This is a genomic window from Azospirillum sp. HJ39 (assembly GCF_041507355.1).
GTDB lineage: Bacteria > Pseudomonadota > Alphaproteobacteria > Azospirillales > Azospirillaceae > Azospirillum > Azospirillum thiophilum.
On sequence record NZ_CP167907.1, the window covers coordinates 54,164 to 105,210 of the forward strand.

Genomic DNA, 51,047 nt, shown 5'->3' on the forward strand with positions numbered 1-51,047 from the left:
GGGCCGAGGAGACGCTCCGCACGGCGGTCGCGCCTGAGCACTTTCGACGCGGGGCGTGGGCACCCGCGGCCTGTGCGCTCAAGGCACATGGACCGACTGACCAATCTGCTGCGCTTCGACATCAGCGCCCCGCAGCAGCTTTTCGACCCACGCTGGAAAGAACCGTGGCGGCTTGGCCGGTCTGGGGACGGTGATGTTGGCCGAGCGTCAGCAGAGCGAGGCGGATAGCCAGCGGGTGGACAGTTACACCGCCACCGACCGGCAGACCCAGGCGGCGGATTCAGGATCAGATCGACGCGGGCGATCGGACACCGAGTGGCTCTCGACGATAGGCGGGCACCAGTGGAGCGCACCCATCACGGCTGGCCTGTCCGGGCGCAGCAGGACGCTCAGCTTCGACGCTCGGCTGAACGAGACCCGCCGCCTGTTCGACGAGACCAAGACCAAGTTCGACGACACCACCCTGCCGAAGGCCGAACGTGAGCGACTGGCCGTCCTGCTGCAGACCTACGGTCAGACGGAGATCGACCTCGCCCACCAGTATTTCGGCAGCACGAACTCGTCCGACTTCGAGCGGGTCACCTCGGTCTGGGACAATATCTCCGGCCTGACCGAGGAGCAGATCGACTCCACCAGGATCAGCCTGGAGCGCCAGCAGGAGCAGATCGACGAGCTTCGGCGTCAGCGCACGGAGGCGGCCAAGTGGGGCCAGGCTCAGGTCGGATCAATCGACGACCTGAAGGCCCAGACGCTGGCCGCTTTCGGCCGACTGTCCACCAGCATTGGCAGCTTGTCGCCTTATACCTCGTCTGGATCAATTCTCGATTCCCTGGTGCAATCGGCCAGAAGCAGTGGCGATGTTGATTCGCTGGCGGCACTGTATAAATACGCCTCCAATACGGGCCAGTATTATGGAAAGTATAGCTACGCCGCTCCTGAAGACCGTGGCTTCTACGATAAGTGGGATGATCAAGCTACAAGCGCCGCGCTCGGTTGGCTTGGCGGCAAGGGCTATTCTGGCTCCTATGACGTAAACGCCAACATTTACATCCAGACTCACGGCCTTGGTGACGCCTTCTCTTCTTGGTTGGGCACCTATGGGCAGTCGCGAGGATGGATGCGCCGCGGCGGGCTGGTGGGCGCCTACGTGGACGGCGGGATCGTAGGCAACGGCACCTGGGATGTGGACAGCGTGCTGGCCCGCTATGCCGGTGGCGGGTCAATTGCGCTCGCGGGTGGCGAGTACGTCATGCCGGCGCATCAGACCGCCGAATACCTGGGCGACCTGGAAGCGATGCGCAGCGGCACCTACTCGACGGTGTCCGGTGGGCAGGACGGCTGGCGCGTGCTGTCCGAACAGGTCGAACGCCTGATCCGGCAAAACGCCTCGCTGCAGGCCCAGTTGCTGGTCGCAACCGTCGAATCCGCTGAGGCGAACATCGAAGGGCACGCCAACACGGCCGACGCCCTGCGGACCAGCAAAATCATGGAGATGGCATCGTGAACCAGATCTGGTTGATCACCGCCCAGTGCTATCTCGGCACCACCAGCGCGTCGACCAACACCGTCGTGACCGGCGTGCTGACCTGGGTGCTGGCGGCCGCCTCGCCGCAGCCGACCTGGGGCATGAAGCTGCGCGCCATCAAGACCGGCGACCCGGCGACCTGGGTCGAGGGGCGGGTTGTGGCGATCGGCGATGGGCTGGTGAGCATCAATGTCGTCGCAACGGCCGGCAGCGGCTTGGTGACCGGATGGACCTTCACCGACGGCACCGTGGGCTTCAGCACGGGCGCCTACAACCACCCCACAGCCCCGGTCTTCTTCGACCCGGCCATCGTCACGACCGCGCTCGGTAGCAGCAGCATTTTCGGTGATGGTCGCACCTTTGGTGCCGCCAGCATCGGGCAGGCCGCCGTCACGGTGGGCAATGCCGGCGGCGCGCGTGAGCACCTGCGCGCCTACGGCTGGTACAAGCGGAAATGCCAGATTCTAGTGGGTGACGACGGGGCGACATTCAGCGCCTTCCAACCCTTCCTGACCGGTACCATTGAGCAGGCCGTGGCCGATGACACGGTGGTGGTGCTGCGCTTCCGCGACCGGATGGCCGAGCTGCGGCGCCCGATCATCGCCGACCGCTTCCTGGGCAACAACTCGGGCCCGGTCGGAGTGGAAGGCGGCGATGACATAAAGGGGCGCTTCAAGCCGCTGTTACGCGGGTTTCGGAGCAACTTCCAGCCGGTGTTGGTGAACGAGGCAAAGAACATCTGGCTGGTCAGCGCTCGCCAGGGGCACGGGTTGTCGTGGGTCAAGGACGGCGGGCAGGTCATCGCGCTCGGCAGCCAGAAGACCAGCTTGGCGGCGCTGGTTGGGTTCACGCAGGTGTTCACCGTCTCCGGCATGCCGACCGCCGTCGCCACCTGCGCCGGCCACGGCTACTCAACCGGACAGGCGGTGTCCGTTTCCACCACCGGGGTGCCACCGGCCGGTCTGGTCGCCTACGGCACTTATTACGTCAGGACGCTGAGCACGGCCACCTTCAGCTTCCACCCGACAGCAGCCGACGCGGTGGCGGGGACGGCGGCGGTCAACATGACTACGACCGGCAGCGGCACGCACAGCGTATACGCCATGCCGACCCCGAACACGGTGGATTACTACTTCGGCAATGACGTGGCCGGCGAGGGATTCTACATCCGGCCCGGCAGCCGGCCGGCCAAGGGGCTGACGCTGGAGGCGTGGGAGGGGGCGACGCCGGCTGATCGGTATGTCGGGTCGCTGTTTCGCCGCGCGCTGCTGGTGGACGCCGGCTACACCACCTCCGACATCGTCCAGGCCGACATCGACGTGCTGAACGCTGCCGCTCCGTACGAGAGCGGATTTCTGGCAGTGGGCGGTGGGACCGAAGAGGACCTGGCCCAGCCCAACGCCCCGGACGAGTGGGGCGCAGTGCAGGGCGCCGTGTCGGTCAAGGACATGCTCGATGCGATCTGCCCCGACGTGCTGGGCTGGTATGCGAACGACAGCATGGGTCGCTTCCGCATCGGACGCATTGTGCCGCCGGCCGGCCCGGCAGTGGCCACGTTCCGGCGCTTCGACGGAGATACGCGAGCAAAGGCGACCGACATCAACATTGTGAAGCTGGACCTGATCGCGACCAACGACGCGGCTCGCGGCGTGCCGCTGTGTCGGGTAGCGGTCAAGTTCGCGCCCAACGACACGCAGCAGTCGGAGGGCGACCTGCTCGGCGACAAGACCAGCCCCGCAGATCCGGTTGGAGGCCTGACGGTGCGCGAGAAACTCAAGCGCAAGCACCAGCTGGTAGCCTATCCCGCCACAGGGCAGGACTCATCTGTTATCGGTAAGTGGGGAGTTGCGCTCGAAAACACCTGGGTCACGAACCTACGGTACGCGGCTGACGCGTCAGCGGTCGCCGCAGCCCTGTACGCGATATACTCGGTGCAGCGTGACCGCCTCAAGCTGACGGCTAAACTCACGCCATCCGTGGTGTCCGCGATCCAGCTTGGCAAGGATGTCTCGGTGGCTGTGGCGCGCTACGGCCTTGATCTCGGCAAATTCGTGACGGTGATGGGCGTCTCGTTCGACACGGGTGCCGGCACCGTCACCTTTGACCTGTGGGGCGCACCGACATGACCTCATTCCAGGCTGTGAAGGGTGTGCGTCGGATCACGCCCTTCTTCACCTGGGATTCCGCCTACGGGGTCTACGTCGGCGATTATCCCGTCACGAATCTAAGCAAAGACGAACTCGCATTCGTATGCCGCACCGGTGCAGCAACGCTCCGCGCCAACCGCTTCAAGGGTACGCTGGACCACGAGCGGGCGGCCATGTTGATGGGATTCGTGCACCATACCTGCGGCCTGGACGACCGCTTTCGCGTGCGGCTGTATGGCAATGCCGGCAAGGCGTTCACCGCCGACCCGTCCACAGACCGGATCACCATCGCCGCACACGGCCTGTCCACCGGCACCTCGGCGACCGTCTGGAACCGCATGCCGGTCGGCGGCGCGCTGCCGGGCGGGTTAGTGGACGGTACGGTCTACTATGTGCGCGTGATCGACGCCAACACGCTGACACTCCACCAGAGCATCGCCGCGGCATCGGCCGGCACGGGTGCCGTCGACATCACGTCGGCAGGGGTGGGTCAGCACGAGTTGCTTTCGGACCTGCGTTACAATCCTGGTTGGGATGATGTTTGGCCGGTTGTGTACGGCGACACGCCGGAGTGGGAAGACGAAACGTGGTGGACCGGCAAGTACAGCGAAGAGGACCTTGCGAAGTGGAAGGTGAAGACTCGTCCGGTTCTGTTCGATCAGACATATCTGTTTGTCGTTGCCACGTTGGAGTTTGATTCCTCCACAACCCTGGACATCGGCCTGTTGGAAATGGCCAAGGGTTGGCAATTTGCTTCCAACTACGCTCCAGGTTCTCAGTTTGGTTTCAGAATCCGCTCCAAGAGCGTCGAACACTGGGGCGGCGGCAAGGGGTTCGAGCGCCTCAACAAGCCACGCACGTTCCGCGGCCAGATCGCCATGACGACCTACACCGAGGCCATGGAGCAGGGTTTTGAGGACGTGTTCTCGAACGATGTCACAGAGCCATTTCTGTGGATCGAGCGGCCGGACGACCCAAAGAACTGGCTGCGCACCAGCTACTTCGCACGGAACACCGACCCCGGCCCGTCCAGCCATCACCAGGCGCCCGGTTGCGCCACCATCCCGCTCGCGCACGAAGAGGTGCTGCCATGACAACCACTGTCAACGCCAACGGCAACGCCTACACCGACGACAGCGATCCGAACACCGGCATGGGGAATTACGGCTGGCGCAAGCGCCTGCTGCCCATGCTGAGCGACGTGATGGTGGATGTCGGCGCCAAGCTGCTAAATATCACCGGAATCCAGACGGACGTGACCAGCAGGCAGGCGTCTGCCTCGACCGCCGCCAACACAGCCTCTACCGCCGCCAACACGGCAACGCAACAAGCAGCCATCGCAGTGGCCGCCGCCAACACCGCCGCTGGCATCATGCAATCGGTGGACGTCGTGGATCGCGCCGGCATCCCGCCCATCATCGACTTCCCCTTCAGTGGGCAGGCGGCGGTCCCGGCTGGGGTCATCACCGGGTCAAGCGGCAAGTGGGTGTGGGCACAGAACGGCCTATTGACCTATGTGCCGGCCGGCTCGGCGCCCATCGAGTACGATCCAGCGACGGGCGCGCTGCGAGGCTTGGTCGTTGAGGGGGCGCGCACAAACCTGTTGTTGCGATGGTCTGACTTTACGACGGTGTGGGGCGGCGCCGTCACGGTCACGCCGGACACCAACGTTGCGCCGGACGGCTCGGTGACTGCGGACACTCTCACAGCCACCGGCGCGGGATTCCTGTCGCGACAGCAAACCGTCACCGTTGCCAATGACACAGCTATCAGGGTTGCGTCTGCCTGGTTTCGCAAGACGACGGGAGCAACTGTCTTCCCCGGCTTTCAAATCCTGTACGCGGGTGGCGTCTTGAAGGTCGGGTCCGGCACGCTAAACACCAACACCGGCATATTCACCCCTCGCCCTGGGGAGCCTCCTGCCGGCATCGGGGTGGAGGATTGCGGCGCCTATTGGCGCGTGTGGGTGTCACTGGCGAACAACGCCACTGGTAGTGTGAACTGCTCGGTTTCGATCTACCCTGGCGCATCCACGGACGGCGTCACATGGGTGGCGGGGATGACCGGCTCCGCTGTGGTATGGGGCGCGATGCTGGAGGCTGGCTCGGCTCCCTCCTCCGCAATCCCCACGACGACCGCGCCGGTGACCCGCGCGGCTGACGTGATGACGATCCAGCTGTCGAGCATACCCGGCTGGAACTCTGCTGAAGGTACCATCTACGTCGAGCAGCAGTGGGATGACATGCCGCAGTCGGCCAACATCGGCGTCGACGATGGATCGGGAGCCAACGTCATTTACCTGCGGACTGGCTCTGCGCTCGGGGGTTCCCCCGGCTCCGCCGACATGCTGGTCAATGTGGCTGGCGTGGAGGTGCTGGACAGCAGTGGTCCCACCCTCGCGAATGGCGTAACCCACCGACAGGCCATGGCGTTCGGTGCCGGGAGTTATGCGCTCTGCGCTGATGGTGGAGCGGTCACGACGGCTGCCGTCGCGATGCCCTCTGGCCTGTCGAGGCTGCTGCTCGCCGACGGCAGCCAGTATTTGGGACGCCGCTGGGTCAAGCGCGTGGTGGTGCTGCCCCGTCGCCGTCCGTCTCCCACGTTGCAACTCATGACTGCGTGAGGCCGAAATGCCCCAAACACTACGTCTGCGCGCCGATGTCGAGGGCGCGCTTGTTGAGGCCCTGCCAATGCTGCGCGGCATTGATGCTGACGGCGCGCTGTGCTGGCTGATCGCCGCGTCGGTGTGTGATGTGGACCCCATCGGCCCGCTCGCTCTGACGGCCCCTGTGGTCGATCCCGAGACGGGGGAGGTGGTGACGCCCGCCGTTGTAGACGAGCGCTACCATCTCAACATCTATCCGGCCCCGCTCCGGCTTGGCGCTGATCCTGACGCTTGGGCGGCCATCGTCGCCGCCGCTGATCCTTTCACCGTGCCTGACATCGCCAACCCCCGTCGGAGGCGCCAGGTATGACTTATCCTCTCGCAGGCCCCTACAATGCCGGCCTGATGGGTCCGCGCGACAAGCAGAACGCTGACGCGGTGCCGGTCCTCCAGACCAGCCTCGCCACGGCGCAGGCTGGCGTCGCTTCATCGATCCAGCAGGGGCTTCACACCATCTGGCTGCCCGCGATCGGGCTTGTCGGCCGCACAACCAATGGACCGGTCTACAATGCGACGGAGACAGCCACCAACAAGGTGATGCTGGCCGGCTACGACTTTGACCAGTCCACAGCGCATTATGGCCAGTTCACCGTCGCCATGCCGAAAAGCTGGGATCGCGGGACGGTTACGGCGCAATTCATATGGACGGCGACATCTGGTTCCGGCTCCGTCATCTGGGGCATCCAGGCCCTGGCCGTGGGGGATGGCGACGCTTTGGACGTGGCTTTCGGCTCTGCGGTCACCGTGACGGATGCGTTGCAATCTGCGTCGCAGGCCCACCTGACGAGCGCGACTTCGGCCATGACCATCGCAGGCAGCCCGGCGGCCCTGGATACGGTCATCTTTCAGGTCTACCGCGATGCGGCAGCCGGCGGCGACACGCTGTCATCGTCGGCCCGGCTGCTGGGCGTTCGCCTGTACCTGACCATCAACGCCCAAACGGACGCCTGATCATGTTGATCAATGCCCTTGCAATGTCTGCCGCGCTGCCGACGCGACGTGGATTTTCGGCGCTTCGTGTCAGCTGTCAAGGCAAATCTGGACCGAGTCAGACCTATTCCATCAAGGAAATCAAGTTCCTGTCAGGCGGTGCGCAGCTTCCGGCAGTGTCGATGACTGGCGACACCTCGCCGTCTCCGCTTGTGGCTTCTGCTTCATCCTACAATGGGGCTGGATTTGAAGCGTACCGGGCATTTGACGGCGGTACCGGAACATTTTGGGACTCGGGCGTGACCGAAGGATTTCCAACGATCCAGCTTTATTTCGGACCGGGATCGGCCCTCGGCATCAGTGGCATAGTCATGTCATCGGGTTACGGCGGCGGAGCGCCCGCTGGGTTTTATATCGAAGGGTCGCAGGATCTCGCGACATGGACCCGCCTCGCATCAATCTTCGGACTTACCTGGTCGAATGACGAAACCAAGACTATCGCTTGGTAAGTCGTGCGCTTCACGATCCTGGCACCCGCGGGCTTGCTTTTTATCTGATCATCGTATTGAACAGTAGTGATTCTGAGTCCTCCCTAAATCACAGGATGATTAGGTTATGCAAGCCATTTCCATCGTAACCGCCGCCAATGAGACATACAGGGATATACTAGAAGGCTTAATTCTCTCAATCAGAAGCCATCGCCAAAGTCTGGGTGTGCCGATTGTGGTGCTTGACCTGGGGCTGAGCGAAAATACCAAGGCGTGGCTGAATGACCACGGCGCGCGCTGCGTGGTTCCGGACTGGGATTTTGCTTTTAAACAGCAGCCACCTGAGTACTTCAAGGCGATGGCGTCTCGCCCTCATCTCCCGAAATACGTCACTGATGCGGAATTCATCGTGTGGCTGGATGCCGACACATGGGTTCAAGATTGGCGGGGGATTGAATTACTGGTCCAGGGCGCGGCGGCCTCGGGGTTTGCAGCGGTCCCGGAAGTTGACCGATCATACGACCCGATGTATGGCGAAGAGGCTTATCTCAACCACCAATACAGCTGGCTGAGGCAGTGCTTCGACGACAGCATTGCTCGCAAACTCTGCCATTACCCCATCATCAACTGCGGCGTCTTTGCGGCGCGCTTCAATGCGCCGCATTGGGCGGCATGGGCTGATGCACTCGCAGATTCATTTCAACGGATCGTATTGTTTGTCAGCGAGCAAACAGCGCTTAACGTGGTCTTGCGTAGCGGCAGCAATGCGGCCAGCTTGATGCCGGCAAAGTGCAACTGGATCTGCTACCGCGCACAACCCTTCTGCACGCCCGACGGGCGGGTCTTACTTGACCCTCAGATCCCGCATGAGCCTCTCGGAATTGTCCATCTGGCGGGCTACCCCCATGACCAAAAGGGCGGCCCAAGGTGCTTGCGCACCCCAGACGGCGGGACAGTTACGCGTCCTTTGATATATGTGCCCACGTAAACAGGCACGACAACGTCACCACAAAAGGCGCCCACAAGGCGCCTTTTTCATGCCTGGAGGTTTCCATGCCCGAAAGGCCATCCCCGGCCGAGTTGGAGGTGCAGCAGGCACTGGATGCCTGCGGCGGCAACCGAGATGCCGCACTCCTACTGCTTGGCCAGCTCCTCGCAACCGCTCGCCGCGCGATGTGCGGCGGCTTCCTCCGGCTCGGCCAGCCCGAGCCCAAGAGCTGAAAAGAAGAAGGGCGCCAGCAGGCACCCGAGTTGAGGGAGGAAGTCCGACATGCCGTCAGGCCGCCTCAGCTTCCGGTAATCGCCTTTCCATTTCCTCTCTACCCCAATGGGAGAAACCCCATGTCCACCACGTCCACCGACGCGGCGATCCCGCGCGACCCCACCGAAGCCGTCATCGACACCATCCTCCGTCGGGAGGGTTGGCCCTGCTACACCGACCGGCCGAGCGACCGCGGCGGGCCGACCAAGGGCGGCATCACCCTGACGACGCTGACCGGCTGGCGGAAGCGCCCGGTCACGGCGGCCGACGTCGCCGCGCTGGACGAGGACGAGGTGCGGACGATCTACCGCGCCCGCTACATCGAGGAGCCGGGCTTTGCCGGCATCACCGACGGCGCCTTGCGCACCCTGGTGATCGACAGCGCCGTCAACCACGGCCCGGCCCGCGCCGGGGCATGGCTGCAGGATGCGGTCAACGACCTGGCCGGCCGGCCGGTGCTGAAGGTCGACGGCGCTGTCGGGCCAAGGACGTTGGCGGCGGTGAACGGCGCCGACGCGGCCGGGCTGTGGCGCTCTGTCTTCGCCCGGCGGATGCGGTTCTATGGGCAGCTCATCACCGGGGATGCCAGGAAGCGGGGTCGCACCGAGGATGACGCGCTGAACGCAGCTGGCTGGCTCAACCGGCTGGCCGAGTTTATGGAGGTGTGACCGCCAGGAGGTGACGCCACCCCACCTCGTATTCCGTACCCGCTGCCAAGGCGGGATCGGCGAGCCGGCTGCGCTGTTTGCCCGGTCGTCCGGCGATCACGATCTGCGACGTGAGCGTGCTGAGCGTGCGCTCCCCCGCCACTGAACGGCCGAACCGTCTTCGCAGACCGGCACCATACCACGACACCCCGCCCGCGCCATCCCGGCTGCGGGCTTTTTCATGCCCGAAGGAGGGTGCCATGCCCGAAACCGACTGGCGCGCAGCTGCCACTTATGCCGCCGCGCGCTTCTCCGAGCCTTCCACCCGCCTTGCTGTGGGGGCCGTCATATCCCGCATCCTGGGGCACTATACCCCTGAGGATGTGTCCCTCTGGCTGGAGGTGGTCGGCTACGTGATGACGGGGGTGATCGCCGCGGTTCCTGACCGGAAGGTGGCAGCATGACCTTCCTCGCCTCGCTGATTGCCTCACGCTTCGGTCTGGCCGGAATTGTTGCAATGCTGGCCGGGCTGGTCATCGGCGCCCTATGGCTGGACCGCTCATCGCTCAAGGCCGACATCGCTGAGAGAGACGCGCAGATCGGCAAGCTACGGGCCGATATCGAGGCGCAGAACGCTGCCGTTGAGAAGATGCGGGCCGATGCACTGGCAGCGTCACAGGCCGCCAGCGATCGCGCCCGCGACAAACTGAAGCCCCGCCCGAAACCGGCGACCGCCACCGTGAAGGACTTGAACGAATGGCTCACTTCAAAGTGACCCTTGGCGCAGCCCTGCTGCTGGCCGCTTGCGCCTCCGACCCGGTGCGCGTCGAATTGCCGGTGGCTCAGCGCGCCGTCCCGCCGGCCGAACTGATGGCGCCTATCCTGCTGCCGGGGCCGATCTTCACAGCGCCGGGCGCGTCGTCGCTTGCCTGCGTCGATGCTGCCGGCAAGGATGCGCTGGTGGAGCATATCACTACCCTGTGGCAGAGACTTGATGCCTGGGGCGCGTGGGCGGCACCGTGATGTTCTGGGCATTCTCCGGCCGGAAGCCGGGCCGGTGACGATGTCGCTCGCCTTCCTGTCCGGCGCCATCGTCTGGGCGGCGCTGGTCATCGGCCTGATGGGGTGGATGTTCTTCACGCCGATGCTACGTTGAGACGGATGGTGCGCAAGCGCTTACCAAACTCTGTCCCGGGACAGAATTTTGAATCAGTCCGCATCCTCGCCCAGCCGCTCCTGCAACTCTTTGATCTCTGCCTCGATCCTGGCGCGCTGCCCGATCAGCGACGCCAGCCGCTTCCGATCCCGCACACGAGCATCCGCGTCGTCGTCCTGCTGGCGCATGCGCTTCTTGAACTCCTCGATGGCTCGGCGGGTAACCGCAGGCGTGACCAGCCCCTCCTTCAGCGCCACCGGCCGCTCGTGGTCGTAGAGCGAGACCAGCTGGTAGGCGACAGTGTAGTTCGGAGGCAGCGCGTCTGCCGGGTAAACACCTTCGTCCACCGCCCGGGCAATGGCCATCAGCCGGTCTGCGATGTTGTGCGAGAAGGGCAGGCGCTGGGACGTCAGCATCATGAAGTCGCCGTGGGCCAGCTTTTCCTTGGCTCGATTCAGCGCGCGGCCGGTCTCGATGAACGCACGGCCGGCGGCACCCCACAGGCGAACCACCTCGCCGGAGAAGTCATCGACCGTCTCCAGATTGCGCTCGATGTCCAGCACCAGTTCGCCGGTGCCATTGTCCAGCGTTGGTGGCTGGTCAGCCTGCTTTGCGACGCTCGGCAACTTGGTGGCGAACGGGTCAATCTCGCTGCGGATCTGCTCCGGGTCGAACTCTTCCGCCTTGAAGGTGCGGCGCTTGGGCTTGTGAACCACCTCCACTCCGGCCATGGCATTCTTACGCGGCGGCATGGCCGGCCTCCATCAGGTCGGCGATCTGATCGGCCAGGGCGGCAATGTCTTCCTGGACGGCTTTGTCAGCAATCGGCACGCCTGTATAGGACGCCTGCTGGTAGGCGGTCCGCATGGGGATGTCGACCGTCAACATGGGCACCTTGAACACCGCCAATTGGTCGATCGTCTCCGCCGTCACCTGGGCGCGTCGGTTCACCTTTGTCAGCAGGGCAGCGTGCGGGATTGCGCGCCCTTTGATCTCCTGGGCCTGCTGGATGATCATCTGGGTCTTGACCGCCTCGATCACGTCGTTGCGATCCGGACTGCATGGGATGATGACCACGCTGGCCGCCGCGACCGCATACAGCATCCCGCGGGTCAGCACGCCGGCAACGTCAACCACGACGATTTCCGCCTCGGACTGCGCTGCCTTAATCGCCGCCAGCAGCCCTTCCTCCTCGACCACCTCCACCGGTACGTCGGATTTGCTCAACCGCTTGACCAGATTCTGGTTGGGGTCGCTGTCGATTGCCTTGACGGTGTGACCCTCGCGAAGGAAGTGGTGAGCAATGCAGGCCGCGGTCGTGGTCTTGCCCGGCCCTCCCTTAGTTGATGCAAATACGAATACAGCCATGGTGTCCTCGTGGTTGGGTCTCGTTTGGCATCTGGCGACCGAGGCGCTCTTGGCATCTGGCGACCGTTAGGCCGCGGTCAGCTTCGGTACCGGTGGCGGAGACGGGATCAGAACGAGACCGTTCGTGTCAAGATCGACGCGCGCCTCGGGGTAGGCGGCCAGGGCCGCCCGCAGGCTTTCCACGAAGCGCGGCTTGAAATGCTTCATCTGGGCGAATCCGCCGCCGAATTGCTGGTACAGTGCCGGCCATGATATAGGCATGGGCTTCGATAGGCTGTGCAGCCGGTAGGCCAGCCACACATAGGCGTCGAGCGCCATAGACTGCGAACACAGCTCCTTCAGCGCGGTATCGCGCACCGGCACCGGGTGATCACGCAGGGCAGAGTAGAAGCCCTCCGACAGATGGACGACCTCTTCGAACAGCTTGCCTTGCCGGCCGTCGGCCGCCTCGCCGCCGAGGTTGAACGCGCCGTCGACTATGCCGAACTGGACGTGGTCGGCGCTGTCGTTCCAGTCGAAGGTCAGGATGCAGCGGCTGATGCGCCGCGCTTGATCGCGGATAGCGGCAAAGCTAGTGCCGCCCACCGACACGCCCATGCGTCCGAACCACTCGTTCATCGACCTGCCGAGCACCACCTCACGTGTGCTACGCTTCAGGGCCTCGGACTGGAGATAGAACAGGATCATCCGCGCTCTGGCGCCATATGGCACGCCGATTGGCACGGTTTTGCCCTGGTCCCGGACATGGCCTGGAGAGATCATCAGCGTCACGCGGGCACCAGGCCGGGTCCAGACCTCATCGGCTGGGCGGGGCTTGTGCGGCAAGCTGGTCAGGCAGAAACCGGCATAGGTGATGCCGATGGCAAGCCGCTCCTCCTCCATCAGGGCGGCGGCGATGTCGACATAGCGCCGCTGCTCGGCGGGCACCATCTCCCGGGCACGCTCGGCACCGTGATGAATGATCAGGTCGTGGATTTCAGCCATGGCTAACCTCTCAGTCCGATGGTGCACATCGAGCCGTGTCGGGTCAATTTGGCATCTGGCGACCATGCGGATTGGCATCTGGCGACCGGTCTATTGGTAGTTACTAGAGATCTTCTATTAGTATGGTCGCCAGATGCCAGTGGAGGAATCGGGATTCGGCCGATTCGGCGGTCGCCAGATGCCAAGAATGGGTCGCCAGATGCCAATGGATAAACGCGACGGTCGCCAGATGCCAGGGGATAAGTGCCGTGACTACTGCCGGTCGCTAGATGCCAAACGCGAATCGGAGTCGTTCAGTCGAAGCCACTCGTCCCACAGATTCTCGATCGGCCGCTCGACCCTCTCGGAATACCAGCAGCAGTTGGCCGTCCCCCCGCGCGATCCGTCCCAGAGGGCCAGCAGTAGATCGCAGCGATCCACCATCCACTCGTTCCGCACCTGCATCTTCCAAGGCTCGTAGCCGCCGGGCGACACCACCACGACATCGTCGGACAGCGTCAGCAGGCGACGGTAGTAGGCCTGGGACGGCGCCGGCCATCGGCTCTCCTGGGCGTCACACGGGACGGCGGCAGTGAATGGGATGCCGGCCAGCACTGCCGTGTGGGCGAGCGCCAGATCCCACCCCAGCGCCATGCCGCTGATCACGCGCGTAACATCGGGCCGGGCGGTCAGCCAGCATGACGCCAGCATCAGCAAGCGCGCCTGGGTGGCGCGGCCGAAGCCGCCCAGCTTCTGCGGGCGGTGTCCGGTGCCGGCGACGATCATGCTGCAGCCGGCAGGCGCTCGCAGAGCAGGCGCATGTTGTCGATGTCCAGCAGTTGGCCGACTTTCTTGAGGTGCTCCTTCATAAGCCCGTCCTGCATGGTGCAGCGGACGGCGCCGTCGAGCACGACGTCCTCGTCGTCGATGGCGACGTAGTGGGCCACTTCGGGGTGCCGATCCAGCCAAGACTGGATCTCCATCGTGCGCCCGGTCGGCCCATCGCGGTGTGGCCCGGTCGACCAGTCCTCGTGCAGATGCGCCGGGCATATGCCGTTGCAGGCCAAGCCGGCGACCATGCGCTCGCGTCCGTGTTTGCGCCAGGTGCTGGAGATTACCAGCTTTGCCGGCGCAAGGTGCAGCAGACGCAGCACCATGGCGACCGCCACTGGATCGAACCGCGTGACCAGCGTCCCGTGGTTCTCCGGCAGGAGGTAGGCGCGGCCGGGGATCATCGGGCCGTCGATGTCGAGGAAGATGACCTTCATGGCTGAATGACCTCCAGCTCATTGCGCTCGAACATGGGATCGGCGCCGATGAAGCATTGGGGGCCGAAGATGTGAAACACCTCCCAGGCGGTCATCTGGACCCGTCCGTCCGGCAGCGGCTTCGGCATGCTCTCGTCGTCGGCGATCTTCCGACTGAAAGGCGAGGCCGCATTGCAGAGCCGCGCCTCACGGGCGAGGTGGTCGCGCAGGTGCCGCTCACCGCTGACGGTCAGGCGAAAGCGAAGCTGACCGTTGATGTTGAAGGTGGTCATGGCGTCACCTCCTTCACGCCGACATGGCGGCGCTGAAGTTGAACTGTCGGAAGGCGCGGGCGGCGACCGCCTCCTCCATCGCGCGAGCGTGTTCGCGCAACCGCATGACATCACTCGGCTTTCGCTCGCGAACCATGCGGGACGGCGCCGCGAACGCGGTGGGGCACGGGCGCGGGCTCATGCCGCTGCGTCGAGCCTCCTCCGCCAATTCGGCCGCCGTCCAGCTTCGAGTTGATGGCTTGGAAGGGGAGGGGAGGGAAGGGCGGGGCAGGGGGCGCGGGGCGGTGGGCTTGAGGCCGTACCGGCTACACCACTTCTGCGCCCAGCGCTCGGACAGTCCGTAGAACTCGCCGATCTGGGCGTAGGTCGCCCCCGGCACCGAGCACAGGATGGCCAGATCTTCCCTCGTCGCGCCGTTGTCCGGCGCGCCCTTGCGCTTGCCCTGCTGCATGTCGTGGTCTCCGATGGCCCGGCCGGCGATCTCTCCAACTCGGCGGGGCGCGATGTTCGATGACCAGAGACTATGACAAATAAGACTATTTATGCAAGAGAAAAAACAGGAGGCTACAGAGCCTCCTGACTCCCGACGACCAGATGGACCGCCTCGACGTCGTCAGCGGCGAACTCGCGCTCGCCCTCGGTGTAGGTGCTGAGCAGCAGCGAGCCGTTAGCCCACCCGCCGAACTCGGCCACCATCCCCGCGCCGTCCTTCAGCATCACCACCACGGCGGCGCCGGGGGCGGCAGTGCGGCGTGGGTTGACGTGCAGGTGTTGGCCAGGCCGGTACCGCGGCATCATGCTGTCGTCCGGCATCACCAGCACATAGGCATCCTTCACGCCCGCCAGATAGTGAGGAGTTGGATAGGCGCCGGCATGGTCGCTGTCGAGCAGTACCGGGCCGGGCTTGCCGCGGTAGGCAAAAGTCCGCACAGGGATGGTGGAATCCGCAGGAGCAGGCACCTGGGTAGGTGCTTCCCGGCCCTGTGTGATGGCGTTGACGATCTCCCGGTCTTCCTTAGCAAGAAAGAGCGCAGGATCCTTGCCCAGCACCTTGCCAAACTTTGTAGCCCACTCGGGCGAAATGCGGCGCTCGCCGCGCTCCATCTTGGCATAGTTCGACTGGGTGGTGTCTGTAGCGCGAGCCATTTCTACCTGAGTTAGGCCCTTTTCCTTGCGTGCAGCAATCAACTCGACCGCTTCCCTCGGAATACTAGTCATTGCGTTCTCCGATATTAATTAAGCCTGATCAACAGGTTGTTGGTCAGAACTTAGTACAGAGCGTCATAGTTTGCAATGGGGGGTGAGCGCAATGTCTCATCCGAAATAGTCCTTTCAGTCATAAAATGTCTGCGCTACATCGGATGCATGAACCTCGACACGTTCCTGCGCCAGAAGCAGATGACCGAAGTGCAGTTCGCGGAACGCGCCGGCATCAGCCAATCGGCCGTCAACAAGTATCGGAACAGCAAGCGCGTGCCACGCCCCACCACCCAGGTCAAAATTTAGCGCGCCACCGACGGGGCCGTAACGGTGCTCGACTGGCTGCCGGCTGAAGCCGTCGCGGGACTGCCGAAATGAACGCCCGCGAGAAAGCCGCCGCGGAGCTGGAGATCACCGATCTGGTGAAACGGCTGCAGCAGATCGCCGACGGCTCCCCGAAGGCGACACCCAACGAGCCGGCCGACATCCGGGCCCGGATCGTCTCGCTGCGCGCCGGGCTGGCGGGAGGGCGGTGATGCTCCGCATCCGACTGGACGGCGATCTGCAGGGGAAGGGGAGGCCCCGCTTCGACACGCGGACCGGCCGCGCCTACACGCCGGGACAGACCCGCACCTACGAATCCGACCTGCGTCGGACGGCCCAGCACGCGATGCGGACGGCTGGCCTGTCGGTTATTACCGGACCCGTGCGCGTGTGTCTGCTGGCCGAGGAAGAGGTGCCGGAAAGTTGGGCTCGCTGGAAGCGCGACGCCGCGCTGTTGGGTCTGATCCGGCCCACCGTGAAGCCCGACGCGGACAACATCATCAAGATGCTCGACGCTCTGAACTCAGTGAAACACAAGATCGCCGGCAAGCAGGTGACCGAGGATGTAGTCTGGTCCGACGACGCCGTCGTGGTCGAGATCCAGTTCGAGAAGCACTATTCCGTCACCCCCGGCCTCACCGTGACCGTAACCCCGCTGAACGCGGCACCGGCGCAGATTACGCGAGCCAACCAGTTGCCGAATGGGGGCGCAACATGCGCTTCTTGAGCGTGTGTAGCGGAATTGAGGCGGCCAGCGTCGCCTGGGAGCCGATGGGCATGCGGGCTGTCGCGTTCGCTGAGGTCGAGGCATTCCCCTCGGCCGTGCTGGCGCACCGGTTCCCGCACGTCCCGAACCTCGGCGACATGACCAAGATTGATGGAACAAAGTATAGAGGCGTAGATGTAGTGGTTGGTGGATGTCCATGTCAGTCATTTTCAGTCGCGGGACTCCGAAAAGGTCTTGAGGACGCACGCGGAAATCTGACAATCAAATTTATCAACATATGCGACGATGCGGACCCCGATTACATTGTCTACGAGAATGTACCGGGTTTGCTGTCTTCTAAGGACAACGCCTTTGGATGCTTTATCTCTGGACTGGCGGGAGGAGACGCCCCCGCCGAACCCGGCCCCCGCCCCGCCGCTGGAAAAAACGGGAAGTTCTGGCGCTGGAACAAAAAGTTGGGAACACACGTTCCAAAGTGGAGTGTTGCTGGTCACGTTGTTGGACCAAAGCGGATCGTCGCGTGGCGATGTCTCGATGCCCAATTTTTTGGCCTGGCCCAACGAAGGCTCCGTGTGTTCGTTGTCGCATGTCCTCGAAACGGGGCCGATCCACGCTCGATATTGCTTGAGCAAGAAGGCGTGCGCTGGAATCCTCCGCCGCGCAGAAAAGCGGGGCAAGAAATTGCCGGAACAATTGATGCAGGCTCTGGAGGCGCAGGCGAAAATGACGCCAAGGACGGAAGACTCGTCATCCACGGACGAGCCGGAGGAGTAACTGAATTCCTTCCCCAGTCCAGCCGCGTCTACCTGCCGGACGGCGTGGCTCCCGCCATCCAGGCCGTCCACCAGCGGGGAGGAAATCACGCGCCGCAGGTGCTGGCGTTCGGCGGCAATAACACCGCCGGCCCGATCGACGTGGCGACCGCCGTGAACGCTCACAGCGGTCCGCATGGGCGGCTCGACTTTGAGAGCGAAACGTTCATCGCGCAGCCGCTGCCGTTTGATACTACCCAGATCACCAGCCCGAGCAATTTCAGCCACCCCAAGGCCGGCGACGCTTGTCACCCGATAGCCGCGTCCGCTCACCCTCCAGCAATCGCCTACCGCACCAGCGGCAACTGCGGCGCTTGGGAAACGGGCGACCGTGTGGATGCGCTGACGACCGGGACCGACCCCAACAGCCACTTGGTCGCGTTCTCCTGCAAGGACTATGGCGCCGACGCGGGCGAGCAAGCGGTTGTGACCTTCCAAGATCGCTTTCGCGGCGATGACGGTCGCGGGTATGGCCGGCCGCCGTCAGTAAGTACCGAGATCGTCGGCACTTTGGAGACGGTGAAGCAATGGAATGTCGCCACAGCGCACATCGTCCGCCGCCTCACCCCAACCGAATGTGAGCGACTTCAAGGTTTCCCAGACGGTCACACCGACATCATCTACCGCGGCAAGCCGGCCGCAGATGGCCCGCGCTACAAGGGCATCGGCAATTCCACGCCAACCCAGGTGATGCGCTGGATTGGCCTGCGCATCGTCGCGAGCTACTGGCGCCAAAAGTCGGCTGCGCGTCGTGCGCAGTCGACCGCCTGCCCACCACACCCAACCAGGGACCAACACCATGAAGCGAAGCCACGCGGCTGATCGCACCCTGCTGCACGCGGGCATGCGAGACGGTAACCACGTCTGGACCGGCGGCGGCATGCGCCGCGCCAACAAGTATGCCGGGGTGGGCGCCAGCGTGCCCGGCAGCTTGCGGCGGGCTGCGCAGCGGATCGGCGACGAACACGGCCTCACGCCCCAGCAGGTGATTGCCGGCGCGAACCGGGCGGCGAAAGGCGAGGTGTCGGAATGAGCATCTCCGCCACCGTCGTTGCCGACAGCATAAGCGACCGAGGGATCCGCATCACCACGATGCACCTCGTTTACCAGCGCTATTTGCTGCCGGAGATCAACACGCACCGCGCGTTCAGCCGCAACACGCGGTCGAGCCGCGCCGTCCCAACCGCCGTCCTGCTGAAGGAGATCCGTGAGAACCCGGCCATGCCGGTCCACTGGGGCAAGAACCAGCCCGGCATGCAGGCATTTGAGGAATTGCTGCCGGCCGATAAGGCTGATGCCATCGACCAGTGGCGCTACGCCGCCCGCATGGCCGCCCGCAATGCTGAAGCCCTTGCCGGCGTCGGCGCCCACAAGCAGGTCGTCAACCGGCTGATCGAGCCGTTCACCTGGGCGCATACGCTGGTAACCGCCACCGACTGGGCCAACTTCTACGCGCTGCGGCGACATGCCGACGCCCAGCCCGAAATCCGCGTGCTGGCGGACGCCATGTGGGAAGCACAGCAGGCCAGCATGCCGCGTCTGCTGCGGCCTGGGCAATGGCACACGCCCTACGTGGAGCAGGACGAGATCGGCCGCATCTTCGCGTCCAAACTCTGCAATTACGACAATTTCGATGAGCAGGACGGCTATCGGGCCTTCATCCTGCCGCTGTCCGTCGCCCGCTGCGCCCGCATCAGCTACAAGCCGTTCGACGGCGCTGCGGACATCGAATCCGAATTGGCACGAGCCGACCGGCTGATCGGCAGCCAGCCGATGCACGCCAGCCCGGCCGAGCATCAGGCCACGCCTGACGTCGATCTGCATGGTGGGGCGGGTACGCGCCCGCGCTGGGGCTGCCGCTATCTCCAGGGCAATTTCACTGGCTGGCTCCAGTTCCGCAAGACCCTGCCCGGCGAGCGCGTGCCGGGATGAACCGCTTCATCATCCACTGCTCCACCTACGTCGGCATCGTGCTGCTGATTCTCGCGGGCGCCTGGACGGCCGGTCGGTTGCACAGCGTTGCCTTCGGCAGCAAGCCCGTCCCGGTGGAGCGCATAACTCACAGGAGCGCGCAATGAGCGCCATCAACGATATCGCGGCCGAGCGCCGTCGGCAGATCGAAGCCGAGGGCTGGACGCCCGAGCACGATGACGAGCACGACAACAGCGAGATGTCCCGCGCCGCGGCGGCGTACGCCCTGTCCGCCAACGGTGACAAGACCAAAGCTCGCTTCATCTGGCCCTGGTCGGCGGCTTGGTGGAAGCCCACCGACCCGCGCCGCGATCTGGTCAAGGCTGGCGCGCTGATCGCGGCCGAGATCGAGCGGCTGGACCGTGCCGCCGGCGTTGCCTCCACCGAGCCGGGGTGGGTGCGCGTCGACGATTTCCGCGGGGAGCCGGGTACCGGCCCGCTGGCGTGGTGGGTCAACGAGAGCGGTCGCATCGAACTGGACGAGGTGCTGCTGGGCGAGCAGGGCGAAGTCGTCGGCAAGGGTGGGTGCGGCGCGCGCCTCTGCACCCACGTCCGGCTCGCTCTGCCGCACGAGATCCCGGCCCCGCCGACCACCACCCGCGCCTAACCCTTTTTCGCGAGGATAAAAAGTCCATAAAGAACTATTCATCCTCCGACCCACCCGCTACGTTGAATCCACGGCCGGCGCACGATGTTGCGCCGGCCCAACCCCCGGAAGGACAGCATGACCACGAACAAGCTGACGATGGACCAGCTTGGTGATCTGCCGATCGCCCTCAGCCTGGACAAGCCGCTGGATCAGCTTCTTGGCCTCCAGGAGGATATCGCCACCGCCGAGACCAACCTGAAGCGCGCCAAGGCGTGGCTCAGCGCCGCGCTGGACCTGCGGTTCCAGGCGGATGCCGCCAAGCTTCGCAAGGATGACGGCAAGGACTTCGGCGCGGTCCGCCTGGAGAAGGTCGAGGCCGACGAGCAGTTCCTGATCGAGTGCGATCTGGAAAAGAAGGTCGAGTGGGATCAGGCCAAAATCGGCACCGCGGTCCTGGCGCTCCAGGCTGCTGGCGAGAAGCCGCGCGAATACGTCGAGACCGCCTACAAGGTCGGCGAGACCAAGTTCAAGGCGTGGCCCGAGCGCATCCGCAAGCTGTTCGAGCCGGCGCGCACCGTCAAGCCGGGCGCCGCCAAGTACCGGATCACGAAGAAGGAGCCGGAGTGATGGAGAATCCCCGCTCCATCGAGTTCCGGCCCCACCCGGCCGGCCACCTGGAAGCCGACGGCATCCGCGTGCTGGCGCTCCTCCCGCCGGCCGTGCCGACCGAGACCAACCCGACCATCGGTGCGGCCCTGCTGACCCACCTCAACAACCGCATTGCGACCGCGCTGAACGCCGCCGACCCGACATTGGCCGGCGACATCGTGGCCGCCATCCGCAACTGCAACAAGAGGATCGTCGCCTGATGAGCAGCAATCTGCAGCAGGAACTCCTGATCACCATCACCGGCCGCGTGCCGCTGCCCGCCGGCCTGTTCGAGCAGGCCCGCGTGATCGCGGGCGTCGAAGACCGCATCATCGCCCTGCGGCAGACCGCAGGGTCGGTGGACGGCATCGACTTCCAGGTCGACGCGCAGGTGGTTGCGGCCGGTGCAGAACCGGAGCCCGCCGAGGCTGTCCAGCCGGAGACCGCGGAACAGGCCGCGACGCGCCGCCGTCGCCGCACCAAGGCCGAGATGGAAGCCGCCCGCGCCGCCGAGGCCGCCGCCCAGCAGCAGGGGGGCGAACCGCCGGCCGTTGTGACGGGCGAGCAGCAGATCGACCTGGAGGACGCCATCGCCGCGCAGGGCGTGCCAACGGGCGCCGTCGTGACCGGCCAGGCCGACGTCACGGTGCAGGTCATTCCGCTGACCCAGCCCACCCCCGCTCCGCAGCCGGTCGCCACCCAGCCGCCGACGCAGGCCGCCGCCCAGACCAAGGCCCCGCCGCCGTGGTCCAGGAAGCCCGAGCCGGCCCCGGCCCACGCCGTCCCGCCGGCCGCCGCACCGGAATCAACCGTCCCGCCGCCGGTCATCGCTGGCCGCATCCCGGTGCTGAAGCCCGACGGCACGGTCTTCTCGACCTACGCCGCCATGGAGAACGCCGAGGCGAAGATGATCGAACTCATCAACGCCTGCACGACCGAGCCGGAACTCGACAAGCTGATGGGTGTCAACGAGCAGGTCTGCGAGTGGCCGATGGCGATCCGCGAGCGCGTCTACAGCGCCGCGCAGGACCGCGAGACGGCCCTGGTCGCCGCGGCCAAGGCGGGAGCGTAAGCGATGGCGATCAATCTGTCGTCGCTGAAACGCAAGAACGAGATCAAGCCGCCGCGCGTGATCCTCTATGCGTCGGGTGGCATCGGCAAGACGCACTGGGCGACCGGGTGTCAGTTCGACGCGAACGGCTCCGTGATCCAGGAACGGTCGGCTCCAACAGACCGGTGGTGCTGTGCATCGAAAACGGTCTGGGAAAGCTGGATGTTCCGCACTTCGAGCTTTACCAGAAGGGCATCACCTTCAACGACGTGATCGACGCCTTCGGCGTGATCTACGAGAACAGCAACGAGTTCGAGACGGTCGTTGTGGACAGCCTCGACTGGCTGGAGCCGCTGGTGTGGGCGGAAACGTGCCGCCGCAACAACTGGAAGACGATCGAGCAACCGGACTTCGGCCGCGGCTATCTCGCCACCATCGATGTGTGGAAGGAATACATCGAGGCCGTCAACGCACTGCGCGATGACAAGAACATCGCCGTCATCCAGCTTGCGCACGCCGTCGTGAACAAGACCACGCCGCCCGATTCCGAGCCGTCCGATCGGTACGAGATCAAGCTGCACAAGCTCGCGAAGGCCAAGATGATCGAGCATTGCGATGCTCTGCTGTTCGCGAACTATCGGACCAGCACGGTCAAATCCGACGTCGGCTTCAAGAAAACCGTCACCAGAGGTGTCGGCCGCGGCGAGCGGCTTATCTTCACCGAGGAGCGCCCCGCGTTCCTGGCCAAGTGCCGGTACCCGCTGCCCGACCAGATCGACATGAGCCTCGGCTACGCCGAACTCGTCAAGGCGGTCGCCTCTTAACCGCCCTTTCCACGCCCGCAAATAGTCCTAATAGGACTATCCGCACACCGCCATTGCACAGGAGTTTCCGATGGCCCAGCTTGGCCTCCAGTTCAACGCCCACGATGTCGACCCGGCCGCCCCGTTCGAAGTCCTGCCGCCGGGCGACTATGTGGTCCAGATCGTCCAGTCCGATTCCAAGCCGACCAGTGCCGGCACCGGCTCGTATCTGGCCCTGGAGATGGAGATTCTGGACGGCGAGCACACCGGCAAGCGGCTGTTCGATCGCCTGAATCTTTGGAATCCGAACCAGAAGACGGTCGAGATCGCCAACCGCACCCTGTCGGCGATCTGTCACGCCACCGGCGTGATGGTGGTCGAGGACAGCGAGCAACTGCACTTCCACCCGATGCTGGCCAAGGTGGTCGTCAAGCCGCCGCACACCGATACGCAGACCGGCAAGCAGTACGACGCCAGCAACGAGGTGAAGGGCTACAAGCCAGTCGGCGCCGGCGGTGCCGCCCCGGCCCAGCGCGGCCCGGCCAACCCGCCGCCCCAGCAGGGCGGTTACCAGCAGCAGCCTCCGCAGCAGCAATACGCTCCGCCGGTCGGCCAGCAGGGCGGTTACCAGCAGGCGCCTCAGCAGGCATACCAGCAGCAGCCCCCGGCCCAGCAGGGGTATCAGGCCCAGCCGCCCGCTGCCGGCGCCCCGGCCCGCGCGCCTTGGAAGCGCGGCTGATGCTCAGCGACCGGCGGCCCCGACGCTGCCGGTCGCCCCCCCTCCCTTCTGTGAACGCGCGAGACCACGATGAACGACCCGGAAACCACCATCGCCGTGACCGACGCCACGCCGAACCGCCCGCGGCGTCCGCTCAATCCGCTGATCGAGAACCCGGTCACCGGCGCCGAGATCCGCTACAACATCGAAATCCTGACGATTGAGGTCGACCGGATCGACGCCCAGATCCGCAGCCGCGAGACCGAAGGCAAGCTGGACCCGGACTGGCTGCGCCGCTCGACCGACGCCAAGCTGCATCGGCGTGCCGAGGTCGCCCGCCTGAAGCTCGAAGAGGCACGCGCCAGCGTGCCGGACGGCGCCGTGCTGCGCGCCATCATCGCCGAGGTGAAGAAGGACTACGACGCCGACGAGTGGGCTGAGGTCGAGGCCGCGGCGCGCGGCCAGGTGCGGGCATGAGTGCCGTCATTGAAACCGCCGCGCTGCGGTCGGCTGTTCGCGCCGCCTCGGCGGTGACGGAGCGGCGCAGCACCATCCCGATCCTGGGCTGCGTGCGGCTGCGCATGGATGACGATCGGCTCGCCATCACCGCCACCGACATGGATATCCGCATCACCACCCGCGCGCCGGTCCAGGGTGGCGGCGATCTGGACGTGGCGGTGCCGGCGGGCCGACTGTCGCGCATGCTGGCGGCGCTCGACACCGAGGTCATCGTGCTGACCGGCAAGGGCGCGGATCTGGAGTTCACGGCCGGCGAGACCAATGGACGCTTTGCCGGCTTTCCGCCGGAAGACACCCCTATCGTGTCCGCCGACTTCCCGACGGCGCGGACCTTCTCCATGCCGGCGGGCGACCTGCGGGGGATCCTGGCCAGCACGTTGACCGCCGTCAGTACGGAGCCGGGGCGCCACTACCTCAACGGCGTTTACCTGCATACGCGGGTGACGAGTGACGGCGCGCGGGTGCTGAGCGGCGTCGCGACGGACGGGCACAAGCTGAGCCAACAGGACGCCCCGCTGCCGCCCGCGGCGAGTGAAGCATTCCCGGCCCGGGCCGGCGCCGGCTACATCCTGCCGCGCAAGTCGGCCGGCATCCTGCTGCGCATGCTGGGTCCGTCGCCGGCTGGTGACGTCAAGGTGTCGATCGACCCCAACGGCACCAACGCGCGCTTCCGGCTGGCCGACGGCACCGATCTGATCAGCAAGTTCATTGACGGCGCCTTCCCCGATTACGAGCGCGTGGTGCCGAGCAATTTCACCGGCAACGCGAAGGTCGGCCGCCGTGATCTGCTGTCTGGCCTCCGGCGGGTCGCCGCCATGTGCGAGGGCAAGCACCGGCACGTTCTGCTGCGCTTCGACGGTACCCGCCTGGGCGTCATGACGAAGGGCGAAGAAGGCGGTCACGCCTATACCGCCATCCCGACCGTATCCACGAGCCATTTCGAGATCGTGGTGAACGCGGCCTACCTGCGCACGCTGCTGGCCGCCTCCGACGCCGAGGTGACAGTCATCAGCTACAGCGACCACGTCAACCCGCTCCTGCTGCAGGGCGAGGGCGAGATGTCGCTGCGCCAGGTCATCATGCCGGTGCGGTTATGACGGCGTGGCATGAACTCCACCATGGCGACTGCCGCAGCACGCTGCGCTGGAAGCTGCGCAAGGCCATGTTCGATTCCTGCGTGACCGACCCGCCCTACGAGCTGGGCTTTATGGGCAAGGAATGGGACAAGCGTGGCGTTGCCTTCGATCCTGAGACGTGGCGAGCCGTTTACGACCGCCTGAAGCCCGGCGCCCACCTGCTGGCTTTCGGCGGCACCCGAACCTTCCATCGCATTGCCTGCGCCATCGAGGACGCCGGATTCGAGATCCGCGATACGGTCATGTGGCTGTATGGTTCCGGATTCCCGAAATCGCTCGACGTGTCCAAGGCGATCGACAAGATGGCCGGCGCTGAACGCGAGGTGGTGGCCGAGGGTCCGACTGTCCGACGCCTGCGTCCGGGCGCGGACCAGAACAAGGATGGTTCCTGGGAGAAGCTGGGCGACCGCACCTACACCCACACGGTTACCGCGGCTGCCACCGAGGCGGCGCGCCAATGGGAGGGGTGGGGAACCGCCCTCAAGCCGGCCTTCGAGCCGATCATCGTTGCGCGCAAGCCGCTGATCGGAACCGTCGCGGGGAACGTGCTGGCCCACGGGTGCGGCGCGCTGAACATTGACGCATGTCGCATCGCCACGACTGACAAGCTGGGTGGCGGAGCGGAGAAACAAACCACCGCCGACCAGAAAGGCAACGATGGCTGGGTGCGACCCTGGATGGAGGATGGACAATCTCGCGAAGCGCACGCCCAGCGTGTTCAGGCGAACGTTCAAAAGGCGGAAGCGCTCGGCCGCTGGCCCGCCAACGTGATCCACGATGGGTCGGATGAGGTGGAGGGAGCTTTCGCCGCCTTCGGCACCAAGACGAGCGGGACCGGGGCCATCAAGCGCACCTCTGCGGGCGACAATGAGGGGAACCGCGGAGCGGCTTATGGGGCGGAGAGCCGGCCCGAAGGAACGCCGATGGTCTGCTATGGCGATTCCGGCAGCGCCTCACGCTTCTTCTACTGCGCCAAGGCCAACAAGGCTGACCGCGCCGGATCGAAGCACCCCACGGTCAAGCCGATCGCCCTGATGCGCTACCTGTGCCGTCTCGCGACGCCGCCCGGTGGCACGGTGCTGGACCCGTTCGCTGGCAGCGGCTCGACCCTCCAGGCCGCCCTGGAAGAGGGATTCAACGCCGTCGGCATCGAGCGCGAAGCCGAGTTCGTCGCCGATATCGAGCGCCGCATGACGCTTTTCTCGAAGGAGGTCGCATAATGGCCCCTCTCCCCCGCTCCATTCCAGACCCCACCCTCGAAGCTGCTGACCGGGCGCTGGAGGTGAAGGGCAACCGTAAGCCTGGTCCGCGTCTCGGCATGGGCGTGATCGGCGACGAATGCGCCCGCAAGCCCTTCTATCAGATCCGGTGGGTGTCGCCCGTCTTCTTCGACGCACCCAGCATCAAGCGCTTCGACGATGGGCACCGTACCGAGGATTTGATGGCCGAACGCCTGCGCTTGGTGCAGGGCGTGACGCTGCTGACGGTCGATCCAGAGACCGGCCGGCAATTCGAATTCAAGGATCACGGCGGACACTTCCGCGGCTTCTGCGACGGCAAGATCATCGGTATCTTGCAGGCTCCCAGGACATGGCACGTCTGGGAAGGGAAGTGTACGAACGAAGATAAGCAGAAGAAGCTGGAGAAGCTGAAGGCTGATCTCGGCGAGAAGAACGCGCTCCGTGCCTGGGATTTCAATTACTATGTCCAGGCCGTGCTCTATATGCACTACACCGGATTCGACCGGCACTATCTGACATGCGCATCGCCGGGCGGCCGGGGCACCGTTTCGGTTCGCACGGAGGCGGATCCGGCTGAGGCCATGCGCCACATCGCCAAGGCTCGTCGGGTGATCTTCAGCGACGTGCCGCCGGAGCGCGTGTCGAGCGACCCGTCGTTCTTCAAGTGCCGGTTCTGCGACTTCTCGGAGGTCTGCCACGGCAGCCGCCTGCCGCAGCGCAATTGCCGCACCTGCGCCTTTGCGGAGGCTGTCGAGGACGGCGAGGGCTCGTGGCGGTGCGCGCGGCACGAGGACAAGATCCCGCTCGATTTCCAATATACCGGCTGCGGGGACCACCGCTTCAATCCGAATCTGGTGCCGGGCGAGCAGATCGACGCGGCGCCCGATGCGTCGTTCATCTCCTACCGGCTGCGCGACGGAACCTATTGGGTGGATGAGGGGCCGCAGGATGGCAAGAGCACGTAAACCAAAGCGCTCCTTCGAGGAGCAGATGCTGGAATGCCGGACCTCGCTCCGTGCCCAGGCGATGAAGCTGACGCACAACAAGGCGGATGCCGACGACCTGCTGCAGGACACCCTGACCCGGGCCATCGAGCGGCGTGACCTGTTCGATGGCACCAACATGGGCGGCTGGCTGCGGGTCATCATGCGCAACCTGTTCGTCAACAGCCGCCTGCTGCACGCCAACAAGCTGGAGCACATCCCGTTGGACGCGCTGGAGGGGCAGCCGGATCCGGACCGTGACGCACCGCGTCGCCCGAACCACATTGCCCTGCCGGCGGTCGCCCCCACCCAGGAGAGCGCCGTCGAGATGGCGGATACCGCCCGCCGGATGGAGGGCAACCTGTCGCTGGAGCAGCGGCTCGCCCTGCTGAAGGTGTCCGGCGAGGGGCGCAGTTACATCGACGTGGCGGCCGAGATGTCCCTGACGACGGGCGCCATCGAGCAGCGGATTTCCAGCGGCCGGGCATTGATGCGCCGGCTGCGCGAGATGGAGATGGAGGAGTAGCTATGCGCGGAAATAGTCCAAAAAGGACTGCGAGAACTTGACCGCTCCCGCCGCGGCGGCGAGCATCGATCTGCGGCTGGCGCACGATGTTGCGCCGCCGACCCCTTTCGCACATACCCGAGCAATGCGATGAAGCTCAATCTGCGGCCATACCAGCAGAAGGCCATCGACGACCTTTATGGCTGGATGGGCGACAACGACGGCAACCCGCTGGTGGTCATTCCGACCGGCGGCGGCAAGAGTTTGGTGATCGCCAAGCTGGTCGAGGACATCCTCACCCAATGGCCCACCGAGCGCATCATCATCACCACCCATGTCCGCGAGTTGGTCAGCCAGAACTTCCAGGAGTTGATGGGCCTCATGCCGCATTGCCCGGCCGGTATCAACAGCGCCGGCCTGCGCTCCCGCGACAAGACCAGCCAAGTGCTATTCTGCAGCATCCAGTCCGTCCACAAGAAGGCCTACGAACTCCAGAAGTGCGACCTGATCCTGGTCGACGAGGCGCACCTGATTCCCAACAAGGAATCTGCCATGTATCGCAAGTTCATCAGCGACATGCGCGCTATCAACGGCCAGCACCTGCGGGTCGTCGGGCTGACCGCCACGCCGTTCCGGATGGACACCGGCATGCTGCACACGGGCGACAACGCCCTGTTCGACGGCATCGCCCACGAGACGCCCATGCTGGATCTGATCGAGGCCGGCTACCTGTGCCCGCTCATCAGCAAGGCCACAGCCACCCGGCTGGACGTGACCGGCGTCGGTACGCGTGGCGGCGAGTTCATTGCGAGCCAGCTGGAAGCCGCCGTCGACCACGACGAGATCACCGCGTCGGCCGTCAACGAGGTGGTGCAATTCGGCCAGGACCGGCGCAGCTGGCTGCTGTTCGGTGCTGGTAAGAAGCACTGCGGCCACATCCTCGACGCCCTGCGTGAGCGCGGGGTGGCGGCCGAGGCGGTGTTCGGCGACACGCCCAATACCGAGCGCGACGCCATCATCGAGCGGTTTCGGCACGGCAAGCTGCGGGCGCTGGTGAGCATCAACGCCCTGACGACTGGGTTCAACGTCAAAAGTGTTGACCTGATCGCGTTACTTCGGCCCACGAAAAGTGCCGGTCTCTATATCCAAATTTGCGGTCGTGGCACCCGCTGCCTGGGCGCCGACATCCACGAATCCATCCGCAACGGCAAGTCCGATTGCCTCGTGCTGGACTTCGCTGGGGTGGTGAGCCGCTTCGGTCCGGTCGACCAGATCAAGGTGGTGGACCGCAAGAAGGGCGACGGTGGCGAGGCGCCGACCAAGGAGTGTCCGCAGTGCGAGAGCATCTGCCACGCCTCGGCCCGGGAATGCGCCGACTGCGGCTTCGTCTTCCCCGAGCCGGTTATCAAGATCGAGGCCCGGTCCAGCGCCCTGCCGATCCTCAGCACCGAGCGGGTCGATCCGAATTGGCTGCGGGTCGACAAGGTCTTCTACCGGCGCCACGACAAGGCCGGCGGTACGCCCTCCCTCTGCGTCGTCTACCAATGCGGCATGGTGCAGCACAAGGAATACGTCTGCATCCAGCACGCCGGTTTCCCGCGGCAGAAGGCATGCACATGGTGGAGCCGCCGGGCGCCGGGCCAGCCGATCCCGGCCAACGTCGACGAGGCGCTGGAGCGCGTGAGCGCGCTCGCGGTCCCGGCGGAGATCGCCGTGCGGCCGGTCGGGAAATACGTCGAGATCTCCGGCCACAGATTTTAAGGAGGCCCCCATGGGTTACGATTACCGCTCAAAAACCGACCTGCGCCGCCTGCGCGAGAACCTGCAGAACACCGATGTGGAGACGTGCAGGCGCATCGTGCTGGCCGCGCACTTGAGTGACCTTATGCGCCCTACCGGCTTTGTCGGGTTGGTGTGGCGGACCGTCTCTTGGCTTCGCGGTCCTGCGGCCGGTGACGAGTTCATTCGCCGACTGCTATCCGCATGCCCGGCGGATGCTGTCGATTTGGCCTTCAACGACACCTTGGCCCACATGGTCGATGGTCGCGACCTGACCGGCCGCCACAGCGCCGGCGGCTGGAATCGCGACGAGCTGGATCTCTTTGTCGCCATCTGCCGTCGGGCCGGCTGGAACGAGGGATTGGCCGATCAGGAAAACGCAGCATGACCTGGAAGCATGACGATCTCGCCAACGACTTGGCCGAGCACCTGCGGACGCCGGAGCGCATGATCTGGACCGACATGCAGCTCGGCCCGGCCGGCAGTCCGCGCCCGGACGTCTACAGCGTGCCGAAGAGTTACAGCCGGTTCACGCCGCTGGCCTACGAGGTCAAGATCAGCGTTGCCGACTTCCGGTCCGACGTGACTAGCGGCAAGTGGCAGAGTTATCTGCGCTATGCCGCGGCCGTAACGTTCGCTGTGCCGGCGGGCCTCATCACCAAGGCGGACCTGCCAGCCGGCTGCGGGTTGATCGTGCGGGGCGAGGATGGCTGGCGAACGCTCAAGGCGCCCACCCTCCGACCGATCGAGAACCTGCCGTTGGAGGCGTGGCAGAAGCTTCTGATGGACGGCGTGAAGCGCCTGGGCGGTCACGATCCCCGTGATCGGGCGGCTGCCGCGCGCGAGGGCGATCCGTTCGCGACGTGGCACGCGGTTGCGTCCGTCCGCAGACGCCTGGGCGAGAAGGTGGCTCAGTTCTTGGAGGACGAGCAGAGCTGTCGCCGCCGGCTGGAGCGAGCGCACGAGCGTGCTGATTCCGCCCAGTCGGCGGCTGACCGAACCTACCGCGAGGCGGTCGATGACGCCCGCAAGCGGGCCGATCAGGAGGTCGCGGCCATGAATGGGATCCGCGCTGACCTGTGCGCGACGCTGGATTTGCCGCCGACGGCGCATGACTTCCAAATCCGCCAGAAGGTGCGCGCGCTCACAATGCGGCTCGACCGCGACGAGGAGGTGTGCCGGCTGCGGCGCCAAATCGACACCATCAAGGACGCGCTGGACCGCGCACTCGAACCGGTCCCCATCCTCAAGCCGCCAGTTGCTGGAGAGACCGCATGACCACCGCCGTGAAGCTCCCCAAGGACATGCTCTGGCGTGGGATCGAATCCGCCGGCGGCTACCTGGAATCGATCGACCGCACCAATCTGTACGAGCTGAGCGAAGAGCAATTCGACACCTTCTTGTGCAAGGCGGTGGCGGGAATCTACCCCACCACACCCTTCGATGCGGACTGGTCCGTGCGCGGCATCCACGAGGCACGCAGCGCGGCCGGCACCTACATCGAGGGGACCGGCAAGGTCGACCTGATCCAGTTCCACCCGTTGCAGTTCGAGCGGCTGATCGAGATCATCGTGACGACCTGGATTGAGCACTCGATCCCTTTTTAGCCCGCCTGGACGCCCAGGAGGAGCGCGCCGCCATCATGGAGTTCGACGCCGGCATGTACCGGCGGGTGGCGGAGCGCAAGGCAGCCCAGGATGCGGTGATTTAGGCGACCGTCAGGTCGCCTTTTTTGTTGCCCGCCTGGCGCCCGGCTGGTCGCTGTTCAGCAGCTCAATACCGGCATCTGTCAGCGCCCGCATTACGGCCTCGGCTTTATCCGTCATGCCGCGGATCGGGCCGTCCACGGATTCCCATTTCTTGATGGTCTCGGCCGACACCGGCGCGAACGCGCTTGCGCGGTCCGCGAGCGCCTGCTGCGTCCACCTCAACAGAGCGCGGGCCGCTCGCACCTGCTCCCCATACAGCGCCACGTATCCCCTCCGACAACATCCCACTGCCGATACCCATATCGGTAATTCATAGCACCTGAGGCTTGCTCTGGTAACCCAAAAGGTGTTACTCATATGTGCATCGGAGGACCGATTTAGGTATCCGAGAACCCAAAAATGGAAACGCTATGGAATCGAGAGCGCCGGCCGCGGTGTTACGCGGCCTGATCGAAAACGAGCGCTGCCACGAGGATTCGGTCGCCAGCGGCCAGCCCTACGCGGCGGTCGAGGAGGATCGCAACGACAAGCGCGCGGAACTGGAGGCGAAGCTGTTCGCGCTTCCCACCAGAACGCCCGTCGACGTGGCGATCAAGCTTCAGGCCCTATGGCCGGACGTGGCGGTTAACCGGTCGTACGACCAGCCGCCCAGCGAGCAGCATGACCTCGCTGTCCAGCGGATGTGGGGCCTGATCCAGTCCGCCAAGTCGATCGCCGAGGAGTTCAGCGACGGCCTGGCCGCATTCAACGAACTGGCCCTGCCCAACGTGCCGACCGCCATCGTCGAGGCCGGTGCGCAGGCAGCCGGAGTGACCCCGGAGCGGTTCCGCGCCGGGTGCGAGGCGGCAGCCGCCGCCCTGAAACGAAAGGAAGCGTGATGACTATTTTGACCCTGCCTGCGATCACCAGCAGCGCGCCCGCACCAAGAATCGTGCGGGCCAGCCTGGAGCGCCGGCCGCTCGGCGAGGCCGCCGAGTGGATGCGGGACGTGGCGGCGGAGTGCTGCCGCCACCCCACCCTGAGCCGAGGCGTGGTGGAATATCTGCAACGCCAGGGCCTCGTGAACCAATGCGTGCTGCTGGCTGCCGAACCCGGTGGCCCGCTCTGCTTCAAGTTCATCGGCGTGCCCACCATGACCGTGATGGGTCGCGCCTGGGCACGACAGCAGATCGGCCGTGCCGTGGCGGACGCCGACGGCACCGAGTTCGGCGACGCGATGTTCGCCAGCTACGAAGACGCCGTCGAGAGCGGGGAGCCGGTGTTCAACCGGATCGCTCTCGACGGCTTGGCGGCTCCGCTCATCTACACGCACGCCCTGGTGGGTTGGCGCGACGGCACGGGGCGGCGGGCGGTTCTGTCCTGCGTTCAGCTTTGACGGGCGTCGTCGATCACGGCCTGCATGTCCAGGAAGAGCGCAGATCGGCTGATCCGCATGAAGTGCAGCGGCGGGTATTCAAACCCGCACGGAGGATTCTGGTAGAGAATGGTCGGGCGATGCTCCAGAAAGCGTCTCCCGGCCTTTTTTTCTGCCCACTGCGGGACGGTGCCGGGCGCCACCATGCCGCCCCACCAGTTCGGCGACCAGCGGCCCATGGCCAGGAGACGCACCACCCGGCCGACAAGATGGAACAGCCCCTTGCCGCGGGCAGCGGGATGCGTCCAGCCGGCCGTGAGGTAACAGAATTGACCGAACGTCTTGAACGCCGCGTCGCTCGCGCAGAAGCACCTCTCGCCGACATCCTTCTCCCGCTCCGGATCGGCGTAGAAGAAGCTGAGATCCGACAGCCGGTCGCCGAAGCTGCGCTGACCGCAGTCGATCAGCACGCCGGCCTGGGTGGCCACAATCCGGCCGTCGGCGTCCGCCGCGCCGACCCAGAACCAGCCGTCGCTGTTCGGCCGGCGCATGATCGGCAGCCAGCTGTCCAGGTTCTCCCGGTTGATACGCTCCAACAGGCCCCAGTCATCGCAGGAGATCAGGGTGTAGCCGATCTGGAGCGCCGCGCCGCACAGCGCGTCCCGAGCCGCATGCAGCAGCGCCTCGTTCTGGTGGCCGGTGAATAAGGTCGTCTCGACGAGGCGCCGCTCCGGGCGCGCGAAAGCGCTCGCATCCATGGCGAGGTGTCTCCTTGGGGAATAGGGGATGGAAGTGGCGGATCAGCGACGGGCCGGCTGCGGCTCGTACACAATGATGTCCACCGACGTGATGCGATCCAGGTGACGGATCACCAGCGGGCGCACCGCGGCCCAGGACAGGCCGCCGTTCCCGCATCCGAGAGGTGGGAGCGCCACGCTGGCGATGCGCAGGTCCGCGTCCAGATGGGCGGTCAGATTGGCCAGACCCGTCTCGATCCACTCGATCCGCGACGGGTCGCGCCAGTGGCGCTTGGTGGCGACATTGAGGACGATCGGGCCATCGATCGTGTCGGTTGCGAGCAGACTGCCAGGCTGGAGCGCCCCGTTGCGGCACGCCGCCATGTATTCGGGCATGACCTCCGGGTAGCGCTGCCGGACACCCAGCGCCACGCCAGCACCCATCACCCCGACGCAGTTGACCGTGTTCACGATGGCTGAGACGTTGGCCTGAAAGATGTCGCCGTGGACGAAGCGGATCGTCATGCTGCCGCCTCCTTTGGAATGCCGACGTCGATCTGCGGCAGCGCCTCCCACATCACGCACAGCGGATCGCTGGCCGGCCGGAACACGCGGCAGGTGTCTGGCCGGCTTTCGTAATCGGTGCACCGTCCGTCGGTGCCGAGAAGCGGACACCAGAAGCGGAAGACGCCATTCTGGTATCGCATCAGCGGCATGAACGGCAGCCAGTGCGCGGCCATGATGGACAGGGCCTCAAGCGGCGTCATGGTTGGCTGGCTGGGGAAGTTCAGGACGAAGCTGCGGCAGCACTTCCCCGGCTTTGAGCATGCGTCGCACGGGCTCATGCCGGCCCCCGAAACCGGAACGTCACGCGGTCGGCTTCGATCTCCGGCCGGACGCCGTCGAACCGATAGGTCTTCCCGTCATGATCCACCTCGAAGGAGAAGGTGGAATCCGCCTTGCCGCCATCGAGATCGTATTGCTCGCGGGACATCTCGACGAACCCTTCGACCACCATCTGGGTTGCTACCGTGTGGACGGGGAGGCTGTCGCACCGCAAGGCGCGAGCCGGCCGGTTGCTGCACGCGGTAGCGGAATCCGGTCGGTAGCGGATGAAGTCGCTCATCGCACACCCCACGCAGCCATCTCGGCCTTCGTGATGATGCGCCCGGTGCGCATCGCGTTGATGGCCGCTTCCAGATCCTTGCCACCTAGCGGTGCCGTCCGCCTGCCCCTGGAGATTTCCGCCACGATCAAGCTGCCCACGCCCGGAATAATGCGCTCAATCCGTGGCGGCCGGTATTCGCCCATCACTATCTGCGTTTCGCCGCCGACCGGTTCGATAGCTTGCCACCGCCATTCCGGTGGCAGGTAGCGCTGCGCAACCGCGCGGAGGACATCGGAATGGTGCGTTCTGACGCGGCGGGCGCCCATGTCGAAGCCGTATCCGTGGCTTGCCGTGGTTTCGATCGCGCCGCCGTTCCGCACGAAGACTTCAAGCTCCTTGCCGGAATTGGCGATCTTGCCAGCCGCCCACTCGACGAGCTTGCGGAGGCGCACGGCATCTTCTGGCATCGGCTGTTCCGGGGTTTCGAACAGGATGGCCGGCAGGTTGCCGGGGGACACGGCGGACCACCACTCGCCCTGCTGAACGGCGATGGCGAAGGCGAGGAATCCAGCGCTCGACGCCTCACCGGCCGCGCCAGCATGCCGAATGGCATCCCACAGCAGGACGAGCCAGTCGTCCGGCCACACGGCTCCATACTCGTCCATGCCGCTGTAGGTGCGCAGGATCGAATAGGCGAGCGAAATGTCGCCTTCGGCCGCGGCCCTTTCGAGCAGGACGGCAAACAGGTCGCCGTGCGAGCGCGGATCCCTGTCCTTGGTGGTCTCGGCCGCGGCAACGGTGCGGACGAACGCCCAGAATTGCTCGTCGGTCATCGGTCGCCCTCCCACCCCAGCGGCATGCGGAACCCGGCTGCCCGCGCGTGGCCGCCACCGTCGTAGCGCCGGGCGATCTCCGACACGTCGGCGCCGTCGGCCTGGGAGCGGAGCGAGAAGTGCCGCGCGTCTTGGCCGTCGTAATAGCTCGCCGCGAACGGCTGACCGACCGACAGGCGGTTGCCACCGTCCGATGCCATGCTCCAGGGCAGGTTGGCCACAGGCACCGACACGCCGCCGATCACCATCTCGCGCGTGCTGGCCCCCAGCAGGTCGCCCAGCAGCTTATCGTGCGACCGCAGGATGGCGGCGCCCTCGGCGATCAGCAGGGGGCGGCGCGACGGATTTTCTAGGTCCCAGGCGAACTCGTTCCACACCTGGAAATCGAACGGCCGACTTATCAGCGCGGCATGGATTTCCCGCGTGCCATCGAGTTCAAACCGCCACAAATCGCGGTCCTGGATGTGGCGGATCAGGCTGGGGGTTTTGCGACCGAAGAAGGATTCGGTGGGGAAGAAGTATTTGTACGCCATCGCCGCTCCGCTGCAGTTCATGTCGAACTCGCCGTCCAGGGCGCCGCTTTTCAGCAGCGGCTCCAAATCGGCCTGCGCGGTCTTGTGGTGGTCCAGCACCACCACGCTGGCGGCGACCGCAATCATCGCCTCCAGCGCCGGTCGCTTGTAGCTGAAGTCGAGCAGGAAGACGTCCTTGCCGGTCACGTCCGGTGGGTCCTCGCCGTATTTGCCAGGGACGTACTCGGCGCTGTTGCCCAGCATTCCCCAAGCCGCCCAGGCTGCCCCGAAGCCATCGGCGCAGCCGCCGTGATAGATGACGATGGTGTCGGTGATCACGGAGCGGTCTCCTCGAATTGCGTGCGGTCGAGCGCGGCCAGGAAGCTGGTCACCAGTAGCGGGCCGCCGTCGGTGTGGACCCAGTCGCCGGCGTGGCGCTGGTAGGTGGCCTCGGTGCCGTCAATGCGGCGATACGCCTGACCCGGCACCAGGCGCTCCAGCAGGTCGAGCGTCACATCCAGCGGCACCTCGTGCCGTTGCACCTCCGACGCCAGGAACCACGTCGCGCTGTGCCGCGGATGACGCGCGAACCAGCGATCCAGAGTGGCGTGCAGGTCACGCTCCAGTTCCTGCGCCTCCTCCTCCGTCACGCCGACCAGATACCCCTCGGCGAACTCGCCCCCGCCATCATGAATGGCGTGCTCGCTCATTAGGCCGATCACGGTGTCGATGTTGGGGTAGTGGTTGCGGTCGTGGGCGTGGTTGGCGATGGCCGTGTAGACGACGGCGGTTTCGGCAGCCGACCGAACATCATCGGTGAGCGACGCGATCGCGGCATCCAGGCGCTCGTTGCTGCGGGCGCACTTGGCGGCGGCATCCAGAGCCTGCTGGCGGTCGGCGAAGAAGTCGGCCTCGTAGTTGTAGCCGTTCAGCGAGTAGACGAACTTGGGCTGCGGCGCTGGGTCCAGCGGGAAGAGGGTTGGCTCGTCGGTGGTCATTCCGTCACCTTTTCGACATGCGAGGCGGGGATGCGGATCCGGCTATCCGACGAGCGGATGCGGTCGAGGTCGGGGTGGTGGTCATCCCAAGCGTAGAGCGTCAAGATGACGTGCGACTTCGCGCCATCGAGCCCGCCGGGGTCGTAATCGTCGCAGTGGCCGCTCGGCGGGAAATACGATCCGGTCACCACAACGGCCTTGTCCGCCACCGTAGCAACGAGACCGCCCAAATGATCGCGCGGATCAGTGAGGTGGATGCTGCGCTCGTAGCCACCGAAGCGCTTCGAGCGCAAGATGCCGTAAGCCAGAGCGCTCACGAGACGATCCCTGACGACGCCTTGCCCCGCGATGCCGAATTTTTCGGCTACGGCCTGGACGTCGGCGGAGCGGTTTTCCTCCAGGTCGGCCATCACGTCCTTGTGACAAAGCGGGTAACCGCAGCGGATGAACAGGCGCGGGTCGAGGATCCGGACCTTATCGCCGACGCGGATGACGTTCTTCTTGCTCATGCCGGATACTCCCCACGGGCCCAGGCCGACAGGCGGGCACGAACGTCACCGCCACCGCGGAGGTTGTCGAGGAAGTCGCGGATGGTCTGCCTGGCCGCCTCCTTGCCTTTGGCTTCGGCGGCTTTCTCCGCGTCTTCCGCACGCTTCATGAAGTGCGCGTCGATCACCGTGTTGGCGATCTCGGCCGCGGCGGTGCGCATCATCTCGCGAAGATCGGTTTCCTTGATGATGGCGGCGATGGCCGGCCGCACCGCTTCCCGCAGCTTGCCGCTGGGAAGCATCAACCCGCCGACCTCGCTGCCGACCTCGCTGCTGATGGTGGCATCGATGAACTCAGCGGCCCGGCCCAGCACCCGGCGGGTAACGGCCTCGGCCGCCTGCTCCAGCACTTTGCGCTCGACCTCGACCAGCGCTTCCGGATGCCGCTCGACCATCTCGCGCACGGCCTGCGCGTTCATCGTGATCTTGATGGCGCTCATGGTTACCGCCCCCGCGAACTTGAGAAGAAGTCGCGGAACAGATCCTCGAAGGCGCTGCCGGCGGGGGGCGCCTCGCCGCGGCACTCGGCCGCCCGCCGGGCGGCGCGGTCGCGCAGGTCGGTGTTGCCTGTATGATCGGAGGCGGTCGCGACGGCGTCGAACAGGCGCGCGGCGTTGCGCAGTGTGCTGTTGCTCATCGGTCGGATTCCTTGTTCGCGGCGAACCACCAGCGGGCTGCCGACGTCCGGTTGTTGGTGTTGAGGCGGGCCAGCAGGCAGCGCACGCGGCCCTTGGTGCGGGGCACGCTGGTTGACAGGATCGCGGCGATCTCCTCGTCCGTCTTGCCGTCGGCCAGAAGCTTGATCAGGTCGCGTTCGTCGTCACGCAGGTCGGCGACGGTGATGCTGGACCGCTCCAGCAGGTCGCGATCGCGGTCGAACGTCATGCCGGCATCGTTGAAGATGCGGGCCAGGGACGAGCGGTTGTCGACATCCAGCAGCTTGAAGGCGGCCTTCATGTGGACCTTCACCGTCGCCTCGGAGATCTCCAGGTGATTGGCGATCTCCTTGTTGCTGAGCCCAGCCGCGGCACCGTAGCCGATCTCGAATTGGCGGAGCGGCATGCGCGCCAGCGGGCCGTTGGTCGGCTTGGCGGGAATTTTCAGCCCGATTGCCGTTTCGCAGACCTCGTGCACGGTGCGCTTGATGGTCTCCATCGACAGGCCCTCGGCCGCGCCGGCACGAGCCGCTGCCAGCACGCACTCCCTGAACGAGGACGTAACGTCCTCAATCTGGATCGCTTCCATGTTTTCCTCTGGATTGCAGTGCCGGTCGTTACCGACCGTCGAGCGCCCGTTCGAGACGGGCCGTCGCGCGATGAATGCGCGACTGGATGGTTCCCATCGGAAGCCCTTCGGCCTCGGCGAGTTCCTGGTAGGTGACGCCATCAATCTTGGCTGCGATGAACAGTCGACGCCACGGCTCGGGGATCCGGTCGATAAGCGACAGCGCCTGCTTCAACTCGACCGCGATATCCTGGCGAGCGGCCGGCGCTACCAACTTGTCGAACGCCGCGTCCTCGGTCGCGATCTCCTGGACCATCTTGCGACGTCGACGGTCGTTGATATGCAGGTTCACCATGATCCGGTTCAGCCATCCGCCCAGGTTCTGCCCATCAAAGCGCTCGCGGCTGCTCCAGGCCCGCAGGACGGTGTCACCGACCATATCCTCAGATCGGGTAATGTCGCGTGTCAGGTTGCGCGCCCGGCGGCGCATCGCCGGCAACATGGCACCCAGTTGGGCGCCGAAGTCGTCGGGCGGACCGGACATCACGCAGCCGCCTTCTCGACGCCATTGTTCATCGCCCAGATGGCAGCCTGGGTGCGGTTCGAGGCGCCGATCTTGCGCAGCAGGTTCTTCAAATGGACCTTCACCGTGGCCTCGGTGATGCCGACGTTGGCGGCGATCATCTTGTTGCTGTCGCCGACCAGCAGGCGTTGCAGCATCTGCTTCTCGCGCAGCGAAAGGCGGACATTTCCGATGCGCAGCGTGTCCTCGGACGGCTCCTCTTCGATTTCAATGCGAACGCGGCCGGTGGCGTTGAGCTTTTCCACCAGCGTGGCGATCTCACCGACGGCTTCGGTCATGGCCTCGTCGGTCAGGGATTCGATGGAATAGGTGACGATCTTGCGCACCGCGGTCTCCATGGATTTGAAGGGGAAAGGCTGGGCCTCTGACTCCCGAAGCCCCGAGACCGGTTTGACGGTCTACGGGGCTGGGGTCCGGTCTTTGCCTCCGGAAGCTGTGGACAGTTGTTTGGGCTATTGCCCGAGTGGCCCACTCACACTCCACGCCAAGTCCTGGCTTGGCTCCGGCCCGCACGCCAGCGGGAGGGGTCTTGCGGCTTCCGCCGTCACATACTGGTCATTCGTTGCCGTCCTTTCTTTGGTGCTGGAGGAGGTGCCGGGCTTTCCCCCGGCCGGTGGCATGATGGCCTCCCTCGTTTCGTTACCGGTGCCGCGGCGGGGCCCGGCCGACCCGACAGATGCCGCTCTCTGGATTGGCGCCATCTTCATCGTGCGCCGCTCTGTGATTTCGAGGTACCAGCGACGCGGCGGCGCCGCAATACCTATTTAGTCCTTATAGGACTATTTGCGGTCAAAACTTCTTGCCGCCGTCCAGAACCCGGTTCTCGGGCTTGTGGTCCGACCGATTGGCGTTGAAGGCCATCTTCTCCAGCACGGCGCCGGCCAGATCGAGGCCCTCGTATTCGGGGAGAGTGTCGAGATAACCGGCCAGATCGAGGATACGGATCAAGGCGTCGGCCAGCTCCACCCCCACCATCTTCCGGTGCGGCAGCTTGTCGTCCTGCAGGTTCTTGCGATAACCCTCCATGGCCTCGCTGATCTCGCTGTGGATCAAGCAAAGCATCTCCGGCACATTCCGCTTCAGCGGCTGGCCGGTCTTCAGGTTGGTATACCAGCCGGCCGCGCGCGACGCGGCGTGGCATTCGGCGACGGCGACGTGGATGCCATGGTAAATGATGTCCTTGTTACCCTGATTTATGTGTGCGACCCTTTCTGGTAGATATGGTTGAAGACGCGTCGCCACACGAAGCTGCGGACGACGCTGATGATGGTGAAAGCGGTCACGACCGCGGTGTTCTGCGCCGCACTGACTGACCAGCCGACGAGCGGGTAGATCACCATGCCGGCCAGCCAGGACAGCACGAAGCCTGACGCCGTATTGGCTGCCGCCTCAACGGCGGACACGAGGTGCGATTGGCTCATGACGCCGGCTCCTTATCGCTCGGGGGAGGTGGGTCGCACATCAGCGCGTAGCTGTTGCACTCACCCCCGCCACCGTACCCATTGTCCCGCAGAAAGCCGGCAATCCCGTCCTTGTGGAGAGTGGCAATGGCGACCAGCTCAGCCAGCCACGTTACGGGGATTTCCTTTCGATGGACGATGACGCAGGAGTGCCCGACGTCCAAATGGGCGATTCCCTCACGGACATGCTCGATTTCGAAATAGCATCCGCCGTTGGCGCCCTCTCCGGCGTAACGGTTGGGGCATTGGCGCTTTGCCACGGTTCACCCTCCCGTCGCGACGGTGGTGATGCCCAGGCACTCGCGGGCGTAATCCTTGACCACCTTGCCGCCGGTGCAGACCAGCCCCAGGCCCAGCACCATGGTGGCCAGCTTCTCCAGCCGCTTCTGCGCCGTCGGCCGCCACCACACGGTGTTCCAGCCGTCCTCGTCCTGCGCCTTCCAGGCCAGCGTCCAGCCGTCGCCACGGGGTGGGACCGGCCGCCAGCAGGCGGCAGTTTCCGGATCGGCGTCCTCATCCAGGCGGGCGCAGTGGACATCGTAGCCGGCGGCCTTCAGCTGGCCGCTGTGGCGAACGTCGGTCAGATCGTCGGGCAGGGCGCCCTGCACGGTGCCGTCGTCGGCAACCGCGAAGCCGCAGAAGGTGCTGGTGGCGGGGAGATCGGCCACCTTCTTCTTCGGCCAGGCATCCATCTTGTCGGCGTGGTCGAGGGCGGAGCGCAGGATATCGGGGTCGGCGCCGGCGGCCGAAGCGAGATCGGCCCAGGCCCGCACAGCGGCCCCGCCGACGGCGTCCTGGCCACGGATCAGAAACACCGGCTCGTCGTCCGGGATGGTCCGGGTGGTGCCGTTGGTGGTGATTTGCATGACGGTTCTCCTCGGCGCGTTGCGCCGGTGCGGGTTCGAGAGAGTGGATTGGGTCAGATCACCAGGAACCGGCTCGGCCGGCTGGCGGCGACGTACAGGAGCTTGGCCATCTCCTGCGGTCGCCCGCGGTTCTTCGAGATGTCGATCAGGTCCACGAACACGGTGCCGAACGTGCTGCCCTGCGACCGGTGAACGGTCATGGCGTAGACGCTCTGCACCTCGCTAAATTGCTCGGTGAACATGAAGTAGTCAGGCCATTTGGACCGGTCTGCCCGAGCAGCGTTCTTCAGGTCGTATTCCAGGGTGTTGTAGAAATCCCGGCCGTCCTCGCGGACCACCAGCACCTCGCCGCGCACGCCCTCGTCGTTCTCCATGTCCAGCGCCCACACCGGCACGCCGCGGGGTCCGTTGGTGGATTCCACCCGCTTGACGACCGCCTCCTCGTCGGTGCTGAACACGGTCACCAGCCTGCCGGCCTGGAACTGCAGGACGGGCCGGCGGAACAGCAGGCGCTCGCCCTCGACGAACGGCGAGGCGTTCTCGCCGTAGACCGCGGCGCGGACCATCTTGTTGACCGCCGCCACGGTGTTGTTGGTCCAGGCCAGATACCGGAAGGCGTCGTTGTCGTCGCGGAAGGTCTGGCTCAAAAAGCCATCCAGCACCCAGGAATCCAGATTGCCGTCGGCGCGGTAGATGCCGCTGCCGTCGGAGCCGGTCGCCGGCGCGAAGGCGTCCCAGTCGATAACGCCCGTGTCGATCATGCCGCGGATATCAGCGGTCAGCGCGATGATCGGATTCTCGTCGCGCTGCCGCATGATGGTGCTCAGCACAGCGCGGCGCTCGGTGTTGAACGACACGCTCAGATCCTCGCCGACCGGCGGAAGCTGCTTGGGATCGCCCACATAGATGACGATGTGCCGGTTCAGCATGCGGCGGATGTAGGACATCAGCTCGGAGTTCAGCATGCTGCACTCGTCGATGATGACGATCCGGAAGTTCTGGCTGGAATCCTTCCCGTCCTTCTTCAGCGAACGCTTCTCGTCGCTGTTGCCGGGCTTCACGCCCAGCAACTTGTAGATGGTCATGCAGGGCGTATCGAGACCGGCGGCCCGGTTCTTCTGCACCAGCACCTTGACCGCCTTGTTGGTGGGGGCGGTCAAAACAACCGGGATGCGCTCGTTGCGGCGGACCAGTTCCTGCACGGTCGTGGTCTTGCCCGTCCCTGCGTATCCCTCCAGCAGGATTTCCGCTCCGCCGTAGAGCCGGCTGACGGCCATGGCGCCGTCGATGGTTTCCTGGATGATGCGGAGCGCCTCCTCCTGCTCACTGGACAGGGTGAGGCGGTTGGTCGCCGACATGGCGCGCTCCTCGAATATCGTGCGGTGGGTCGCCATCCAACCTGTCAGGCTGCGCGGAGCGTGTAAATAGTCTGTTTTGTCATTCTATGAAATTGATATCTTGCGGGGATTTGTCGCCGCTTCGGCGTCCAAGAGATGAAAAATAGTCCATAAAGGACTTGCGCGCAGGTCGGCGTTGGCGTAGATGGAGAGCACGGCTTGACGAAATGACGTTGATGACGAAAAGCCGCCCCAACACCCCAGGAGCTGAGCATGGCTGCTCTTCAGCCGGTGCCGGCGCACGCCGACACCGTCACCATCCTCGAATGCACGGAAGATCATCGGGCCACCAAGCGGATCCGGCTCGGGCCGGGCGCTACCGGCACGGTGATCGACGGCTATGATGCCGGAACATGGTTCATGGCCCGCGAGGTGCCGGTCAACAGCTTCGACGATCTGGCGGCGCTGCTGCAACAGCACAGCGCCAACCCGAAGGCCTTCGTAATCCGCGGGGCGGCCAGCGGTGCGTGGAGCTTGGAGTTCCCGGTGCGGCGCACCAGCATCAGCAAACCAATGCAACCGGCGGCGTTTCGGCCCCAGCCGCGCCGGTGGCTGGCGATCGACATGGACAAGGTGCCGATGCCCGCGGGTACCGACCCGGTCGGCGATCCGGACGACGCCATCGAATATCTGCGCGGCCGGTTGCCCGACGAGTTCCAGGAGGCGAGTTGCTGGTGGCAGTTCACCAGCGGCCAGGGCTTCAAAGGCGACACGCTGAACGCGCGTCTCTGGTTCTGGCTGGACCGGCCGCTGAACGACGTCCAGCTGCGCACCTGGGCGCGCGAGCGGGATCACATCGATGCCGCGCTCTACAACGCGGCCGAACCCCACTACATCGCCGCGCCGATCCTGGGGCCGGGCGTGCGCGACCCGCTGCCCCGCCGTTCGGGCGTCTACCGCGGCGAGGTGGACGCCGTATCGCTGCGCCTGCCGGAGCGCGAGGAAATGGCTGCCCGCGAATGGACGCGCCAGCTGGCCGCCGACGGCGGGGCGGAGGTCGCGCTGCACGAGGTGGTGGACTATCTCAACGCCATCCCGAACGGCGACCTGCCGTACGACGAGTGGCTGTCGGTCGGCTCGAAGGTGAAGGCCGCGGTGGGCGATGCGGGCGAGGACGCATTTGTCGAGTGGTCGGCCCGGTCGAAGAAGCATGACGACGATGTCGCGCGCCGCAAGTACCGCAGCCTGCAGGGCGGCGGCTCGCCGCTGGCGCTGTACCTGATGGCGCGCGACCACGGCTACACCTTCGACCACATTTTTGATCTGGGCGCGATCCGCGTGAACGCGCTGAACCGCGCCAACAGGTCGGCGTCGACGAGCGCCACCGATCCGCTGGAGGATGAGGATTGGGAGATGGAGGATCCAATCCCCCCTGCCCAGCCGGTCGTCGAGGTGGAGGACGAGCCGAACCGATCGGTGTTGATCGAGACCGCCGGAAACGCATTCCCCGAGCCGCTCGGTCTGCTGCGCGAGATCCGCGACCACATCGTGGCCTCGGCCATCTACCCGCAGCCCGAGCTGGCGCTCGCCGCCGCCCTGGCGATTGTGGGGACCGCCATGGGCCGGCGCTACACCTTCAGCAACAACATCCGCGCCAATCTGTACCTGCTCGGCATCGCGCCGTCGGGCAGCGGCAAGGGGCATGTCCTCGGACAGGTGGAGCAGATCCTGGCCGACGCCAAGCTGGACCACTGCCTGGGCGGCATGGCGCCGGCCAGCGGCGCGGCAGTCAATTCGCGCATCGTCGACCACCCGGTGACGCTCTACGCGATCGACGAGTTCGGCATGTTCCTGAAAGCCGCACTGGACAGCAAGGCCCCGCCGCACATGCGCGAGGTGGTGAACGTCTGGACCCAGCTCTACACCAAGTCCGCCGGCCGGTATTCGGAGAAGGACCGCGCCGATCGGAAAGCTGCCGCCCCGCGGGTCGTCCAGCACCCACACCTGACGGTGTTCGGCGTGACCGCCGAGACGCATGTCTGGAGCGGGCTGAACACCGCCGCCTTGACCGACGGCAGCATCGCGCGATTCGCGGTATTCGAGAGCCGTGAGGACTACCCGTACCCGGTGTTCGAACCGAAATCCGGCGCCACCCCGCCCGGCATTGCCGCGGCGCTGCGCACCGTCTACGACCGCGGTGGTGACCCGAACGCCGGCAATCTGGCCGGCGTGAACGCCGAGACCGCGCCGAGCATGCGGCCGGTGTCCGCTTCGCTGGCGGCGGAGTTGATGTTCCGCGAGGCGATGGTCTGGGAATGGCAGAACCGCAAGAAGCACGCCGCCAGCGGCATGGCCTCGATCTACGGTCGGTTCGTCGAGCAGGCGAAGAAGCTGGCCTTCATCCACGCCGTCGGCCGCGACCCGTACCGCGCCACGGTGGAGGAGATCGACGCCCAGTGGGGCCTGGACCTGGCTAGCATGCTGATCGACCACGTCGTGCGCCGAGCGTCGGAGAACGTCGCCGAGAACGAGCAGGAGCGGCGGGTCAAGACCGTGCTGAAGCTGATCCGCGAGGCGCCGGGCGGCAAGCTGCCGATGAACGAGTTGACCCGGCGCACGCAGGCCATCAACTCCCGCGACCGCCGCGACATCATCGACGTGTTGACCCAGTCCGGCCAGATCACCGAGGCCCAGGAGCGCGTGACCGGCGGGCGCCCGCGTACCGTGCTGTCCATCGCCCAGCGTGGGTGATCACAACGATTTATCAAGGAGAAATGCCAGATGACACCAGAACTGACCCGCCTGATCGAAGCGGCGGACGAAGCGGTGCAGGCCATGCAGGCGATGCTGACGACTCAGCCTTTCCAGATGACGGAGCGCTCCGAAAGGCTGGGGAAGGCACACCGCGAGTTGGCGGAATTGTCCAGGGCCGCGGGCATCGACGCCGGTCGCCGGGCCCCATCCCAGCCCGCGCAGGACAGCCTGACCGAGACGGCCAAGCGGATCGCTTGGGCCGTTCATGGCACCGCCGCTGGCGTCAAGGACGTCTTCGATGCGCACGACGGGCCGACGGGCTTGTGGGATGCGCTCTCCACCGCCGAGCGCGAATCCCACCTCTCCGCCGCCCGCGCTACCCAGCCGGTGGGGGAGGTGGTGGTGGATGGCTGGAAACCAATCAGCGAGGCTCCGCAAAACGTCATGATCGACGTTCGGTCGACGACCACCTGTACGTACCGCTGGCGGGCATACCGTCCGGGATCGCCGCAACTTCAGCGAGGCAACAAGGGGCGGTGGCAGCGGGCGACCGATTACGGATGGGAGAACGCTCATCTGCCTGAAAATGGCGAGTGGAAGCCGGTCGAGATCACGCGCGCCGCCGCCATCCGCGGGCGCGGGGAGGGCTGAGGCTATGGCGATCACCACTTCAATTGTTCCAGCCGCCAATATGTTTGACGCCATCGCAAGTTCCTGCGCGACCAAATCAGAATTGCCGATCAGCATCATTGATGCCGCCAAATCCTACGGCCTCGACCACGCTCTTTGGTGTCTTTCGGAACTTCCACAAGATTGGCGTTCAAAGTTGGTTGAACTGGCCCTGGTTTTCGCAAGAGGCGCTATTGAGTTTTCAGGAAACGCAACCGCTTTGGAAGAAATTCTCTCGGTGTCAGAACGATACGCCAAAGGGATAGCCAGCCAAGAAGACGCACGAGCATCAACGCAACAAGCTGAAAGTTTGTACCAAGCCGCACTTGCAGAAGTTGATAGTGAACGGAAAAAGAAAGGTATGGTGTATTGTTTCGACACGGCATACATGCTGTCTTTGAAATCTATTATTGACGCTTCAAAAGTATGCCACTCTTCCGAAATGTCATCCAGCCCAAGCTTGCGCCGCCTTGGGCCATTTGCGGAGAGAAAATACGGGTACGCTTTTTTTGTTGAAATGGCGGCACGTTATGCCCGAATGGCCGCAGGAAGACTTGCAGAACAACGGTACGCAGATGTCATCGAAAACGACAAAAATGTTGTCAAAGACCTCATGGCTAAAGAGCACGAAGCAAGTCTTGCCCCTTATAAATTTTCCTACAACTCAGAAGCATTCAAAAAGGCAGAACGCTATGCCTATTTGGCAAAAGAAAAGATGACAGATGCGTATAAACATATGGCCTCCAATGAAGCTATGGTAAGACAGGCAACAAAAGAGGCGCGTATTTCCGCGTACAATTCGCAAATTCAGCAGTTTATTTTATGGGTTGAGAAGCATTCCAACGGGGTGCCGAGCGTGATCGTCGCCGATGGCGTTACGACCGGCACGGCATTCAGCGCCAAGGAGCCCACCCGATGACCGACACCACCCCCGCCGCGCTGACGCCGGAAGAACTGGCTGGCAAGTTGCAGCAGATCGCCGAGACGCACGCCAAGGCAACCGGCGGCATCTGGCACTCGCATGGCGGCTATCTGAGCACCCGCCCGAACATCACCCGCAGCATCTACGACTTGAACGAGATGGGGCAACAAACCCTGTCATCGCCGTTCCAAGCGGTGCCTTTCTACAGAAAGGACGACGCCAGCTTCTGCGCATCGGCCCATCAGGACGTGCCGTGGCTTGTTGAATTGGCGCAGTCGCAGGCCCGGCAGATCGAGGCACAGCGGGCGGAGATCGAGCGGCTGAAGGCCGAGAATGCGGCGCTTGGCGTGAGGCACGGCATAGCCAAGGCCCGCGCCACCACCGCAGAGGCAGCGCTTGCCGCAATGACGTCCGAGCGGGACAAGGAAGAGGCCGTCGCGCTCGAGCTCATCGACCAGCGCGACGCGGCGGAGAACGCGCTTGGCAAGCTGTTCGCCATGGTCACAGGCCGACCGCCTGAATGGTCCAACCTGTTCGGCTATTCCGAGGCCATGGACGAGTGCGAGGAAGCGCTGTCCACCTCGCTGGAGCGCGAGCGCGGGATGAGGGAGGCACTGACCATGTTCACGAAAGCCCGCTACCAGATCGCCAACAGCGGACCAGCCAATACATGGTCGCTTGATCGGCTGCATGAAGCGTGGGTCAAGGCGTGTGATTGCCTGCCGACTGACCATCAGGAGGGAAAGTCATGATCACCTCTCACTTCTGGCACAGCTTCATCGGCCATCCTCTGATGGCGGTGCTCCACCTGATCGGCGCGGATCGTGCGGGCGATTGGGTTCATGACCGCCTGTTTGCAGAGCCCCAGGAGCCCGCCCGATGACCACCTCCCCCACCGCCGCGACGCGGCTCCCGTCCGCAGCGCAACGGAAATGGCTCAGCCGAGCCGATGACAATGGCAACCTGCCGACCTTCTGGGGGACGACTGGCCGCACGAAGGAGGCTTGCATATCGGCGGGGTGGGCAGAGAGGCGATCCGAGGCCTCCTGCGTCATCACCGACGCCGGCCGCGCGGCATTGGAAAATCACAAATGAGCAAGACAACTACCGCCGCGGCATCCGAGCCGGCTCCCGAAGAGCGATCTGCCGCCGTTGCCGAAAAGTGGCGCATGGCCCTGAGCCGCGGGCAAGACAAGGAACTCGCCACCGACATCACCGCCGCCATCAGCGCGGCGAATTGCGCCGGTCGGGAGGCGATGCGCAAGGAGTGTATTAACGTCTGCGTCGTTACGGCAAACTTGCAGCGGTCGGCCAAGAGCTACATGACCAACGAATTGGTGATAAAAAGGATGGAGGGAGGCGAGGACGCGGCACTGAGCATCGCGTCCGCCATCGAGATGCTTCCGAAGGACACGCCGGAGAAGAGGGTGGAACCATGAAGGCGATCCTGGTGTTGGTGGGTGCGCTTGCGGCGGCCGGCTGCGTGCCGCTGGAGGTCGCTGGTCGGGTCGTCATGATTGCAGGCCAGGCCAGCAAGAAGGAGCGCCCGGACCGGCCCACATCTGACGTGGAGGTGGTCCGCTGCCGGGTCGCCAGTGGGGCGGAGGTGATCACGGCCCCGCGGAACTGCGTCGAGCCGGCGGGGTGATGAGTATCAAGCTGTTGATGTCGGCGTCTTGCGCTCTATGCTCCCGAAGCACTGGTCAGGAGCCACAGAACCAGTATTCTGCCTCGGCCTGAAGCCCCCTGCGCGAGAGAGTTTTGGGTCGATGTGGTTTCCAGGCTGGCGGGACGCATGATTACGACGAAGGCTCCAAACGACTGGCGAGGGCTTCAGAACGATGTTGCTCGCATCCTGCGGGAATGCGGCTTCAACGTTGAGGTCGAGAAAGTCATTCAGGGAGCGCGTGGCGCAGTTGAAATCGACGTGTACGCCGAGGAAAACGTCCGAGGCCGGAAATATTCAATTGTTTGTGAATGCAAAAATTGGAAATCTCGTGTCCCCCAGAACGTCATACATGGATTCCGTACTGTCCTAGGGGATGTTGGCGCTAACATTGGCTATATTATCTCGACCGCCGGGTTCCAATCTGGTTCGTTCAATGCTGCCGATCTAACAAATGTCAAGCTCGTAGATTGGTCTGAATTTCAGGATGATTTTGAAGGAAGTTGGTACGATAATTTCTTTGTTCCAGAGATAACGCGTCGCCTCGACCCTCTGCTTAGGTATACTGAACCGTTGTTGCCGAGGTGGGTCGATGAATTGTCCGATGAGGACGCAGAGCAATTCTTTCGTCTGAAGAAGAAATACGACGAATTTGGTTTGCTGATGATGACGTTCTCGATTTATCTTCGCTTCATGAACGCTGCCAAGATCGAACTGCCGCTGTCGAATTGCCCTCCGATCCACCCTGGTTTTGGCGCATCAATCCCGCAAGATATTCTAGAACACACCAGTTATCGGGAGTTTCTGGAGGATGCTTTTGCGTTTGGGGAGGAGGGCCTTGCACAATTCAAGGCAATTCACGACCGATACGTGCCCTGAACGGAGGTTGACCGAGGCGAATGATCATCGCAATCATGCTCGCACGCGCCGATCAGCGTGCCTGTTTTGCGCGTCTACACCGACGCCACGATCTGCGACATCGCGTGAACAAGCGAACAGGCCCGGGCGCGTAGCCCGGGCCTGTTGCGTTGTGGGGTGTCGCGGTGGGGCGGGTCGGGTTGGCGATCTGGGGGTTCATCAGAAGCCCGCTGATTGTGTCGCCGTGTGGCGGCTACCCATCAATCAGCGGGCTTCTGGAGTTCATGGCGGGGATGCCATGGATCACGAGTGGCCTTTCCGGAGAAGCCAGAAGATGGCTGCCGCACCGCTGCCGCAGATAGTGAGCATGCCTCTGGCGACCAGGATTTGTGCCGCAGATGGCTCAGCGCCGGCCGTGATCGAGATCACGAACGCGACGAGGCCGCTGGCGAAGGTAATGGCCAGAACGGCGATGAAGATGGCGGTAAACTGGTCTTTCATGTGCGTGTCCTCGTTCTAGAGGACGGCGATATGGCGGGGCGTACTGGCGCATAAGCCGAGCAACCCCAATCGCCATCCTGGATTGGATGGTTCATGGAGTTCCTCGGTGCCTCCCGCCTCGGACGCGGCCCTTGGAACATGCCGCAGCCAGGGTTAGCCCCGACAGTGGCGGACTTGATCGACGTCGGTAGATCGCACCCCGGAGAAGCGGGACCCGGACGATCTCCCGCTAGTGCGGGATGACGCATATTTACCAACCTGACCGTAACGCGGCTCGTCGGGTCGCGCAAGAGGCTTGCGAGGGGATTTGATCTGGTGCGCAGGTGCGTGTCTCATGGGCCGCTCCTTAGGTGCCGTCACCCCGTGGCACATAGGGCAGTTGGGTAACTTTAGGGCTTTCATCATTCGTCAAATTAAAATTTTTCTCTAAAATCGCGAATACGCGTTACAGATCAATGAGTTAGAAACATCAGATCCGACTTACGTCATGCTAAACACAGACACACAGACAGATATGGGGAGTGAGTGAGGAGAGAGAGACCCCCGCTGACGGAATGAGAGAAGGGTAGTGTATTATATAATATATATAATTATATATATAATATATACCTATACCTCTAGGATTCCTTGGTTCTTCCTTATTCATTAACTTATTCAAACATTCTTCAATAGCGTCATTCACCGCGCGTGATGCAAGGTGAGGGAAATGATG

General features: G+C 64.6%; 73 protein-coding genes and 1 pseudogene. 46 read left to right on the plus strand and 28 right to left on the minus strand.

Annotation, left to right across the window (positions count from 1 at the left end):
* Positions 1-172 precede the first annotated feature (172 nt).
* The 8 genes from ABMY26_RS06835 to ABMY26_RS06870 all read left to right on the plus strand — a co-directional run bounded on the left by ABMY26_RS06835 (position 173) and on the right by ABMY26_RS06870 (position 8,743).
* The gene (locus tag ABMY26_RS06835; RefSeq protein WP_372395314.1) at positions 173-1,504 is read left to right on the plus strand and encodes a hypothetical protein; all 1,332 of its coding nucleotides are present in this window, start codon (positions 173-175) and stop codon (positions 1,502-1,504) included.
* Complete coding sequence (locus tag ABMY26_RS06840; protein ID WP_372395175.1) at positions 1,501-3,651, plus strand: hypothetical protein; 2,151 nt, start codon at positions 1,501-1,503, stop codon at positions 3,649-3,651. Before ABMY26_RS06835 ends, ABMY26_RS06840 begins: the two co-directional genes overlap by 4 nt.
* The gene (locus ABMY26_RS06845) at positions 3,648-4,766 is read left to right on the plus strand and encodes a hypothetical protein (RefSeq protein ID WP_372395176.1); all 1,119 of its coding nucleotides are present in this window, start codon (positions 3,648-3,650) and stop codon (positions 4,764-4,766) included. Before ABMY26_RS06840 ends, ABMY26_RS06845 begins: the two co-directional genes overlap by 4 nt.
* Complete coding sequence (locus tag ABMY26_RS06850; RefSeq protein WP_372395177.1) at positions 4,763-6,295, plus strand: hypothetical protein; 1,533 nt, start codon at positions 4,763-4,765, stop codon at positions 6,293-6,295. The genes ABMY26_RS06845 and ABMY26_RS06850 overlap by 4 nt, the downstream gene beginning before the upstream one ends.
* Positions 6,296-6,302: 7 nt before the next feature.
* Positions 6,303-6,647, plus strand: a complete 345-nt coding sequence (locus ABMY26_RS06855) for a hypothetical protein (RefSeq protein ID WP_372395178.1) — start codon at positions 6,303-6,305, stop codon at positions 6,645-6,647.
* On the plus strand, positions 6,644-7,288 hold the full coding sequence (locus ABMY26_RS06860; RefSeq protein WP_372395179.1) for a hypothetical protein: 645 nt from the start codon (positions 6,644-6,646) through the stop codon (positions 7,286-7,288). Before ABMY26_RS06855 ends, ABMY26_RS06860 begins: the two co-directional genes overlap by 4 nt.
* Positions 7,289-7,290: 2 nt before the next feature.
* Positions 7,291-7,776, plus strand: a complete 486-nt coding sequence (locus ABMY26_RS06865) for a discoidin domain-containing protein (protein WP_372395180.1) — start codon at positions 7,291-7,293, stop codon at positions 7,774-7,776.
* 106 nt (positions 7,777-7,882) lie between these two features.
* Positions 7,883-8,743 (plus strand): hypothetical protein, encoded by an 861-nt coding sequence (locus tag ABMY26_RS06870; protein WP_372395181.1) that lies wholly within the window; start codon positions 7,883-7,885, stop codon positions 8,741-8,743.
* A 146-nt stretch (positions 8,744-8,889) separates the two neighbouring features.
* Here the strand turns inward: ABMY26_RS06870 and ABMY26_RS06875 are convergent, their stop codons facing one another.
* Positions 8,890-9,027, minus strand: coding sequence for a hypothetical protein (locus tag ABMY26_RS06875; RefSeq protein WP_372395182.1), 138 nt, complete (start codon positions 9,025-9,027; stop codon positions 8,890-8,892).
* 69 nt (positions 9,028-9,096) lie between these two features.
* Here ABMY26_RS06875 and ABMY26_RS06880 point away from each other — a divergent pair, with 69 nt between their 5' ends.
* The 4 genes from ABMY26_RS06880 to ABMY26_RS06895 all read left to right on the plus strand — a co-directional run bounded on the left by ABMY26_RS06880 (position 9,097) and on the right by ABMY26_RS06895 (position 10,686).
* Positions 9,097-9,684, plus strand: a complete 588-nt coding sequence (locus ABMY26_RS06880) for a glycoside hydrolase family 108 protein (RefSeq protein ID WP_372395183.1) — start codon at positions 9,097-9,099, stop codon at positions 9,682-9,684.
* Positions 9,685-9,923: 239 nt separating this feature from the next.
* Positions 9,924-10,127 (plus strand): hypothetical protein, encoded by a 204-nt coding sequence (locus ABMY26_RS06885; protein WP_372395184.1) that lies wholly within the window; start codon positions 9,924-9,926, stop codon positions 10,125-10,127.
* On the plus strand, positions 10,124-10,438 hold the full coding sequence (locus ABMY26_RS06890; protein WP_372395185.1) for a hypothetical protein: 315 nt from the start codon (positions 10,124-10,126) through the stop codon (positions 10,436-10,438). The genes ABMY26_RS06885 and ABMY26_RS06890 overlap by 4 nt, the downstream gene beginning before the upstream one ends.
* The gene (locus ABMY26_RS06895) at positions 10,420-10,686 is read left to right on the plus strand and encodes a hypothetical protein (protein WP_372395186.1); all 267 of its coding nucleotides are present in this window, start codon (positions 10,420-10,422) and stop codon (positions 10,684-10,686) included. Before ABMY26_RS06890 ends, ABMY26_RS06895 begins: the two co-directional genes overlap by 19 nt.
* A 186-nt stretch (positions 10,687-10,872) precedes the next feature.
* On the opposite strand, the gene ABMY26_RS06900 is transcribed toward ABMY26_RS06895, so the two are convergent.
* From ABMY26_RS06900 to ABMY26_RS06935, 8 genes are all read right to left on the minus strand, one after another.
* Entirely contained in the window at positions 10,873-11,571 is a 699-nt protein-coding gene (locus tag ABMY26_RS06900; RefSeq protein ID WP_372395187.1) for a DUF3102 domain-containing protein, read from the minus strand.
* Complete coding sequence (locus ABMY26_RS06905; protein ID WP_372395188.1) at positions 11,558-12,187, minus strand: ParA family protein; 630 nt, start codon at positions 12,185-12,187, stop codon at positions 11,558-11,560. Before ABMY26_RS06905 ends, ABMY26_RS06900 begins: the two co-directional genes overlap by 14 nt.
* A gap of 66 nt (positions 12,188-12,253) precedes the next feature.
* Positions 12,254-13,171: a replication protein RepA gene (locus ABMY26_RS06910; protein ID WP_372395189.1), complete on the minus strand. Its 918-nt coding sequence runs from the start codon at positions 13,169-13,171 to the stop codon at positions 12,254-12,256.
* A gap of 252 nt (positions 13,172-13,423) precedes the next feature.
* Positions 13,424-13,936, minus strand: a complete 513-nt coding sequence (locus ABMY26_RS06915; RefSeq protein ID WP_372395190.1) for an SLOG family protein — start codon at positions 13,934-13,936, stop codon at positions 13,424-13,426.
* Positions 13,933-14,418, minus strand: coding sequence for an HAD domain-containing protein (locus tag ABMY26_RS06920; protein WP_372395191.1), 486 nt, complete (start codon positions 14,416-14,418; stop codon positions 13,933-13,935). The genes ABMY26_RS06915 and ABMY26_RS06920 overlap by 4 nt, the downstream gene beginning before the upstream one ends.
* Positions 14,415-14,690, minus strand: a complete 276-nt coding sequence (locus ABMY26_RS06925; RefSeq protein ID WP_372395192.1) for a hypothetical protein — start codon at positions 14,688-14,690, stop codon at positions 14,415-14,417. Before ABMY26_RS06925 ends, ABMY26_RS06920 begins: the two co-directional genes overlap by 4 nt.
* A gap of 13 nt (positions 14,691-14,703) precedes the next feature.
* Positions 14,704-15,141, minus strand: coding sequence for a hypothetical protein (locus tag ABMY26_RS06930; RefSeq protein ID WP_372395193.1), 438 nt, complete (start codon positions 15,139-15,141; stop codon positions 14,704-14,706).
* Positions 15,142-15,254: 113 nt separating this feature from the next.
* Positions 15,255-15,908, minus strand: coding sequence for a helix-turn-helix domain-containing protein (locus tag ABMY26_RS06935; protein ID WP_372395194.1), 654 nt, complete (start codon positions 15,906-15,908; stop codon positions 15,255-15,257).
* A gap of 147 nt (positions 15,909-16,055) precedes the next feature.
* Between ABMY26_RS06935 and ABMY26_RS06940 the strand changes: the two genes are divergently transcribed.
* The 23 genes from ABMY26_RS06940 (at position 16,056) to ABMY26_RS07050 (ending at position 31,303) form a co-directional block, all read left to right on the plus strand.
* Positions 16,056-16,196 (plus strand): helix-turn-helix domain-containing protein, encoded by a 141-nt coding sequence (locus ABMY26_RS06940; RefSeq protein WP_372395195.1) that lies wholly within the window; start codon positions 16,056-16,058, stop codon positions 16,194-16,196.
* 68 nt (positions 16,197-16,264) lie between these two features.
* Entirely contained in the window at positions 16,265-16,426 is a 162-nt protein-coding gene (locus tag ABMY26_RS06945; protein WP_372395196.1) for a hypothetical protein, read from the plus strand.
* Positions 16,426-16,941, plus strand: coding sequence for a RusA family crossover junction endodeoxyribonuclease (locus tag ABMY26_RS06950; protein WP_372395197.1), 516 nt, complete (start codon positions 16,426-16,428; stop codon positions 16,939-16,941). The genes ABMY26_RS06945 and ABMY26_RS06950 overlap by 1 nt, the downstream gene beginning before the upstream one ends.
* Entirely contained in the window at positions 16,929-18,575 is a 1,647-nt protein-coding gene (locus ABMY26_RS06955) for a DNA cytosine methyltransferase (protein ID WP_372395198.1), read from the plus strand. The genes ABMY26_RS06950 and ABMY26_RS06955 overlap by 13 nt, the downstream gene beginning before the upstream one ends.
* Positions 18,553-18,786, plus strand: a complete 234-nt coding sequence (locus tag ABMY26_RS06960) for a hypothetical protein (protein WP_372395199.1) — start codon at positions 18,553-18,555, stop codon at positions 18,784-18,786. The genes ABMY26_RS06955 and ABMY26_RS06960 overlap by 23 nt, the downstream gene beginning before the upstream one ends.
* A complete protein-coding gene (locus ABMY26_RS06965; RefSeq protein WP_372395200.1) occupies positions 18,783-19,685 on the plus strand; it encodes an FAD-dependent thymidylate synthase in 903 nt (300 codons plus the stop codon). Before ABMY26_RS06960 ends, ABMY26_RS06965 begins: the two co-directional genes overlap by 4 nt.
* Entirely contained in the window at positions 19,682-19,831 is a 150-nt protein-coding gene (locus ABMY26_RS06970; protein ID WP_372395201.1) for a hypothetical protein, read from the plus strand. Before ABMY26_RS06965 ends, ABMY26_RS06970 begins: the two co-directional genes overlap by 4 nt.
* The gene (locus ABMY26_RS06975) at positions 19,828-20,331 is read left to right on the plus strand and encodes a hypothetical protein (RefSeq protein WP_372395202.1); all 504 of its coding nucleotides are present in this window, start codon (positions 19,828-19,830) and stop codon (positions 20,329-20,331) included. The genes ABMY26_RS06970 and ABMY26_RS06975 overlap by 4 nt, the downstream gene beginning before the upstream one ends.
* 117 nt (positions 20,332-20,448) lie before the next feature.
* Positions 20,449-20,940, plus strand: coding sequence for a hypothetical protein (locus ABMY26_RS06980; RefSeq protein WP_372395203.1), 492 nt, complete (start codon positions 20,449-20,451; stop codon positions 20,938-20,940).
* Positions 20,940-21,182: a hypothetical protein gene (locus ABMY26_RS06985; protein ID WP_372395204.1), complete on the plus strand. Its 243-nt coding sequence runs from the start codon at positions 20,940-20,942 to the stop codon at positions 21,180-21,182. The genes ABMY26_RS06980 and ABMY26_RS06985 overlap by 1 nt, the downstream gene beginning before the upstream one ends.
* Complete coding sequence (locus ABMY26_RS06990) at positions 21,182-22,033, plus strand: hypothetical protein (RefSeq protein ID WP_372395205.1); 852 nt, start codon at positions 21,182-21,184, stop codon at positions 22,031-22,033. The genes ABMY26_RS06985 and ABMY26_RS06990 overlap by 1 nt, the downstream gene beginning before the upstream one ends.
* A 3-nt stretch (positions 22,034-22,036) precedes the next feature.
* Positions 22,037-22,285 (plus strand): hypothetical protein, encoded by a 249-nt coding sequence (locus ABMY26_RS06995; RefSeq protein ID WP_372395206.1) that lies wholly within the window; start codon positions 22,037-22,039, stop codon positions 22,283-22,285.
* Complete coding sequence (locus tag ABMY26_RS07000) at positions 22,201-22,836, plus strand: ATP-binding protein (protein WP_372395207.1); 636 nt, start codon at positions 22,201-22,203, stop codon at positions 22,834-22,836. Before ABMY26_RS06995 ends, ABMY26_RS07000 begins: the two co-directional genes overlap by 85 nt.
* Positions 22,837-22,906: 70 nt before the next feature.
* Entirely contained in the window at positions 22,907-23,554 is a 648-nt protein-coding gene (locus tag ABMY26_RS07005) for a DUF669 domain-containing protein (protein ID WP_372395208.1), read from the plus strand.
* Between the two features lie 69 nt (positions 23,555-23,623).
* Positions 23,624-24,010, plus strand: a complete 387-nt coding sequence (locus ABMY26_RS07010) for a hypothetical protein (protein WP_372395209.1) — start codon at positions 23,624-23,626, stop codon at positions 24,008-24,010.
* A complete protein-coding gene (gene dnaN, locus ABMY26_RS07015) occupies positions 24,007-25,149 on the plus strand; it encodes a DNA polymerase III subunit beta (protein ID WP_372395210.1) in 1,143 nt (380 codons plus the stop codon). Before ABMY26_RS07010 ends, dnaN begins: the two co-directional genes overlap by 4 nt.
* The gene (locus ABMY26_RS07020) at positions 25,146-26,408 is read left to right on the plus strand and encodes a DNA methyltransferase (RefSeq protein ID WP_372395211.1); all 1,263 of its coding nucleotides are present in this window, start codon (positions 25,146-25,148) and stop codon (positions 26,406-26,408) included. Before dnaN ends, ABMY26_RS07020 begins: the two co-directional genes overlap by 4 nt.
* A complete protein-coding gene (locus ABMY26_RS07025) occupies positions 26,408-27,394 on the plus strand; it encodes a hypothetical protein (protein WP_372395212.1) in 987 nt (328 codons plus the stop codon). Before ABMY26_RS07020 ends, ABMY26_RS07025 begins: the two co-directional genes overlap by 1 nt.
* Positions 27,378-27,938 (plus strand): RNA polymerase sigma factor, encoded by a 561-nt coding sequence (locus ABMY26_RS07030; RefSeq protein ID WP_372395213.1) that lies wholly within the window; start codon positions 27,378-27,380, stop codon positions 27,936-27,938. Before ABMY26_RS07025 ends, ABMY26_RS07030 begins: the two co-directional genes overlap by 17 nt.
* A gap of 129 nt (positions 27,939-28,067) precedes the next feature.
* Positions 28,068-29,678 (plus strand): DEAD/DEAH box helicase family protein, encoded by a 1,611-nt coding sequence (locus tag ABMY26_RS07035; RefSeq protein WP_372395214.1) that lies wholly within the window; start codon positions 28,068-28,070, stop codon positions 29,676-29,678.
* Between the two features lie 10 nt (positions 29,679-29,688).
* On the plus strand, positions 29,689-30,084 hold the full coding sequence (locus ABMY26_RS07040) for a hypothetical protein (RefSeq protein ID WP_372395215.1): 396 nt from the start codon (positions 29,689-29,691) through the stop codon (positions 30,082-30,084).
* Positions 30,081-30,974, plus strand: coding sequence for an MmcB family DNA repair protein (locus ABMY26_RS07045; RefSeq protein WP_372395216.1), 894 nt, complete (start codon positions 30,081-30,083; stop codon positions 30,972-30,974). The genes ABMY26_RS07040 and ABMY26_RS07045 overlap by 4 nt, the downstream gene beginning before the upstream one ends.
* Positions 30,971-31,303 (plus strand): hypothetical protein, encoded by a 333-nt coding sequence (locus tag ABMY26_RS07050; protein ID WP_372395217.1) that lies wholly within the window; start codon positions 30,971-30,973, stop codon positions 31,301-31,303. Before ABMY26_RS07045 ends, ABMY26_RS07050 begins: the two co-directional genes overlap by 4 nt.
* A 111-nt stretch (positions 31,304-31,414) precedes the next feature.
* On the opposite strand, the gene ABMY26_RS07055 is transcribed toward ABMY26_RS07050, so the two are convergent.
* Positions 31,415-31,669 (minus strand): multiprotein-bridging factor 1 family protein, encoded by a 255-nt coding sequence (locus tag ABMY26_RS07055; RefSeq protein ID WP_372395218.1) that lies wholly within the window; start codon positions 31,667-31,669, stop codon positions 31,415-31,417.
* Positions 31,670-31,815: 146 nt separating this feature from the next.
* Between ABMY26_RS07055 and ABMY26_RS07060 the strand changes: the two genes are divergently transcribed.
* Positions 31,816-32,283, plus strand: coding sequence for a hypothetical protein (locus ABMY26_RS07060; protein WP_372395219.1), 468 nt, complete (start codon positions 31,816-31,818; stop codon positions 32,281-32,283).
* A complete protein-coding gene (locus ABMY26_RS07065) occupies positions 32,283-32,780 on the plus strand; it encodes a hypothetical protein (protein ID WP_372395220.1) in 498 nt (165 codons plus the stop codon). Before ABMY26_RS07060 ends, ABMY26_RS07065 begins: the two co-directional genes overlap by 1 nt.
* Here the strand turns inward: ABMY26_RS07065 and ABMY26_RS07070 are convergent.
* The 17 genes and pseudogenes from ABMY26_RS07070 to ABMY26_RS07150 form a co-directional block, all read right to left on the minus strand.
* A complete protein-coding gene (locus ABMY26_RS07070; protein ID WP_372395221.1) occupies positions 32,771-33,517 on the minus strand; it encodes a hypothetical protein in 747 nt (248 codons plus the stop codon). The two genes, ABMY26_RS07065 and ABMY26_RS07070, sit on opposite strands and share 10 nt — an antisense overlap.
* A 42-nt stretch (positions 33,518-33,559) precedes the next feature.
* Positions 33,560-34,021: a macro domain-containing protein gene (locus ABMY26_RS07075; RefSeq protein ID WP_372395222.1), complete on the minus strand. Its 462-nt coding sequence runs from the start codon at positions 34,019-34,021 to the stop codon at positions 33,560-33,562.
* The gene (locus tag ABMY26_RS07080; RefSeq protein WP_372395223.1) at positions 34,018-34,341 is read right to left on the minus strand and encodes a YkgJ family cysteine cluster protein; all 324 of its coding nucleotides are present in this window, start codon (positions 34,339-34,341) and stop codon (positions 34,018-34,020) included. The genes ABMY26_RS07075 and ABMY26_RS07080 overlap by 4 nt, the downstream gene beginning before the upstream one ends.
* A complete protein-coding gene (locus ABMY26_RS07085; RefSeq protein ID WP_372395224.1) occupies positions 34,338-34,622 on the minus strand; it encodes a hypothetical protein in 285 nt (94 codons plus the stop codon). Before ABMY26_RS07085 ends, ABMY26_RS07080 begins: the two co-directional genes overlap by 4 nt.
* A complete protein-coding gene (locus tag ABMY26_RS07090) occupies positions 34,619-35,437 on the minus strand; it encodes a hypothetical protein (protein ID WP_372395225.1) in 819 nt (272 codons plus the stop codon). Before ABMY26_RS07090 ends, ABMY26_RS07085 begins: the two co-directional genes overlap by 4 nt.
* Complete coding sequence (locus ABMY26_RS07095; RefSeq protein ID WP_372395226.1) at positions 35,434-36,288, minus strand: phosphohydrolase; 855 nt, start codon at positions 36,286-36,288, stop codon at positions 35,434-35,436. The genes ABMY26_RS07090 and ABMY26_RS07095 overlap by 4 nt, the downstream gene beginning before the upstream one ends.
* Positions 36,285-36,947 (minus strand): hypothetical protein, encoded by a 663-nt coding sequence (locus ABMY26_RS07100; RefSeq protein ID WP_372395227.1) that lies wholly within the window; start codon positions 36,945-36,947, stop codon positions 36,285-36,287. The genes ABMY26_RS07095 and ABMY26_RS07100 overlap by 4 nt, the downstream gene beginning before the upstream one ends.
* Complete coding sequence (locus ABMY26_RS07105) at positions 36,944-37,456, minus strand: hypothetical protein (RefSeq protein ID WP_372395228.1); 513 nt, start codon at positions 37,454-37,456, stop codon at positions 36,944-36,946. Before ABMY26_RS07105 ends, ABMY26_RS07100 begins: the two co-directional genes overlap by 4 nt.
* Positions 37,453-37,935 (minus strand): hypothetical protein, encoded by a 483-nt coding sequence (locus ABMY26_RS07110; RefSeq protein WP_372395229.1) that lies wholly within the window; start codon positions 37,933-37,935, stop codon positions 37,453-37,455. Before ABMY26_RS07110 ends, ABMY26_RS07105 begins: the two co-directional genes overlap by 4 nt.
* A gap of 2 nt (positions 37,936-37,937) precedes the next feature.
* Positions 37,938-38,132 carry a hypothetical protein gene (locus ABMY26_RS07115; RefSeq protein ID WP_372395230.1) on the minus strand — a complete coding sequence of 65 codons (195 nt, stop codon included), beginning with the start codon at positions 38,130-38,132 and terminating at the stop codon, positions 37,938-37,940.
* Positions 38,129-38,692 (minus strand): LuxR C-terminal-related transcriptional regulator, encoded by a 564-nt coding sequence (locus ABMY26_RS07120; RefSeq protein ID WP_372395231.1) that lies wholly within the window; start codon positions 38,690-38,692, stop codon positions 38,129-38,131. The genes ABMY26_RS07115 and ABMY26_RS07120 overlap by 4 nt, the downstream gene beginning before the upstream one ends.
* 76 nt (positions 38,693-38,768) lie before the next feature.
* Entirely contained in the window at positions 38,769-39,263 is a 495-nt protein-coding gene (locus ABMY26_RS07125) for an RNA polymerase sigma factor (protein ID WP_372395232.1), read from the minus strand.
* Positions 39,263-39,460, minus strand: a pseudogene (locus ABMY26_RS07130) (response regulator transcription factor); the annotation flags it as partial. The gene ABMY26_RS07125 and the pseudogene ABMY26_RS07130, both read right to left, overlap by 1 nt.
* A gap of 631 nt (positions 39,461-40,091) precedes the next feature.
* The gene (locus ABMY26_RS07135) at positions 40,092-40,475 is read right to left on the minus strand and encodes a hypothetical protein (RefSeq protein ID WP_372395316.1); all 384 of its coding nucleotides are present in this window, start codon (positions 40,473-40,475) and stop codon (positions 40,092-40,094) included.
* Positions 40,476-40,495: 20 nt separating this feature from the next.
* Positions 40,496-40,723 carry a hypothetical protein gene (locus ABMY26_RS07140; protein WP_372395233.1) on the minus strand — a complete coding sequence of 76 codons (228 nt, stop codon included), beginning with the start codon at positions 40,721-40,723 and terminating at the stop codon, positions 40,496-40,498.
* A gap of 302 nt (positions 40,724-41,025) precedes the next feature.
* Positions 41,026-41,628: a hypothetical protein gene (locus ABMY26_RS07145; protein WP_372395234.1), complete on the minus strand. Its 603-nt coding sequence runs from the start codon at positions 41,626-41,628 to the stop codon at positions 41,026-41,028.
* A gap of 53 nt (positions 41,629-41,681) precedes the next feature.
* Positions 41,682-42,986, minus strand: a complete 1,305-nt coding sequence (locus ABMY26_RS07150; protein ID WP_372395235.1) for an ATP-dependent RecD-like DNA helicase — start codon at positions 42,984-42,986, stop codon at positions 41,682-41,684.
* 252 nt (positions 42,987-43,238) lie between these two features.
* On the opposite strand from ABMY26_RS07150, the gene ABMY26_RS07155 reads away from it, so the two are divergent.
* The 9 genes from ABMY26_RS07155 (at position 43,239) to ABMY26_RS07195 (ending at position 49,855) form a co-directional block, all read left to right on the plus strand.
* Positions 43,239-45,716, plus strand: a complete 2,478-nt coding sequence (locus ABMY26_RS07155; RefSeq protein ID WP_372395236.1) for a PriCT-2 domain-containing protein — start codon at positions 43,239-43,241, stop codon at positions 45,714-45,716.
* 30 nt (positions 45,717-45,746) lie between these two features.
* A complete protein-coding gene (locus ABMY26_RS07160; RefSeq protein ID WP_372395237.1) occupies positions 45,747-46,370 on the plus strand; it encodes a hypothetical protein in 624 nt (207 codons plus the stop codon).
* Between the two features lie 4 nt (positions 46,371-46,374).
* A complete protein-coding gene (locus tag ABMY26_RS07165; protein ID WP_372395238.1) occupies positions 46,375-47,307 on the plus strand; it encodes a hypothetical protein in 933 nt (310 codons plus the stop codon).
* The gene (locus tag ABMY26_RS07170; RefSeq protein ID WP_372395239.1) at positions 47,304-48,062 is read left to right on the plus strand and encodes a hypothetical protein; all 759 of its coding nucleotides are present in this window, start codon (positions 47,304-47,306) and stop codon (positions 48,060-48,062) included. The genes ABMY26_RS07165 and ABMY26_RS07170 overlap by 4 nt, the downstream gene beginning before the upstream one ends.
* On the plus strand, positions 48,059-48,193 hold the full coding sequence (locus tag ABMY26_RS07175) for a hypothetical protein (protein WP_372395240.1): 135 nt from the start codon (positions 48,059-48,061) through the stop codon (positions 48,191-48,193). Before ABMY26_RS07170 ends, ABMY26_RS07175 begins: the two co-directional genes overlap by 4 nt.
* Positions 48,190-48,405, plus strand: coding sequence for a hypothetical protein (locus tag ABMY26_RS07180; RefSeq protein ID WP_372395241.1), 216 nt, complete (start codon positions 48,190-48,192; stop codon positions 48,403-48,405). Before ABMY26_RS07175 ends, ABMY26_RS07180 begins: the two co-directional genes overlap by 4 nt.
* Entirely contained in the window at positions 48,402-48,749 is a 348-nt protein-coding gene (locus ABMY26_RS07185) for a hypothetical protein (protein WP_372395242.1), read from the plus strand. The genes ABMY26_RS07180 and ABMY26_RS07185 overlap by 4 nt, the downstream gene beginning before the upstream one ends.
* Positions 48,746-48,958: a hypothetical protein gene (locus ABMY26_RS07190; protein ID WP_372395243.1), complete on the plus strand. Its 213-nt coding sequence runs from the start codon at positions 48,746-48,748 to the stop codon at positions 48,956-48,958. The genes ABMY26_RS07185 and ABMY26_RS07190 overlap by 4 nt, the downstream gene beginning before the upstream one ends.
* 147 nt (positions 48,959-49,105) lie before the next feature.
* A complete protein-coding gene (locus tag ABMY26_RS07195; RefSeq protein WP_372395244.1) occupies positions 49,106-49,855 on the plus strand; it encodes a restriction endonuclease in 750 nt (249 codons plus the stop codon).
* Positions 49,856-50,137: 282 nt separating this feature from the next.
* On the opposite strand, the gene ABMY26_RS07200 is transcribed toward ABMY26_RS07195, so the two are convergent.
* Entirely contained in the window at positions 50,138-50,335 is a 198-nt protein-coding gene (locus ABMY26_RS07200) for a hypothetical protein (protein ID WP_372395245.1), read from the minus strand.
* Positions 50,336-51,047 lie beyond the last annotated feature (712 nt).

Excerpts from the sequence above, each read along its gene's own strand:
- ABMY26_RS06860 (WP_372395179.1), top strand. The coding sequence starts at position 6,644 with ATGACTTATCCTCTCGCAGGCCCCTACAATGCCGGCCTGATGGGTCCG.
- ABMY26_RS07020 (WP_372395211.1), top strand. The coding sequence starts at position 25,146 with ATGACGGCGTGGCATGAACTCCACCATGGCGACTGCCGCAGCACGCTG.
- ABMY26_RS06920 (WP_372395191.1), bottom strand. The coding sequence starts at position 14,418 with ATGAAGGTCATCTTCCTCGACATCGACGGCCCGATGATCCCCGGCCGC.
- ABMY26_RS07190 (WP_372395243.1), top strand. The coding sequence starts at position 48,746 with ATGAAGGCGATCCTGGTGTTGGTGGGTGCGCTTGCGGCGGCCGGCTGC.
- ABMY26_RS07045 (WP_372395216.1), top strand. The coding sequence starts at position 30,081 with ATGACCTGGAAGCATGACGATCTCGCCAACGACTTGGCCGAGCACCTG.
- ABMY26_RS07035 (WP_372395214.1), top strand. The coding sequence starts at position 28,068 with ATGAAGCTCAATCTGCGGCCATACCAGCAGAAGGCCATCGACGACCTT.
- ABMY26_RS07025 (WP_372395212.1), top strand. The coding sequence starts at position 26,408 with ATGGCCCCTCTCCCCCGCTCCATTCCAGACCCCACCCTCGAAGCTGCT.
- dnaN (WP_372395210.1), top strand. The coding sequence starts at position 24,007 with ATGAGTGCCGTCATTGAAACCGCCGCGCTGCGGTCGGCTGTTCGCGCC.
- ABMY26_RS06965 (WP_372395200.1), top strand. The coding sequence starts at position 18,783 with ATGAGCATCTCCGCCACCGTCGTTGCCGACAGCATAAGCGACCGAGGG.
- ABMY26_RS06855 (WP_372395178.1), top strand. The coding sequence starts at position 6,303 with ATGCCCCAAACACTACGTCTGCGCGCCGATGTCGAGGGCGCGCTTGTT.
- ABMY26_RS07150 (WP_372395235.1), bottom strand. The coding sequence starts at position 42,986 with ATGTCGGCGACCAACCGCCTCACCCTGTCCAGTGAGCAGGAGGAGGCG.
- ABMY26_RS07160 (WP_372395237.1), top strand. The coding sequence starts at position 45,747 with ATGACACCAGAACTGACCCGCCTGATCGAAGCGGCGGACGAAGCGGTG.
- ABMY26_RS07010 (WP_372395209.1), top strand. The coding sequence starts at position 23,624 with ATGAACGACCCGGAAACCACCATCGCCGTGACCGACGCCACGCCGAAC.
- ABMY26_RS07100 (WP_372395227.1), bottom strand. The coding sequence starts at position 36,947 with ATGACCACCGACGAGCCAACCCTCTTCCCGCTGGACCCAGCGCCGCAG.
- ABMY26_RS06845 (WP_372395176.1), top strand. The coding sequence starts at position 3,648 with ATGACCTCATTCCAGGCTGTGAAGGGTGTGCGTCGGATCACGCCCTTC.
- ABMY26_RS07060 (WP_372395219.1), top strand. The coding sequence starts at position 31,816 with ATGGAATCGAGAGCGCCGGCCGCGGTGTTACGCGGCCTGATCGAAAAC.
- ABMY26_RS07125 (WP_372395232.1), bottom strand. The coding sequence starts at position 39,263 with ATGTCCGGTCCGCCCGACGACTTCGGCGCCCAACTGGGTGCCATGTTG.
- ABMY26_RS07115 (WP_372395230.1), bottom strand. The coding sequence starts at position 38,132 with ATGAGCAACAGCACACTGCGCAACGCCGCGCGCCTGTTCGACGCCGTC.
- ABMY26_RS07185 (WP_372395242.1), top strand. The coding sequence starts at position 48,402 with ATGAGCAAGACAACTACCGCCGCGGCATCCGAGCCGGCTCCCGAAGAG.
- ABMY26_RS06975 (WP_372395202.1), top strand. The coding sequence starts at position 19,828 with ATGAGCGCCATCAACGATATCGCGGCCGAGCGCCGTCGGCAGATCGAA.
- ABMY26_RS07155 (WP_372395236.1), top strand. The coding sequence starts at position 43,239 with ATGGCTGCTCTTCAGCCGGTGCCGGCGCACGCCGACACCGTCACCATC.
- ABMY26_RS07070 (WP_372395221.1), bottom strand. The coding sequence starts at position 33,517 with ATGGATGCGAGCGCTTTCGCGCGCCCGGAGCGGCGCCTCGTCGAGACG.
- ABMY26_RS07030 (WP_372395213.1), top strand. The coding sequence starts at position 27,378 with ATGGCAAGAGCACGTAAACCAAAGCGCTCCTTCGAGGAGCAGATGCTG.
- ABMY26_RS07065 (WP_372395220.1), top strand. The coding sequence starts at position 32,283 with ATGACTATTTTGACCCTGCCTGCGATCACCAGCAGCGCGCCCGCACCA.
- ABMY26_RS06880 (WP_372395183.1), top strand. The coding sequence starts at position 9,097 with ATGTCCACCACGTCCACCGACGCGGCGATCCCGCGCGACCCCACCGAA.
- ABMY26_RS06910 (WP_372395189.1), bottom strand. The coding sequence starts at position 13,171 with ATGGCTGAAATCCACGACCTGATCATTCATCACGGTGCCGAGCGTGCC.
- ABMY26_RS07005 (WP_372395208.1), top strand. The coding sequence starts at position 22,907 with ATGGCCCAGCTTGGCCTCCAGTTCAACGCCCACGATGTCGACCCGGCC.
- ABMY26_RS07050 (WP_372395217.1), top strand. The coding sequence starts at position 30,971 with ATGACCACCGCCGTGAAGCTCCCCAAGGACATGCTCTGGCGTGGGATC.
- ABMY26_RS07105 (WP_372395228.1), bottom strand. The coding sequence starts at position 37,456 with ATGAGCAAGAAGAACGTCATCCGCGTCGGCGATAAGGTCCGGATCCTC.
- ABMY26_RS06865 (WP_372395180.1), top strand. The coding sequence starts at position 7,291 with ATGTTGATCAATGCCCTTGCAATGTCTGCCGCGCTGCCGACGCGACGT.
- ABMY26_RS06905 (WP_372395188.1), bottom strand. The coding sequence starts at position 12,187 with ATGGCTGTATTCGTATTTGCATCAACTAAGGGAGGGCCGGGCAAGACC.
- ABMY26_RS07140 (WP_372395233.1), bottom strand. The coding sequence starts at position 40,723 with ATGAGCCAATCGCACCTCGTGTCCGCCGTTGAGGCGGCAGCCAATACG.
- ABMY26_RS06925 (WP_372395192.1), bottom strand. The coding sequence starts at position 14,690 with ATGACCACCTTCAACATCAACGGTCAGCTTCGCTTTCGCCTGACCGTC.
- ABMY26_RS06945 (WP_372395196.1), top strand. The coding sequence starts at position 16,265 with ATGAACGCCCGCGAGAAAGCCGCCGCGGAGCTGGAGATCACCGATCTG.
- ABMY26_RS06930 (WP_372395193.1), bottom strand. The coding sequence starts at position 15,141 with ATGCAGCAGGGCAAGCGCAAGGGCGCGCCGGACAACGGCGCGACGAGG.
- ABMY26_RS06960 (WP_372395199.1), top strand. The coding sequence starts at position 18,553 with ATGAAGCGAAGCCACGCGGCTGATCGCACCCTGCTGCACGCGGGCATG.
- ABMY26_RS06970 (WP_372395201.1), top strand. The coding sequence starts at position 19,682 with ATGAACCGCTTCATCATCCACTGCTCCACCTACGTCGGCATCGTGCTG.
- ABMY26_RS07165 (WP_372395238.1), top strand. The coding sequence starts at position 46,375 with ATGGCGATCACCACTTCAATTGTTCCAGCCGCCAATATGTTTGACGCC.
- ABMY26_RS07170 (WP_372395239.1), top strand. The coding sequence starts at position 47,304 with ATGACCGACACCACCCCCGCCGCGCTGACGCCGGAAGAACTGGCTGGC.
- ABMY26_RS06900 (WP_372395187.1), bottom strand. The coding sequence starts at position 11,571 with ATGCCGCCGCGTAAGAATGCCATGGCCGGAGTGGAGGTGGTTCACAAG.
- ABMY26_RS06915 (WP_372395190.1), bottom strand. The coding sequence starts at position 13,936 with ATGATCGTCGCCGGCACCGGACACCGCCCGCAGAAGCTGGGCGGCTTC.
- ABMY26_RS06990 (WP_372395205.1), top strand. The coding sequence starts at position 21,182 with ATGAGCAGCAATCTGCAGCAGGAACTCCTGATCACCATCACCGGCCGC.
- ABMY26_RS07085 (WP_372395224.1), bottom strand. The coding sequence starts at position 34,622 with ATGAGCGACTTCATCCGCTACCGACCGGATTCCGCTACCGCGTGCAGC.
- ABMY26_RS06890 (WP_372395185.1), top strand. The coding sequence starts at position 10,124 with ATGACCTTCCTCGCCTCGCTGATTGCCTCACGCTTCGGTCTGGCCGGA.
- ABMY26_RS07075 (WP_372395222.1), bottom strand. The coding sequence starts at position 34,021 with ATGACGATCCGCTTCGTCCACGGCGACATCTTTCAGGCCAACGTCTCA.
- ABMY26_RS06935 (WP_372395194.1), bottom strand. The coding sequence starts at position 15,908 with ATGACTAGTATTCCGAGGGAAGCGGTCGAGTTGATTGCTGCACGCAAG.
- ABMY26_RS06870 (WP_372395181.1), top strand. The coding sequence starts at position 7,883 with ATGCAAGCCATTTCCATCGTAACCGCCGCCAATGAGACATACAGGGAT.
- ABMY26_RS07090 (WP_372395225.1), bottom strand. The coding sequence starts at position 35,437 with ATGACCGACGAGCAATTCTGGGCGTTCGTCCGCACCGTTGCCGCGGCC.
- ABMY26_RS06985 (WP_372395204.1), top strand. The coding sequence starts at position 20,940 with ATGGAGAATCCCCGCTCCATCGAGTTCCGGCCCCACCCGGCCGGCCAC.
- ABMY26_RS06850 (WP_372395177.1), top strand. The coding sequence starts at position 4,763 with ATGACAACCACTGTCAACGCCAACGGCAACGCCTACACCGACGACAGC.
- ABMY26_RS06895 (WP_372395186.1), top strand. The coding sequence starts at position 10,420 with ATGGCTCACTTCAAAGTGACCCTTGGCGCAGCCCTGCTGCTGGCCGCT.
- ABMY26_RS07195 (WP_372395244.1), top strand. The coding sequence starts at position 49,106 with ATGATTACGACGAAGGCTCCAAACGACTGGCGAGGGCTTCAGAACGAT.
- ABMY26_RS06980 (WP_372395203.1), top strand. The coding sequence starts at position 20,449 with ATGACCACGAACAAGCTGACGATGGACCAGCTTGGTGATCTGCCGATC.
- ABMY26_RS07110 (WP_372395229.1), bottom strand. The coding sequence starts at position 37,935 with ATGAGCGCCATCAAGATCACGATGAACGCGCAGGCCGTGCGCGAGATG.
- ABMY26_RS06940 (WP_372395195.1), top strand. The coding sequence starts at position 16,056 with ATGAACCTCGACACGTTCCTGCGCCAGAAGCAGATGACCGAAGTGCAG.
- ABMY26_RS06995 (WP_372395206.1), top strand. The coding sequence starts at position 22,037 with ATGGCGATCAATCTGTCGTCGCTGAAACGCAAGAACGAGATCAAGCCG.
- ABMY26_RS06950 (WP_372395197.1), top strand. The coding sequence starts at position 16,426 with ATGCTCCGCATCCGACTGGACGGCGATCTGCAGGGGAAGGGGAGGCCC.
- ABMY26_RS07180 (WP_372395241.1), top strand. The coding sequence starts at position 48,190 with ATGACCACCTCCCCCACCGCCGCGACGCGGCTCCCGTCCGCAGCGCAA.
- ABMY26_RS07080 (WP_372395223.1), bottom strand. The coding sequence starts at position 34,341 with ATGAGCCCGTGCGACGCATGCTCAAAGCCGGGGAAGTGCTGCCGCAGC.
- ABMY26_RS06955 (WP_372395198.1), top strand. The coding sequence starts at position 16,929 with ATGCGCTTCTTGAGCGTGTGTAGCGGAATTGAGGCGGCCAGCGTCGCC.
- ABMY26_RS07040 (WP_372395215.1), top strand. The coding sequence starts at position 29,689 with ATGGGTTACGATTACCGCTCAAAAACCGACCTGCGCCGCCTGCGCGAG.
- ABMY26_RS06875 (WP_372395182.1), bottom strand. The coding sequence starts at position 9,027 with ATGTCGGACTTCCTCCCTCAACTCGGGTGCCTGCTGGCGCCCTTCTTC.
- ABMY26_RS07175 (WP_372395240.1), top strand. The coding sequence starts at position 48,059 with ATGATCACCTCTCACTTCTGGCACAGCTTCATCGGCCATCCTCTGATG.
- ABMY26_RS07145 (WP_372395234.1), bottom strand. The coding sequence starts at position 41,628 with ATGCAAATCACCACCAACGGCACCACCCGGACCATCCCGGACGACGAG.
- ABMY26_RS06885 (WP_372395184.1), top strand. The coding sequence starts at position 9,924 with ATGCCCGAAACCGACTGGCGCGCAGCTGCCACTTATGCCGCCGCGCGC.
- ABMY26_RS07200 (WP_372395245.1), bottom strand. The coding sequence starts at position 50,335 with ATGAAAGACCAGTTTACCGCCATCTTCATCGCCGTTCTGGCCATTACC.